Origin of the sequence: Xanthomonas sp. D-109 (assembly GCF_017746095.1) — a bacterium.
Classification (GTDB): Bacteria; Pseudomonadota; Gammaproteobacteria; order Xanthomonadales; family Xanthomonadaceae; genus Xanthomonas_A; species Xanthomonas_A sacchari.
Genome location: NZ_JAGHWV010000011.1, coordinates 140743 through 196292, shown reverse-complemented (window position 1 = coordinate 196292; position 55550 = coordinate 140743). Strand labels below are relative to the sequence as shown.

At 70.5% G+C, this 55550-nt stretch carries 55 protein-coding genes (1 of these 55 running past the window's edge); 26 read left to right on the top strand and 29 right to left on the bottom strand.

Going from position 1 to position 55550, the window contains the following annotated elements:
• From J7357_RS12365 to ptsP, 12 genes are all read right to left on the bottom strand, one after another.
• On the bottom strand, nt 1-100 hold the 5' end (the start) of the coding sequence (locus tag J7357_RS12365) for an EamA family transporter (protein ID WP_209246800.1). It extends 263 nt beyond the left edge of the window; the window shows 100 of its 363 coding nt (coding positions 1-100); its start codon is at nt 98-100; the stop codon falls past the left edge of the window.
• The gene (locus J7357_RS12360) at nt 100-927 is read right to left on the bottom strand and encodes an alpha/beta fold hydrolase (RefSeq protein WP_209246798.1); all 828 of its coding nucleotides are present in this window, start codon (nt 925-927) and stop codon (nt 100-102) included. The genes J7357_RS12365 and J7357_RS12360 overlap by 1 nt, the downstream gene beginning before the upstream one ends.
• A 92-nt stretch (nt 928-1019) precedes the next feature.
• Nucleotides 1020-1922: an HlyD family efflux transporter periplasmic adaptor subunit gene (locus J7357_RS12355; protein WP_209246796.1), complete on the bottom strand. Its 903-nt coding sequence runs from the start codon at nt 1920-1922 to the stop codon at nt 1020-1022.
• A complete protein-coding gene (locus tag J7357_RS12350) occupies nt 1919-2683 on the bottom strand; it encodes an ABC transporter ATP-binding protein (RefSeq protein ID WP_209246794.1) in 765 nt (254 codons plus the stop codon). The genes J7357_RS12355 and J7357_RS12350 overlap by 4 nt, the downstream gene beginning before the upstream one ends.
• Nucleotides 2680-3813: an ABC transporter permease gene (locus tag J7357_RS12345; RefSeq protein WP_209246792.1), complete on the bottom strand. Its 1134-nt coding sequence runs from the start codon at nt 3811-3813 to the stop codon at nt 2680-2682. Before J7357_RS12345 ends, J7357_RS12350 begins: the two co-directional genes overlap by 4 nt.
• Nucleotides 3813-5243, bottom strand: a complete 1431-nt coding sequence (locus tag J7357_RS12340) for an efflux transporter outer membrane subunit (protein WP_209246790.1) — start codon at nt 5241-5243, stop codon at nt 3813-3815. Before J7357_RS12340 ends, J7357_RS12345 begins: the two co-directional genes overlap by 1 nt.
• The gene (locus J7357_RS12335; protein ID WP_209246788.1) at nt 5240-6661 is read right to left on the bottom strand and encodes a sensor histidine kinase; all 1422 of its coding nucleotides are present in this window, start codon (nt 6659-6661) and stop codon (nt 5240-5242) included. The genes J7357_RS12340 and J7357_RS12335 overlap by 4 nt, the downstream gene beginning before the upstream one ends.
• Nucleotides 6658-7365, bottom strand: a complete 708-nt coding sequence (locus tag J7357_RS12330; RefSeq protein ID WP_019802458.1) for a response regulator transcription factor — start codon at nt 7363-7365, stop codon at nt 6658-6660. The genes J7357_RS12335 and J7357_RS12330 overlap by 4 nt, the downstream gene beginning before the upstream one ends.
• A gap of 611 nt (nt 7366-7976) precedes the next feature.
• Nucleotides 7977-9245, bottom strand: coding sequence for a carbohydrate porin (locus J7357_RS12325; protein ID WP_209246786.1), 1269 nt, complete (start codon nt 9243-9245; stop codon nt 7977-7979).
• Between the two features lie 92 nt (nt 9246-9337).
• Nucleotides 9338-11068 carry a fructose-specific PTS transporter subunit EIIC gene (locus tag J7357_RS12320; protein ID WP_209246784.1) on the bottom strand — a complete coding sequence of 577 codons (1731 nt, stop codon included), beginning with the start codon at nt 11066-11068 and terminating at the stop codon, nt 9338-9340.
• A 55-nt stretch (nt 11069-11123) separates the two neighbouring features.
• The gene (gene pfkB / locus J7357_RS12315; RefSeq protein WP_209246782.1) at nt 11124-12077 is read right to left on the bottom strand and encodes a 1-phosphofructokinase; all 954 of its coding nucleotides are present in this window, start codon (nt 12075-12077) and stop codon (nt 11124-11126) included.
• A complete protein-coding gene (ptsP, locus tag J7357_RS12310; protein ID WP_209246780.1) occupies nt 12074-14587 on the bottom strand; it encodes a phosphoenolpyruvate--protein phosphotransferase in 2514 nt (837 codons plus the stop codon). Before ptsP ends, pfkB begins: the two co-directional genes overlap by 4 nt.
• A gap of 162 nt (nt 14588-14749) precedes the next feature.
• On the opposite strand from ptsP, the gene J7357_RS12305 reads away from it, so the two are divergent.
• Nucleotides 14750-15730 carry a LacI family DNA-binding transcriptional regulator gene (locus J7357_RS12305; protein ID WP_209246778.1) on the top strand — a complete coding sequence of 327 codons (981 nt, stop codon included), beginning with the start codon at nt 14750-14752 and terminating at the stop codon, nt 15728-15730.
• Nucleotides 15731-15808: 78 nt separating this feature from the next.
• Here the strand turns inward: J7357_RS12305 and J7357_RS12300 are convergent, their stop codons facing one another.
• Entirely contained in the window at nt 15809-15985 is a 177-nt protein-coding gene (locus J7357_RS12300; RefSeq protein ID WP_209246776.1) for a hypothetical protein, read from the bottom strand.
• A 15-nt stretch (nt 15986-16000) separates the two neighbouring features.
• Nucleotides 16001-16324 carry a hypothetical protein gene (locus tag J7357_RS12295; RefSeq protein ID WP_017911090.1) on the bottom strand — a complete coding sequence of 108 codons (324 nt, stop codon included), beginning with the start codon at nt 16322-16324 and terminating at the stop codon, nt 16001-16003.
• A gap of 365 nt (nt 16325-16689) precedes the next feature.
• Between J7357_RS12295 and J7357_RS12290 the strand changes: the two genes are divergently transcribed.
• The 4 genes from J7357_RS12290 to J7357_RS12275 all read left to right on the top strand — a co-directional run bounded on the left by J7357_RS12290 (nt 16690) and on the right by J7357_RS12275 (nt 22548).
• Nucleotides 16690-17979, top strand: a complete 1290-nt coding sequence (locus tag J7357_RS12290) for a nucleotide sugar dehydrogenase (RefSeq protein ID WP_209246774.1) — start codon at nt 16690-16692, stop codon at nt 17977-17979.
• Between the two features lie 149 nt (nt 17980-18128).
• On the top strand, nt 18129-19751 hold the full coding sequence (locus tag J7357_RS12285) for an FMN-binding glutamate synthase family protein (RefSeq protein ID WP_209246772.1): 1623 nt from the start codon (nt 18129-18131) through the stop codon (nt 19749-19751).
• Nucleotides 19748-20242 (top strand): GNAT family N-acetyltransferase, encoded by a 495-nt coding sequence (locus J7357_RS12280; RefSeq protein WP_209246770.1) that lies wholly within the window; start codon nt 19748-19750, stop codon nt 20240-20242. The genes J7357_RS12285 and J7357_RS12280 overlap by 4 nt, the downstream gene beginning before the upstream one ends.
• A 119-nt stretch (nt 20243-20361) precedes the next feature.
• Nucleotides 20362-22548, top strand: a complete 2187-nt coding sequence (locus J7357_RS12275; protein WP_209246768.1) for a diguanylate cyclase — start codon at nt 20362-20364, stop codon at nt 22546-22548.
• Between the two features lie 54 nt (nt 22549-22602).
• Here J7357_RS12275 and J7357_RS21510 read toward each other — a convergent pair whose 3' ends face one another.
• From J7357_RS21510 to J7357_RS12260, 4 genes are all read right to left on the bottom strand, one after another.
• Complete coding sequence (locus J7357_RS21510) at nt 22603-22731, bottom strand: hypothetical protein (RefSeq protein WP_280515381.1); 129 nt, start codon at nt 22729-22731, stop codon at nt 22603-22605.
• 107 nt (nt 22732-22838) lie between these two features.
• On the bottom strand, nt 22839-23294 hold the full coding sequence (locus J7357_RS12270; protein ID WP_209246766.1) for a hypothetical protein: 456 nt from the start codon (nt 23292-23294) through the stop codon (nt 22839-22841).
• A 139-nt stretch (nt 23295-23433) separates the two neighbouring features.
• The gene (locus tag J7357_RS12265; RefSeq protein WP_209247011.1) at nt 23434-24693 is read right to left on the bottom strand and encodes a TIGR03862 family flavoprotein; all 1260 of its coding nucleotides are present in this window, start codon (nt 24691-24693) and stop codon (nt 23434-23436) included.
• Between the two features lie 13 nt (nt 24694-24706).
• On the bottom strand, nt 24707-25150 hold the full coding sequence (locus J7357_RS12260) for an FKBP-type peptidyl-prolyl cis-trans isomerase (protein WP_209246764.1): 444 nt from the start codon (nt 25148-25150) through the stop codon (nt 24707-24709).
• Nucleotides 25151-25217: 67 nt separating this feature from the next.
• On the opposite strand from J7357_RS12260, the gene J7357_RS12255 reads away from it, so the two are divergent.
• Together J7357_RS12255 and J7357_RS12250 are read left to right on the top strand one after the other, a co-directional pair.
• Nucleotides 25218-25583, top strand: coding sequence for a DUF6164 family protein (locus J7357_RS12255; RefSeq protein ID WP_209246762.1), 366 nt, complete (start codon nt 25218-25220; stop codon nt 25581-25583).
• A gap of 95 nt (nt 25584-25678) precedes the next feature.
• A complete protein-coding gene (locus J7357_RS12250; RefSeq protein ID WP_209246760.1) occupies nt 25679-26416 on the top strand; it encodes a sulfurtransferase in 738 nt (245 codons plus the stop codon).
• A 133-nt stretch (nt 26417-26549) separates the two neighbouring features.
• Here the strand turns inward: J7357_RS12250 and J7357_RS12245 are convergent, their stop codons facing one another.
• Entirely contained in the window at nt 26550-27356 is an 807-nt protein-coding gene (locus tag J7357_RS12245; RefSeq protein ID WP_209246758.1) for an SDR family oxidoreductase, read from the bottom strand.
• Between the two features lie 623 nt (nt 27357-27979).
• Between J7357_RS12245 and J7357_RS12240 the strand changes: the two genes are divergently transcribed.
• Entirely contained in the window at nt 27980-28978 is a 999-nt protein-coding gene (locus J7357_RS12240) for an LLM class flavin-dependent oxidoreductase (protein ID WP_209246756.1), read from the top strand.
• Between the two features lie 198 nt (nt 28979-29176).
• Nucleotides 29177-29365 (top strand): hypothetical protein, encoded by a 189-nt coding sequence (locus J7357_RS12235; protein WP_209246754.1) that lies wholly within the window; start codon nt 29177-29179, stop codon nt 29363-29365.
• A 33-nt stretch (nt 29366-29398) separates the two neighbouring features.
• Here J7357_RS12235 and J7357_RS12230 read toward each other — a convergent pair whose 3' ends face one another.
• Nucleotides 29399-30061 carry an exopolysaccharide biosynthesis protein gene (locus tag J7357_RS12230; RefSeq protein ID WP_209246751.1) on the bottom strand — a complete coding sequence of 221 codons (663 nt, stop codon included), beginning with the start codon at nt 30059-30061 and terminating at the stop codon, nt 29399-29401.
• Complete coding sequence (locus J7357_RS12225) at nt 30045-31388, bottom strand: hemolysin family protein (RefSeq protein ID WP_209246749.1); 1344 nt, start codon at nt 31386-31388, stop codon at nt 30045-30047. Before J7357_RS12225 ends, J7357_RS12230 begins: the two co-directional genes overlap by 17 nt.
• A gap of 258 nt (nt 31389-31646) precedes the next feature.
• Between J7357_RS12225 and J7357_RS12220 the strand changes: the two genes are divergently transcribed.
• Both J7357_RS12220 and J7357_RS12215 read left to right on the top strand, forming a co-directional pair.
• Nucleotides 31647-32273, top strand: a complete 627-nt coding sequence (locus tag J7357_RS12220; protein WP_160958893.1) for a DUF47 family protein — start codon at nt 31647-31649, stop codon at nt 32271-32273.
• An 85-nt stretch (nt 32274-32358) separates the two neighbouring features.
• Nucleotides 32359-33480, top strand: coding sequence for an inorganic phosphate transporter (locus tag J7357_RS12215; protein ID WP_209246747.1), 1122 nt, complete (start codon nt 32359-32361; stop codon nt 33478-33480).
• 250 nt (nt 33481-33730) lie between these two features.
• Here the strand turns inward: J7357_RS12215 and J7357_RS12210 are convergent, their stop codons facing one another.
• Complete coding sequence (locus tag J7357_RS12210) at nt 33731-35233, bottom strand: S10 family peptidase (protein WP_029562153.1); 1503 nt, start codon at nt 35231-35233, stop codon at nt 33731-33733.
• Nucleotides 35234-35389: 156 nt separating this feature from the next.
• On the opposite strand from J7357_RS12210, the gene J7357_RS12205 reads away from it, so the two are divergent.
• Nucleotides 35390-36202 carry a CDP-diacylglycerol diphosphatase gene (locus J7357_RS12205; protein ID WP_244667465.1) on the top strand — a complete coding sequence of 271 codons (813 nt, stop codon included), beginning with the start codon at nt 35390-35392 and terminating at the stop codon, nt 36200-36202.
• Nucleotides 36203-36382: 180 nt separating this feature from the next.
• On the opposite strand, the gene parE is transcribed toward J7357_RS12205, so the two are convergent.
• Entirely contained in the window at nt 36383-38272 is a 1890-nt protein-coding gene (parE, locus tag J7357_RS12200) for a DNA topoisomerase IV subunit B (protein ID WP_209246745.1), read from the bottom strand.
• A 165-nt stretch (nt 38273-38437) separates the two neighbouring features.
• Here parE and J7357_RS12195 point away from each other — a divergent pair, with 165 nt between their 5' ends.
• The 10 genes from J7357_RS12195 to truD all read left to right on the top strand — a co-directional run bounded on the left by J7357_RS12195 (nt 38438) and on the right by truD (nt 46317).
• Nucleotides 38438-38692, top strand: a complete 255-nt coding sequence (locus J7357_RS12195) for a hypothetical protein (protein WP_010343426.1) — start codon at nt 38438-38440, stop codon at nt 38690-38692.
• A gap of 137 nt (nt 38693-38829) precedes the next feature.
• Complete coding sequence (locus J7357_RS12190) at nt 38830-40497, top strand: CTP synthase (protein ID WP_209246743.1); 1668 nt, start codon at nt 38830-38832, stop codon at nt 40495-40497.
• On the top strand, nt 40494-40982 hold the full coding sequence (locus J7357_RS12185; protein ID WP_010343428.1) for an acetyltransferase: 489 nt from the start codon (nt 40494-40496) through the stop codon (nt 40980-40982). Before J7357_RS12190 ends, J7357_RS12185 begins: the two co-directional genes overlap by 4 nt.
• 7 nt (nt 40983-40989) lie before the next feature.
• Nucleotides 40990-41820 carry a 3-deoxy-8-phosphooctulonate synthase gene (gene kdsA / locus J7357_RS12180; protein ID WP_209246741.1) on the top strand — a complete coding sequence of 277 codons (831 nt, stop codon included), beginning with the start codon at nt 40990-40992 and terminating at the stop codon, nt 41818-41820.
• A gap of 85 nt (nt 41821-41905) precedes the next feature.
• The gene (locus tag J7357_RS12175) at nt 41906-42253 is read left to right on the top strand and encodes a hypothetical protein (RefSeq protein ID WP_244667464.1); all 348 of its coding nucleotides are present in this window, start codon (nt 41906-41908) and stop codon (nt 42251-42253) included.
• Nucleotides 42254-42341: 88 nt separating this feature from the next.
• Entirely contained in the window at nt 42342-43634 is a 1293-nt protein-coding gene (eno, locus tag J7357_RS12170; RefSeq protein WP_043095786.1) for a phosphopyruvate hydratase, read from the top strand.
• A gap of 3 nt (nt 43635-43637) precedes the next feature.
• Nucleotides 43638-43997, top strand: a complete 360-nt coding sequence (ftsB, locus tag J7357_RS12165) for a cell division protein FtsB (RefSeq protein WP_209246739.1) — start codon at nt 43638-43640, stop codon at nt 43995-43997.
• On the top strand, nt 43994-44698 hold the full coding sequence (ispD, locus tag J7357_RS12160) for a 2-C-methyl-D-erythritol 4-phosphate cytidylyltransferase (protein ID WP_209247005.1): 705 nt from the start codon (nt 43994-43996) through the stop codon (nt 44696-44698). The genes ftsB and ispD overlap by 4 nt, the downstream gene beginning before the upstream one ends.
• Before the next feature lie 81 nt (nt 44699-44779).
• Nucleotides 44780-45271 (top strand): 2-C-methyl-D-erythritol 2,4-cyclodiphosphate synthase, encoded by a 492-nt coding sequence (gene ispF / locus J7357_RS12155; RefSeq protein WP_209246737.1) that lies wholly within the window; start codon nt 44780-44782, stop codon nt 45269-45271.
• Nucleotides 45268-46317, top strand: coding sequence for a tRNA pseudouridine(13) synthase TruD (gene truD / locus J7357_RS12150; protein WP_209246735.1), 1050 nt, complete (start codon nt 45268-45270; stop codon nt 46315-46317). Before ispF ends, truD begins: the two co-directional genes overlap by 4 nt.
• 34 nt (nt 46318-46351) lie before the next feature.
• On the opposite strand, the gene J7357_RS12145 is transcribed toward truD, so the two are convergent.
• From J7357_RS12145 to J7357_RS12120, 6 genes are all read right to left on the bottom strand, one after another.
• On the bottom strand, nt 46352-48634 hold the full coding sequence (locus J7357_RS12145; RefSeq protein ID WP_343237411.1) for a TonB-dependent receptor: 2283 nt from the start codon (nt 48632-48634) through the stop codon (nt 46352-46354).
• 233 nt (nt 48635-48867) lie between these two features.
• Nucleotides 48868-49836, bottom strand: a complete 969-nt coding sequence (locus J7357_RS12140; RefSeq protein ID WP_209246731.1) for a FecR domain-containing protein — start codon at nt 49834-49836, stop codon at nt 48868-48870.
• Nucleotides 49836-50384 carry an RNA polymerase sigma factor gene (locus J7357_RS12135; RefSeq protein ID WP_209246729.1) on the bottom strand — a complete coding sequence of 183 codons (549 nt, stop codon included), beginning with the start codon at nt 50382-50384 and terminating at the stop codon, nt 49836-49838. Before J7357_RS12135 ends, J7357_RS12140 begins: the two co-directional genes overlap by 1 nt.
• Before the next feature lie 48 nt (nt 50385-50432).
• Nucleotides 50433-51500: a DUF535 family protein gene (locus J7357_RS12130; protein ID WP_209246727.1), complete on the bottom strand. Its 1068-nt coding sequence runs from the start codon at nt 51498-51500 to the stop codon at nt 50433-50435.
• A 351-nt stretch (nt 51501-51851) separates the two neighbouring features.
• A complete protein-coding gene (locus J7357_RS12125; protein WP_209246725.1) occupies nt 51852-52385 on the bottom strand; it encodes a Smr/MutS family protein in 534 nt (177 codons plus the stop codon).
• A gap of 9 nt (nt 52386-52394) precedes the next feature.
• Nucleotides 52395-52592, bottom strand: a complete 198-nt coding sequence (locus J7357_RS12120) for a hypothetical protein (RefSeq protein ID WP_209246724.1) — start codon at nt 52590-52592, stop codon at nt 52395-52397.
• Here J7357_RS12120 and surE point away from each other — a divergent pair.
• From surE to J7357_RS12100, 4 genes are read left to right on the top strand one after another with little or no spacing between them, the layout of a single operon-like run.
• Nucleotides 52591-53370 carry a 5'/3'-nucleotidase SurE gene (gene surE / locus J7357_RS12115; RefSeq protein ID WP_209246722.1) on the top strand — a complete coding sequence of 260 codons (780 nt, stop codon included), beginning with the start codon at nt 52591-52593 and terminating at the stop codon, nt 53368-53370. The genes J7357_RS12120 and surE overlap by 2 nt on opposite strands.
• Entirely contained in the window at nt 53367-54044 is a 678-nt protein-coding gene (locus J7357_RS12110; protein ID WP_209246720.1) for a protein-L-isoaspartate(D-aspartate) O-methyltransferase, read from the top strand. Before surE ends, J7357_RS12110 begins: the two co-directional genes overlap by 4 nt.
• A 19-nt stretch (nt 54045-54063) precedes the next feature.
• Nucleotides 54064-54678 carry a YqaA family protein gene (locus tag J7357_RS12105; protein ID WP_010341527.1) on the top strand — a complete coding sequence of 205 codons (615 nt, stop codon included), beginning with the start codon at nt 54064-54066 and terminating at the stop codon, nt 54676-54678.
• Nucleotides 54675-55475 (top strand): peptidoglycan DD-metalloendopeptidase family protein, encoded by an 801-nt coding sequence (locus J7357_RS12100; RefSeq protein ID WP_209246718.1) that lies wholly within the window; start codon nt 54675-54677, stop codon nt 55473-55475. The genes J7357_RS12105 and J7357_RS12100 overlap by 4 nt, the downstream gene beginning before the upstream one ends.
• Nucleotides 55476-55550: the final 75 nt, after the last annotated feature.

The window sequence follows — 55550 nt, the reverse complement described above, 5'->3', positions numbered from 1 at the left end:
CCTGCGGGTGGCTGGCCACGTACTTGAAGGCCAACTGGCCGGCGGTGTCCAACGCCACCGTCGCCAGCCAGATCGCCACCACCGAGCCGGTCATCGCCATCAGGCGGCGGCCCGCTGCGGCGCGGACAGGGCGGCGAAGAACTGCGCCAGGCGGGCGCCGAGCACGCGGCGTTCGCGGTCCAGGGTGATCATGTGGTAGCTGTCGTGCAGCAGCAGCAGTTCCGTCGGCCCGGACACGTTGGCGATCACCAGCCGCGCGTTGCGCAGGTCGGCGATGTCGTCCTCGGCCGCGTGCGCGACCAGGCACGGCGCGACCACCTTGGGCAGGTTGCGGCGCACGTCGCGCGCGAGCAGGTACATCTCGGCCAGGGCGTGCCAGGGATTGCCGGGCAGGCCGGCGGCGCTGCTGTCGCCGCCGAGCATGGCGCTGCTGACCTGGGCGCGGATGCGCTCGTCGCGCAGGCCATACGGCGGCTCTTCCAGGAACATGCGGCGCTTGCCGATGCCCAGCCGCTTGAACCAGGGCAGCAGGAACGCCAGGCGCGCGCGCTTGGGGATGTTCCAGCCGTCGTAGCGGAAAGTGGCGCCGAGCACGCCGACCCCGTCCACCCACTCCGGACGCTGCTGCGCCAGGCGCAGCGCCAGCACCGCGCCCATCGACAGCCCGGCCACGAACAGGCGGTCGACCTGCGGGCGCACGCGCGCGGCAGCGGCCTCGACGCTGGCGTACCAGTCGCGCCAGCTGGTGGCCAGAAGGTCGTCCTCGTCGCCGCAATGGCCGGCCAGTTGCACGCCGTAGACGCTGAAGCCTTCGCGGTTCAGGCTCTTGCCGAGCAGGCGCATCTCGCTGGGCGTGCCGGTCAGGCCGTGGATCAGCAGCACGGCGTTGCGGCCGCCTTCGAAGTGGAACTCGGCAGATTGGATCATGTGAATGGGCGCGGCTGCGCAGTCTCGGCAATCCGTGCAGGGTCGCCGCTGCGCGTTTCAGCAGCCTTTCGCCGCGGCGGCGGTGTGCAGGGTCAGCGCTTGGCCGTGGCCGGGTTGCGGAAGCGGACCAGCACGCGCTGGCCCAGGCGCAAGCTCGAGGGCTGGGTGAAGGCCAGCACGCAGGCCACGCTGCGGTCGTTGCCGGCGGGCGTGGCGTCGTCGTGCAGCTGGGTGGGGCCGTAGGCCGGCGCCAGCCAGCGCACCACCGCCTCGCCGAGCACGGTCTGGCGGCCGTCGTCGCTGATCACTTCGGCGGCCATGCCCGGGGTGACGCTGCCGGCGTAGCTTTCGTTCAATTCGGCGCGGACCAGGCGCGGCGCGTCCGGCAGCAGGGTCAACAGCGGCGCGTTGGCCTCGGTGCGCGCGCCGGCCGCCGCCGACAGCTGCAGCACACGCCCGGCCACCGGCGCCTGCAGCCGGTACTGCGCACGCTGCAACTCGGCCGCCCGTACCTGTGCGTCTGCCAGGGCCGCATCGCTGCGCGCGGTGTCCAGCGCGTCCATCAGGCTCTGCACCGCGTCGCTGGCGTCGTCGGCGCTCTGCCCGTCGCCGGCGCCCAGGCGCGCGGCCTCGGCCAGCCGTCGTTGCTTCTGCTCGGCGCTTTGCAGGCGCTGTTGCAGCTGTTTCAGGTGGGTGGCCGCGGCCTGCGCGCGGGTGCGGGCGATGTCCAGGTCGACTGCGGCGGCTCGGTCGTCGCCAGCGACCAGCACCGCGCCTTTCTGCACCGCGTCGCCCTCGTGCACCGGCACCTCGCGCAGGGTCGCGGCGACCGGCAGGCCGAGCTTGAGCACGCCGCCCTCCACGTCGATGCGGCCGCGCGCCACCGCCAGGTAGGCCGGGGGGGCGGCGGCCGCCGCCGGTGTCGGCGTGCGGTCCGATGGCGCGCATGCGGCCAGCAGCAGGCTCAGCAGGGGCGCGGCGGCGAACGCTTTCATGGTGCGGGATTCCGTGAGGGCAGGGGCGAAGGCGGCGCGTTCACGCGGCGGTCGTCGAGGATGCGGCCGTCCTCCATCGACAGCACGCGGTCGGCGTGGCGGATCAGGCGCGGGTCGTGGCTCACGCACAGCACCATGGTGTTGTGGCGGCGCGCGATGCGGTGCAGCAGGTCGATCACGATCTGGCCGTTGCCGGCGTCCAGCGCGCTGGTCGGTTCGTCGGCGAACAGCAGCGCAGGGTGCTTGGCCAGGGCGCGGGCGATCGCCACGCGCTGCTTCTCGCCGCCGGACAGTTCGGCCGGGCGCAGATGCTGGCGGTGGGCGATGCCGACCTCGGCCAGCGCCTCCTCGGCACGGCTGCGCACCTCGGCGGGGGCCAGGCCCATGTACTGCAGCGGCAGCCGCACCTGGTCCAGCGCGCACAGCGCCGGGAACAGGTTGAAGCCCTGGAAGATGAAGCCGGTGTGGCGCAGCCGGAACTGCTCCAGCGCGGTGGCGCCGAGCGCGCCCAGTTCCTCGCCCAGCGCCAGCACCTGGCCGGCGTCGGCGCGCTGCAGGCCGCTGAGGATCGACAGCAGGGTGCTCTTGCCGCAGCCGGACGGGCCGGAGATCAGGGTCAGTTCGCCCGGCCACACCTGCAGTTCCACGTCGCGCAGCACCGGCGTGCGCAGGCTGCCGGAGACGAAGCTCTTGCACAGCCCGCTGCCGCGCAGGGTGGCGGCGGCCGGGTGCAGCGCGGCGGCGGCGGCGATCCGGCTCATCGCAGCAGCAACGCCGGATCGGCGCGGCGCAGCCCGCGCAGCGCGGCCAGGGCCGAGACCACGGTCAGCAGCATCACCGCGCACACGCACAGGCCCCAGCCGCTGGCGTTGAACGCCACCGGCACGTCGTGCGCGCGGGCCAGCGCGACCAGCGCCGCGCCCAGCGCGCTGGCCCCGATCAGGCCCAGCGCACCGACCCAGGCGGCCTGTTCCAGCACCACCCAGCGCAGGTTGCGCATGCTCACGCCCAGCGCGTTGAGTGTGGCGTACTCGCGCGCGGCGCCGAGCACGGTGCCGAGCAGGGTCTGGCTGGTGATGGCCACGCCGACCAGCAGCACGATGCCGCCCAGGAACAGCACGCCGGAGCCGGCACCGGTATCGAACATCCAGAACAGGATGCTGCGCCGGGCGAAATCGTCGGCGCTCCAGGCTTCCACGCGCGGCCGCGTGACCGCGCTGTCGATCGCCTGCGCCACCGCCTGCGGATCGGCGCCGGGGCGCAGCCTGGCGACCATGTAGGTCGGCCAGTCCGGATGCGCGGTGTCGGTGTTGAGCGCGCGCGCGGTGTCCAGCGAGGCCAGCACGTTGACCCCGCCCAGCGCGCGCAGGCCGCGGCCGACCCCGATCACCCGCACGCGGTGGCCGTTGATGCGCGCGCTGCTGCCGATGTCGACGCCGAGCTTGTCCAGTTCCGCCCGGTCCACCACCACGGTGTCCGGTTCGCGCAGCGCCGCACGCAGCGCCGGGCTGAGCAGGCGCGAGAACATCAGCCCGCCGTCGCGGGTGTCGATGCCGGAGATGTAGACCGACACCGCGCCGGTGTCGCCGGGGCCGCGCCAGTCGCCGTCGAACCAGATGAACGGCTCGACCTGCGTCACCTGCGGGTCCAGGTACAGCGGCGCGGCCGCGTCCGGATCGATGGCGCGGCCCTGGTCCACGCTCTGCGTGCCGGGATAGCCCAGCCACAGGTCGGCGTCGGAGCCGGAGACGTACACGCTGGCGCTGCCGAAGATGCCCAGCACCAGCGCGGTCTGCAGCAGCAGCAACAGGCTGGCGAAGCCCACCGACACCACCACCGGCAGGAAGCGGCGCCACTCGTAGCGCAGGGTCTGGCGGGCCAGCGCGACCATCAGGGCTGCGCGCCTTCGCGCTCGTTGCCGGTGCCGGCGCCGGGAATCGGCGCGGTGGCGCTGCCCAACGCGGTGTGCAGGGCGACGTAGGCCAGGTCGCGCTGGCGTTGCGCTTCCAGCAGTTCCAGCGTCGCCTGGTCGCGTGCGGCCTGCTGGGTGGCCACGTCCAGGTCGCTGCCCAGGCCCAGCCGCCGGCGCTGCTGCGCCGCCTCGGCGACCTGCTGCTGCGCCTGCAGCACCTGCTGCTCGGTCTCGACGTTGCGCCGCTGCTGTTCCAGCGCGGTCAGCGCGTCCTCGACCTCGTTGACCGCCGACAGCACGGTCTGCCGGTAGGCGAGGGTGGCCGCTTCCAGCAGGTCGCCGCGCGCCTTGGCCCTGGCCTGGCGGATGCCCCAGTCGAACAGCGGAATGTCGATCACCGGGCCGAACGAGGCGATGCCGTGGGTGGCGGTGCGGCGGTGGCTCAGCAGGCTGGTCGACCAGCGGATCGCGCCGCCCAGGCCGATGCTGCCGTAGCGGTCGGCGCGGGCGATGCCCAGGGCGCCGGCGGCGCTGATCACCTCGGCCTCGCGCGCGGCGATGTCCGGGCGTCGCCGCAGCAGGTCGGCCGGCACGCTGTCGACTGCGGCGATCTGCAGTTGTCCCGGCGCGCTGCTGGCCGCGGCCGTGCTCCACGCCGGATCGGGCGCGTCGCGGCCCAGCAGCACCGCCAGGCGCCGCGCCGCCGCCGCCGCGGCGTCGCGCGGTTCGTTCACCGCGGTCTGCGCCTGCAGCACCGCCGCCTGCGCCTGCGCCGCAGTGGCCGGCGCGGCCAGATGCAGGTCGACCAGGGTCTGCTGCAGGCTGGCCTGGCGCTGGCGCGCGTCGGCGATGTCCTGCAGCAGGCGTTCGGCCTGCTGCGCGTGGCGCAGGTCGATCCAGTTGTGGGTCACGTCGGAGATCGTCGCCGCGCGCACCTGCGCCAGGTTGGCCTGAGCGCTCTGCAGGTCGCCGCGGGCCACGCGGTTGGTGGCTTCGCCGCGACCGAACAGCGGCAGCTCCCACTCCGAATCGACGCCCACGACCAGGAACGAGGCGCTGGCGTCCGGATCGATCGGATCCTCGGTGCGCGCACGCAGTTGCGGCCGCAGCGTCGCGTCGGCGACCGCATCCAGCCGCCGCGCCGCGCGCAGCCGTGCCAGCGCCTGACCGACCTCGAGATCGTCCTGCAGCGCCTGCGCGACCAGCGCATCGAGTTGCGGATCGTGGAAATCCTGCCACCAGGCGCTGCCCGGCGGGCGCGGCGCGGCTGCCTGCGGCGTCGCGCTGCTCCAGTGCGCGGGCAGCGACGGCTGGCGCAGATCGGGGATGGGCTTGCTGGCGCAGCCGCCCAGCGCCAGCGCGGTGGCCAGCGCCAGTGCGCCGGCGCAGCGAAGACGGTGGCGGCTCATGCCCGCGGCTCCGCGCCGGCCGGCAGGTCCAGTTCCGCGCGCAGGCCGCCCAGCGCCGAGCGCCGGTAGCGCAGCGTGGCGTGGTGGCGGGCGGCGATGTTGGCGACGATGGCCAGGCCCAGGCCGGTGCCGCCTTCGGGCGCGTCCGGCGCGCGGAAGAAACGCTCGCCCAGGCGCGGCAGCAGGGCCTCGTCGATGCCGCTGCCGGCATCGTCCACGGCCAGGCGCACGTACAGCGGATCGCGGCGCAGGCTGACCGTGACCATGCGGCCGGCGGCATGCCGGAAGGCATTGTCCAGCAGGTTGTCGAGCAGTTCGCGCAGCGCATAGGCGTCGGCGGCCACCCAGGCGGGCGCGTCGTCGTCGCCGGCGTCGTAGCCCAGGTCCACGCCGGCGTGCAGCGCGTCGGGGATGCGGTCGGACAGGGCCTGCGGCAGCCATTGCGCCAGGTCCAGCGGCAGCAGCTCGCGGATGCTCTCGCGCGGCGCCTGGGTGCGGGTCAGCGCCAGCAGCTGGGTGGAGGTGCGGGTGGCGCGGTCGGTCAGCTGGCGGATGTGCTGCAGCGCCTGCGCGGTGTCTTCCGGGCGCTGGCCGGCCTGGGCGCGCTGCACGTGCATGCTCAGCCCGGCCAGCGGCGTGCGCAATTGGTGCGCGGCGTCGGCCAGGAAGCGTTCCTGCAACGCCATCATGTGCTTGAGCCGGCCGAGCAGGCCGTCGATGGCCTGGGTCAGCGGCAGGATCTCCACCGGGATGTCCGGGCCGGACACCGGGCTGAGGTCGCGCTGGCTGTCGTCGAGCCGGCGCACCGCCGGCTCCAGCATGCGCAGGCCGACGCGCACGCCGTGCCAGACCAGCACCAGCAGCGAGCAGGTGAGCAGCAGTTCGGTCGGCAGCATCAGCACCAGGATCTCGCGGGCGCGGCGGTGGCGGTCGTCCAGGGTCTCGGCCACCGACACGGTGAGCCAGTCGCCCGGCTCCAGCGCCGAGGGCAGCAGCAGGCTGGCCACGCGCACCGGCACGCCGTTGTCCATGCGGTCGTCGTACAGCATCACCCGGCCGATCTCGGCCGGATCCGGATGCTTGGGGATCGGCTGGGTGCTGCCGCTGATCACCCCGTGGCGGCGGCTGTCCAGCTTGAAGAACACCCGGCCGTCGCTGCTGTACTCCAGCAACTGCCGCGCCTGCAGGGTCAGCGGCATGCGTTCGCCGGGGTCGTTGACCGCGTTCGCCAGGCCCTGCGTGTCCTCCTTCAGGTCCATGTCGTGGACGTGATTGGTGTACTTGAGCATCAGCAGGTAGAACAGCGACGACACCACCAGCATCAGCAGCACGGTCGGGATCAGCAGGAACGCCAGCAATCGCTGGCGCAGGCTGGGATGGCGGTAGGCCGGCGCGTGCGCGGCGGTGGTCGCGCTCACTGCGAGGTCTGTGCGTGGTCGGCGGCCGGTGAGGCGGCGTGCGACTCCTCCAGCAGGTAGCCCAGGCCGCGGATGGTCCGGATGCCGACGCCTGCGCCATGCAGCTTGCGCCGCAGGCGGTGCATGGAGATGTCCAGGCCGTTGTCGGTGATTTCGTGCTGCCAATCGCACAGCGCCTCGGTCAGCTGGCTGCGGCTGACCACGCGCCCGCTGCGCAGCAGCAGGGTTTCCAGCAGCGCGAACTCGCGCGCGGTCAGGTCAAGCGGCTGGTCCTGCAGCCACACCCGGCGTCCGGCCAGGTTGATGCGCAATTGCCCCAGCACCAGCTCCGGCACGCCGCCGCTGCTGCTGCGGCGCAGGAGCGCGCGGGTCCGGGCAAGGAACTCGGACAGTTCGAAGGGCTTGATCAGGTAGTCGTCGGCACCTTCGTCGAGGGCGCGGATACGGTCTTCCACCGCGTCGCGGGCGGTCACCACCAGCACCGGGATCTCGTCGCGGCGGGCGCGCAGGCGCTGCAGCACCTGCAGCCCATCGCGGCGCGGCAGGCCCAGGTCCAGTACCAGCAATTGATAGCTTTCGCTACCGAGTGCGCGTTCGGCGGCGGCACCGTCGCCGACATGGTCTACCACGTGGCCGCACTCGGCGAGCGAGTCGCGTAATGCAACGGCAATGGACGTATCGTCTTCGGCGACCAGGATGCGCATGACGCGAAATGCTTGCAACGGGGATGTGGGAAAACCGTCGTAATCGGCGGCGGCGAAGTCACTACGTTCACATACGTCGATGTAATTTCGATGGAGTCTGTATCCAGATTCTGCGATGCGGTGATGACGATTGTCATCCATGACATCCTTCGCGTGCTCGCCGGTCCGGACGCCGCCGGGTAGGAAAAATCCTATAGCCAGCCGCGGCATCCGCCGATCCTCACGCCCCCGTGGCGGCGGCATCATGCATGGGTCGGCAACGTCACCGCTCCCGCGCCAGGGAGACGGTTCCCACGGAATCGAACGGATCTCGATTCGCCGGCCACGTTTCGCTCCCGCAGGCGCCGATGGATCGGCGCAGCGCCACTGCGATCGGAAGCAAAGGGAAGAAAACGCACGAGGCCCCGGCATGCCGGGGCCTCGTGCGTTCAACGTGCCGCTATCGAGCGGGAATCATGTCGGCATCATGCAAGGACGGGTCGGTCTGCACGGATACTGTCAGCGCCGCACCGCACACCACTGTCTGCGCGCAAACACTCAGGCCGCGATCCGCCCGCCTTTGCGAATCCCCAATCCCGACTCCCGAATCCCGGCTCCCAAATCCCAGCCCCTCAGAGCGCCCAGTCCAGCCGCAGGCCAGCCACCAAGGCATTGGGCAGGTCGCGGGTACGGGTCGGCTCGTTGAACTGGTCCGGGTGCACGATGTAGTGCAGGTTCGGGGCGATGCGCAGTTGCGGGGTCACCTGGATGCCGTAGCTCAGTTCCATCATGGTCTGCGAGCGGTGCGGGGTGCCGCTGCCGCCGGCCGCGGCGCGGGCCAGGCGCAGGTCTTCCAGGGCGTCGTCGCTGTAGTGCTGCTGGGTGACGACGAAGGCGATGTTGTCCTGCGGGCGGCTGGCGAAGGTGCCGCGCTGGACCAGGCCCAGCTCCAGGAAATGGTCTTCGATCAACTGCCCGGAGGTGCCCTTGAGCACCGAGCCGAACAGCACCAGGCCGCGGTTGCTGTCCGGGTCGGGGCGGGTGACCTGCTGTTCGAAGCGGAAGAACGCGCCGGAGCGGCCGCTGCGGGTGGCGTAGTCCAGCCCGCTCAGCCGCGCCGGGTTGCCGTTGCGGTCGTTGAGCGGATCGCGGTAGTCGGAATTGTCCTGCCAGCCGCCGAGCTCGTACATCGCCGGCAGGCGCGCGCCGCTGGCCTGGGTGCTGTAGCCGATCGCGTAGGGCACGATCACCCCGGTGCTGTCGTTGGTGCTCCAGTTCAGGCCGTGCTGGCCGCGTTCGGCCTGGATCGGGTTGACCTCGTAGGCGCCGACGTGGACGTAGACGTTCGGGGTCACCCAGGCCTTGGCGTGCGCGGCCCAGCTGGACACCGGCCAGTAGGTGAAGTTGCTGGTGCGGAACACGAAGGTCGGGTTGCCGCAGGCCGAGTTGCCCTGGAAGTACCCGCACAGCTCCGAGCCCAGGAAGTGGATGTTGGCCACGCTGCGGCCGGCCTCCAGTTCCAGGCGGTCGTTGAACAGCTTCTGGTCGATGGTGAAGTTGGCCAGGCGCGTGCCCTGGCCGCCGTAGATTTCCTGCACCGAGGTGCTGTTGCCGATATTGCCGTTGGCCAGGTTGGTGCCATGGCGATTGATGCCGTAGACCTTCAGCGTGGCGCCGTTCCAGCCCATCAGCCGTTGCAGGTCCACGTCGGTGCCGAACATCAGCTGCCCGGCGTAGGCGCTGCCCTCATGCTTGCCGCCGTCCAGCGACACGGCGCCTTCGCCGGTGTAGGCGAGCTTGAGCTTGAAGGCGTCGCTGGCGTCCTGGGCGTGGGCCAGCGGTGCGGCGAGCGCCAGCGCCAGGGTGGCCAGGGGCAGGGACGAGACGAGGGGACGGGACATGGCGGAACTCCTCAGCAGGGAAAGGCCGGCGCGCCGCCAGCGGCGACGGGGGGAGGGGCATCGCGTGGCGACGCGCCGACGCATGGACGGGATCAGGCGAGAACCGGCTTCTTCAGCACCCGCAGTGCCACCGCGGTGACCACGGTGCCGGCGAGCAGCGCCACCAGGTACATGCCCAGGTGGCTGACCGCATTGGGGATCGGCAGCACGAACACACCGCCGTGCGGCACCTTCAGTTCGGCGCCGGCGGCCATCGAGATCGCACCGGCCAGCGCCGAGCCGAGCATCAGCGCGGGGATGGTGCGCAGCGGGTCGCGCGCGGCGTACGGGATCGCGCCTTCGGTGACGAAGGCCAGGCCGAGCACGCCGGTGGCGGCGCTGCTGCCGCGCTCGTCCTGGGTGAAGCGGCTGCGGAACACCCAGGTGGCCAGGGCGATGCCCAGCGGCGGGGTCATGCCGGCGACCATCGCCGCGGCCATCGGCGTGTACACCTGGCTGGCGATCAGGCCGGTGGAGAAGGCATAGGCGGCCTTGTTGACCGGCCCGCCCATGTCGAAGGCCATCATCGCGCCCAGCAGCAGGCCCAGCAGCACCGCGCTGCTGCCCTGCATGCCGCGCAGCCATTCGGTGAGCCAGGCCAGCAGCTCGGCCACCGGCTGGCCGACCACGTAGAGCATGGCCAGGCCGACCAGCAGGGTGCCCAGCACCGGCAGGATCAGCACCGGTTTCAGGCCCTCGAGCGTGCGCGGCAGCTTGATCGCCCGGTTCAGCGCGGCCACGCCGTAGCCGGCGATGAACCCGGCGAGGATGCCGCCGATGAAGCCGGCGCCGAGGTTGGCCGCGACCATGCCGCCGATCATGCCGGGGGCGATGCCGGGGCGGTCGGCGATGGAGTAGGCGATGTAGCCGGCCAGGGCCGGCACCATCAGGGTGAAGCCGGCCTTGGCGCCGATCTGGAACAGCGACCAGGCCAGGGTGCCCTTGTGCGCGTCGTCGAAGGCGTAGATGCCGCCGAGCGCGAACGCCAGTGCGATCAGCAGGCCGCCGGCGGTGACGAAGGGCAGCATGAACGACACGCCGGTCATCAGGTGCTTGTACGGGCCGGCGGAGCGGCCGCCCTGGGCCTTGGCCGGGGCGCTGCCGCCATTGCCGGCGGCGTGCACGCTGGCCTCGGCCAGGGCCTTGCGGATCAGTCCCGGCCCGTCGTTGATCGCCGGCTTGGTGCCGCTCTTGAACAGGCGCTTGCCGCCGAAGCGGCCCAGGTCGACCTCGCGGTCGGCGGCGATCAGCACCAGGTCCGCGGCGGCGATCTCCTCGGCGCTGAGCGCGTCCTGCGCGCCGACCGAGCCCTGGGTCTCCACCCGGATCTGGTGGCCCAGCGCCTTGGCCGCCTGCTGCAGGCCCTCGGCGGCCATGAAGGTGTGGGCGATGCCGGTGGGGCAGGAGGTGATGGCGACGATGTGCTTGCCGGCGCCCTCGGTGCTGTCGGCCGTGGCCGGCACGGCGGCGGCGTCGGACGTCGTGGCGGCAAGCAGTGGCGCCAGCACCGCGCCGGCGTCGGCCAGCACCGCGTCCAGCGCGCTGCGCTGCACGCGGCGGTTGGCGAAGCGGGCGGCATCGACGTCGCCGTCGCCGACCAGCAGCAGCGGCGCGGCGGCGGATGCGGCGGTCAGGTCCAGCGGCGCGATCACGCCCTGCGGCGTGCGCACCTCGGCCTGCAGGACGGCGCCCCGCAGCGTGGCGGCATGCCGCAGCGCCTCGGCGGCGAGGACGGCTTCGGTACTGCGATCGCCGGCGGCGATCACCACGAGGATCGGATTCATGCGGGCTCCCGATGAGCGCAAGAGGGCGCGGCGCACAGCAGCGACGCGACGGAAGTCATGCCAGGGTCTCCACGCGGACCGCGGCGGCCAGCTCGGCCAGGCGCTCGCGCGGCAGGCGGCGGGCGACGCCGCTGCCCAGCGTGGCCACGGCGAAGGCGGTGGCCTGGCGCGCGCAGGTCGCCAGGTCGGCGTCGGCGCGCAAGGCCGCGACCAGGCCGGCGACCATCGCATCGCCGGCGCCGACGCTGCTGCCACCGGTCACCTGTGGCGGCTGCGCCAGCAGCGCCTGCTCGCCGCGCACGAACAGCGCGCCGTCGCTGCCCAGCGACACCGCCACCAGGCCGATGCCGCGCGCCAGCAAGGCGCGTGCGGCGCCGAGCAGGTCGGCGGTGCTGGCCAGCGGCGCGCCGGCCCACTCTTCCAGTTCGTGGCGGTTGGGCTTGATCGCGAACGGCAGTTGCGCGCGCGGCGCGTCCAGGGCGGCGTGCAGCGGCGCGCCGCTGGTGTCCAGCAGCACCCGCGCACCGGCCGCGGCGGCCTGCGCCTGCAGGTGTCGCCAGGTGTCCTCGGCCAGGCCGGCCGGCAGGCTGCCGCAGAGCACCACCGGCAGGCCGGGGCGCAGCAGCTCGGCCAGGCGCGCGCCGACGCTGTCGAGTTGCGCCTGGTCCAGGGCCAGGCCGGGCAGGTTGATGTCGGTGGTGGCGCCGCTGTCGGCGGCGACCAGCTTGAGGTTGGTGCGGGTGTCGCCGGGCACGCGCAGGCAGCGGTCGTCGATGCCGCGTTCGGCGAACAGCGCCTCGAACGTCTGCGCGTTGTCCGCGCCGAGCGCGCCGAGCGCGGCGCAGCGCAGCCCTGCGTCGGCCAGGCAGGCGGCGACGTTGATGCCCTTGCCGCCGGCGATGGCATGGGCGCTGCGCGCACGGTGCACCTGGCCGGGCTGCAGCCGGTCGATCGCCACGGTCAGGTCGATCGCCGGATTCAGGGTGACGGTGACGGCATCGACGCTCATGCGTCGGCTCCGCCGTCGAGCGCGCGCACGTCCGCCGCGCTCTCGCACTCCAGCGCGCGCTGCGCCAGCGCCTGCAGCGCGTCCAGGCGGCTGCCGCGCAGGCGCGCCTTCACCGTGGGGATGTCGTTGGGGGTCATCGACAGCTCGTGCACGCCCAGCCCGGCCAGCAGCGCCGCGCCGAACGCATCGCCGGCCAGGCCGCCGCACACGCCGACCCAGCGGCCGTGGCGCGCCGCGCCCTCCACGGTGGTGCGGATCAGCCGCAGCACCGCCGGATGCAGGCTGTCGGCCTCGGCGGCCAGGTCCGGGTTCTGGCGGTCGATGGCCAGGGTGTACTGGGTCAGGTCGTTGGTGCCGATCGAGAAGAAGTCCGCGTGTTTCGCCAGCGCATCGGCCTGGATCGCCGCGGCCGGCACTTCGATCATGATGCCCAGCGGCACCTCCGGTGCCTGCAGCTCCGCGCGCAGGCGCTCGCATTCGGCGCGCAGCGTCAGCAGTTCCGCCGCCGAGGTGATCATCGGGAACATGATCGCCAGGCGTGCGCCGTCCTTGGCCGCGCGGTACAGCGCGCGCAGCTGCGGTTGCAGCAGGTCGGCGCGGCGCAGCAGCAGGCGCGCACCGCGCACGCCCAGAAACGGGTTGTCCTCGCGCGGCAGGTTCAGGTGCACCACCTGCTTGTCGCCGCCGATGTCCAGCGCGCGCACGATCAGCGCGCGGCCGTCCAGCGCCTGCGCCATCGCGGTGTAGGTGGCGTACTGCTCGTCCTCGCTGGGGGTGCTGCCGCGCTCGAGAAACAGGAATTCGGTGCGCATCAGGCCCACGCTCTCGGCGCCCTGCGCCAGTGCGGCGGCGACCTGCTCGGGCAGGTTGACGTTGGCGCCGATCTCCAGGCGATGGCCGTCCTCGGTCTGCGCCGGCTGGTTGCGCTGCTCGGCTTCGCGTGCACGCAGTTGCTGCTGTTCGTCGATGTAGGCGCGGGCCGAGGCAAGATCGGCCTCCGACGGCGCCAGATACAGGCGGCCGCTGCTGCCGTCGACGATGACGGTGGCGCCGTCCTCCAGGTCCAGCAGGTCGGCGCCGCCGGCGACCAGCGCCGGCAGGCCGAGGGTGCGCGAGAGGATCGCGGTGTGCGAGGTCGGGCCGCCCACGGCGGTGGCCAGGCCGAGCACGCGCGCGGTGTCGAGGTTGGCGGTGTCCGACGGCGACAGGTCGTGGGCGAGCAGGATGCATGGCGCGGCCGGCAACTGCGCCAGGCTGCCGCCGGCCAGGCTCGGATCCAGGTGCGCCAGCACCCGGCGGCCGACGTCGCGCAGGTCGCTGGCGCGTCCGGCCAGCACCGCATTGCCCAGCGCCGAGAGCTTGTTGGCCAGGCGCTCGACCGACTGCTGCCAGGACCAGGCGACGCCGTGGCCCTCGACCATCAACTGGCAGGCCAGGGTGATCAGGTCGGTGTCGTTGAGCAGTTCGGCCTGGGCGCGGAAGATCGCCGCGTCGCCGGCGCCGAGGCGGCGGCGGGTGTCGTCCTCGATGGCCTGCAGTTGCGCGCGGGTGCGCTGCAGGGCGTCGTGCAGCAGGGCGCCGCCGTCGCTCAGCGGCACCGGCGTGTCCGCCACCGCGACATCATGCCCGGCCAGCTTGTGCACCACGCCGATCGCCAGGCCGGGGCTGGCGCCGATACCGACGATGGCCGGCTGCGCCTGTGGCGGGGTCCAGCCGGCGACCGGCGCGGCGCGGCGTTGCGCGGCGGCTTCGGCATCGGCCTGCTCCTGCGCGGTCAGCGCGTCGATCACGCTGCGCAGCCGCGCCAGCGCCGCCGCGGCGTCCTGGCCCTCGGCCGAAATGGTCACGGTGTCGCCGGCGTGCAGGCCCAGTTGCAGCAGCGACACCAGGTTCTTGGCGTCGCCGACCTGGTCGCCGGCACGCACCTGGATGCGGGCGGCGAAGCCGCGCGCGGTTTCCACCCAGCGCGTGGCCGGGCGGGCGTGCAGGCCGGTGGGGTAGCGCACGGTCCAGTCGAAGCGCTCGGCCAGGTCGCTGGCCGGGGCGGTGGGCGCGGTGGGGGCCGCGTCCTTGCTCAGCGCGGCCACGATCGTCTGCGGGTCGGCGCTGGCGAACAGCGCCTCCAGCCGCGGCGGGTCCTGGATCAAGCGGGTCAGCCGCCGCAGCACGGCGATGTGGGTGTCGGACTGGGCGGCGATGGCGACCACCAGGCGCGTGGTCTGGCCCGGGTTCCACTCCACGCCGTCGCGCAGTTGCAGGACGGCGATGCCGTCGCGGCGCACCAGGTGGCGGTCCTCGCCGGTGCAGTGCGGGATCGCCACGCCATGGCCCAGGAAGGTGTTGGCCAGTGCTTCGCGGCGCAGCATGCTGGCCTCGTAGGCCGGCGGCACGCAGCCGGCGGCGACCAGCAACTGCGCCGCCTGGGCGATCGCGTCGGCCTTGTCGTGGGCCTGGGCATCGACCCGGACCAGGTCGCTGGAAACCAGGGAGGAGGAGGGCGTCTGGGACACGCGGAGTCCTTGAGGGTGGGCGACGAGTGGGCGCAGTGTGGGAACGTTCCCAGTCGATCGTCAATGTGCAGTGCACAATTCTTTCGGAAAAGCCGGGTGCTACTATCCGGAAGCGCCACAAAGACAGGGGGTCGATATGGAAAACAAGCGGGAACGTTGCCAGTGAGCGTCAGCATCCACGACGTGGCGCGGGTCGCCGGCGTCTCGACCTCGACGGTTTCGCGCGCACTGGGCCACGGCCCGGTCAGCGAGGAGGTGCGCGCGCGGGTGGAAGCAGCGGTGCGCGAAACCGGCTACCGCCCCAACCTGATGGCGCGGCGGCTGCGCTCGCAGCACTCAGGGGTGGTGGGCCTGATCGTCGCCGACATCCGCAATCCGTTCTTCACCGCCGCGATCCGCGCGGTCGAGGACGTGGCCTACCGCGCCGGCATGCGCGTGATCCTGTGCAATACCGACGAGGATCCGCAGCGCGAGGCGCTGTACCTGCAACTGATGCAGGAAGAGCGGGTCAGCGGGCTGATCTTCGCCCCCACCCGCACCACTCAGAGCCAACTGGGCAAGTTGAGCTTCGACCATCCGGTGGTGCTGCTGGACCGCGCCGGCAAAAGTGGCACGCACGACAGCGTGGTGCTGGACAATGCGGCGGCGATGGCGGCCCTGGTCGATCACCTGGTCGGCCAGGGCGTGCGCCGGATCGGCGGCCTGTTCGGCAGGACCAGCAGCACCGCCGCCGAGCGTCGCGACGGCTATCTGGAGGCGATGCGCGGGCACGGCCTGGTGCCGGACTACCGCGAGGTGGCGCCGAGCGCGGAGGCGGCGATCGCCGAGGTTCAGGACTGGCTGGCGCAGGCGTCGCGGCCGGACGCGCTGGTGGCCAGCAACAGCCTGCTGCTGATGGGCGCGCTGAAGGCCGCGCGCGGCGCCGGCCTACGCATTCCACAGGATCTGGCGCTGGCCGGCTTCGACAACGAAAGCTGGACCGACCTGGTCGAGCCCGGCATCACCGTGATCGAACAGCCGGTGGAAGAGATGGGACGCACCGCGATGTCGTTGCTGCTGGAGCGGATGAACGCGCCGGCGCAGCCGACCCGCAAGGTGGTGCTCAGCGGCCGCTGCATCGTGCGCGGATCGAGCCTGCGCTGATGGTCGCGGGGGCGTGAGGATGCGAGAGGGGTGCCGCTGCGGCGACGGGACGCTGCCGCAGCGGGGGTGGTGGCCTGCCTACTCGCTGCCGTCCGGTCGCGGGTAGTCGTGCTCGGGATCGGCGTGGTCGCGCTTGGGGTCGCTGTCGGGTTGGTCGCGATCCTTCCACTGCGCGTCGTCGTTGTGGCTCTTGTCCGGCGTGTGGCTGCGTTGCTGGGAATCGTGGGCGTTGTCGCGGTTGGCGGGCGGGGACATGACGGATCTCCTGGATCAGGCGGGGGTGGGCGCCGGATCCGGATGGCGGTCGTGCTGCTCGGAACCGTCCAGGCGCGCCCAGCAGGCGACGACCAGGGTTTCGGCATCGCTCCAGGCGATGCGCGGCCAGGGATGCTCGGCGTCGTAGCGCTGACGCAGGCGCTGCAATCGCACGTCGTTGGATTCGCGCGGCAACTGCAGGAACACATCGCAGGCCATCTTGATCAGGCGCGCATGTTCGCTGAACGACTGCGACCCCAATTTGCCCGCCGCGTGCAGCGCCTTCCAGTGCGCCAATTCGGCTTCGACATCCACGAGCAGGCTCGGAGCGTGACTCACGCGAGTTCTCCTTGAGTGAGAGGAAAGAGGGAGGCGGAGGGTGCCCCCCTGGCAGCCACCGCTCCATCACCCTAGGCCGCGGCGCGTAAAGGTGAGGTGGTGCTCATGTGGTGTGGATGACAAGACACGCGCCCACGCGGCCACAAAGCGTGATGTTGGACGCCGACTTTCACACACCGCGTTGTGAAGGCGGCCGACGCGTCGTGTGAAGACGAGGCGCGCATCTGCGACCCCGGCGTTCCGCCGATCGACTTGGTCCGCGCCGCTGCAGCGGCTTACCATGCACGAGGTCCGCGTCCGCGGGCACCCCGATTTTCCCACCACGCGCCGACGGTCGCCGTTGCCGGCGCCCGTAAAGGATTGGCATGTCCGTGACCCCCGTGTTCGATTCCGCGCCGCCGCGCATCGCCGTGATCGGCCTCGGCTATGTCGGCCTGCCGCTGGCGGTGGCGTTCGGCGCCCGCCACGACACGCTCGGCTACGACATCGATGCGCAGCGGGTGGCGCAACTGCGCGCCGGGCACGACCAGACCCTGGAACTGGAGGCCGAGGAACTGCGCGCCGGCGTGCACCTGCGCTACAGCGACGATGCCGCCGAGTTGCGCGACCGCAACGTCTACATCGTCACCGTGCCGACCCCGATCGACGCGCACGAGCAGCCCGACCTGCAGCCGCTGCGCCAGGCCAGCGAGTTGCTGGCCGGCGTGCTCAAGCGCGGCGACCTGGTGATCTACGAGTCCACCGTCTACCCGGGCACCACCGAGGAAGTCTGCGTGCCGTTGCTCGAGCAGGGCTCGGGATTGCGCTGCGACGTCGACTTCCATTGCGGCTACAGCCCGGAACGGGTCAACCCCGGCGACCGCCAGCGGCGCCTGGCCGACATCCGCAAGATCACCTCCGGCTCCAATCCCGCCGCCGCCGACGCGGTCGACGCGCTGTACGCCGGCATCATCGCCGCCGGTACCTGGCGCGCGCCGTCGATCCGCGTGGCCGAGGCGGCCAAGGTGGTGGAGAACATCCAGCGCGACGTCAACATCGCCCTGGTCAACGAGCTGGCGCTGATCTTCGACCGGCTCGGCATCGACACCCAGGACGTGCTGGACGCCGCCGGCACCAAATGGAACTTCCTGCCGTTCCGGCCGGGCCTGGTCGGCGGCCATTGCATCGGCGTCGATCCTTACTACCTGCTGCACAAGTCCGAGAGCGTGGGCTACCACCCGGACCTGATCCACACCGCGCGCCAGGTCAACAACCGGGTCGGCGCGCATGTCGCCGCGCGGGTGCAGGCGCTGCTGGCCGGCAAGGGCGTGGCGATGGCCGATGCGTCCGTGCTGGTGCTCGGCGTCACCTTCAAGGAGAACTGCCCGGACCTGCGCAACAGCCGCGCGCTGGAACTGGTGCAGGCGCTGGCCGCAGCCGGCGCCCGCGTCGACGCCTGCGACCCCTGGGCCGACCCGCAGGCGGCGCAGGCGCACGGCGTCGAGCTGCTGCCCGAACCGGTGCCCGGCCGCTACGACGCGGTGGTGCTGGCGGTGGCGCACGCGGCCTACCGCGACCTGGACGCGGCGCAGATCCGCGCGCTCGGCACGCCCGACCTGGTGGTCTACGACGTCAAGTCGGTGTGGCCGCGCGCGGCGGTGGACGACCGCCTGTAAGACGGGGCGCGGGCGCGCGCCAGCCCACGGCGCTGGCGTGCCTGGCACCGGCACGCTGTACCTGCGCGGAGCGGACCCGGCGGCGGTGGCAACGCCATGACCGCAACACCCTCTACACTCGCCGGCTTCCGACGCCTGCGAGGACCGCGATGCACCGCTACCTAGCCTATCTCGCCAGCTGCCTGCTGCTGGCGCTGTCCATCGCCCTGTGCGCGATCTGGCCGCTGTGGGGCTGGGGCGTGGCCGCCTTCGCCGTGCTGGCGGGGCTGGGCACCGTGGACCTGCTGCAGACCCGCAGCACCCTGCGCCGCAACTATCCGATTCTGGCGCATTTCCGCTACGGCCTGGAATCGGTCGGCCCGGAGATGCGCCAGTACTTCCTGCAGAGCGACATCGAGGAGGCGCCGTTCTCGCGGCAGCAGCGCGCCCTGGTCTACCAGCGCGCCAAGAACGTGATGGACGTGGTGCCGTTCGGCACCCAGCGCAGCACCTACGCGCCGGACTACGAGTGGATCAACCATTCGCTGGCCACCAGCGAGATCGCCGACCACGACTTCCGCGTCACCATCGGCGCCGACTGCGCGCAGCCCTACGCGGCCAGCGTGTTCAACATCTCGGCGATGAGCTTCGGCGCGCTGTCGGCCAACGCCATCCGCGCGCTCAATGCCGGCGCGCGCCAGGGCGGCTTCTACCACGACACCGGCGAGGGCTCGATCTCGCCGTACCACCGCGAGTGCGGCGGCGACCTGGTGTGGGAGATCGGCTCGGGCTACTTCGGCTGCCGCGACGAGGAGGGGCGCTTCGACCCGCAGCGCTTCGTCGCCAACGCGACGCTGGAGCAGGTCAAGATGATCGAGATCAAGCTCTCGCAGGGCGCCAAGCCGGGCCATGGCGGGGTGCTGCCGGCGGCCAAGGTCAGCGCCGAGATCGCCGCCACCCGCGGCGTCGCCATGGGCCGCGACTGCGTGTCGCCGTCGCGGCATTCGGCGTTCTCCACGCCGCTGGAGCTGCTGCAGTTCGTGGCGCGTCTGCGCGAACTGTCCGGCGGCAAACCCACCGGCTTCAAGCTGGCCATCGGCCACCCGTGGGAGTGGTTCGCCATCGCCAAGGCGATGCAGGAAAGCGGCCTGTACCCGGATTTCATCGTCGTCGACGGCGCCGAGGGCGGCACCGGCGCGGCGCCGGCCGAGTTCATCGACCACGTCGGCGTGCCGATGCACGAAGCCCTGCTGCTGGTCCACAACACCCTGGTCGGGCTGGACATCCGCGAGCGCATCAAGCTCGGCGCCGCCGGCAAGATCACCAGCGCCTTCGACATCGCGCGCACGCTGGCGCTGGGCGCGGACTGGTGCAACGCCGGGCGCGGCTTCATGTTCGCGCTGGGCTGCATCCAGTCGCTGAGCTGCCACAGCGATCGCTGCCCCACCGGCATCGCCACCCAGGACCGGCGCCGCTGGCAGCACCTGGACCCCACCGACAAGGCCACCCGGGTCGCGCACTACCACGCCAACACGCTCAAGGCCCTGCGCGAACTGCTCAGCGCCGCCGGGCTGACGCATCCCTCGCAACTGGGGCCGGAGCACATCCTGCGCCGCGTCTCGCAGGTGGAGATCCGCTCGCTGGCCTCGCTGTACCGCTACCTGGAGCCGGGCGAACTGCTGCGCACGGTGCCCGACCATGCGGTCTTCCACGATTACTGGGGCGACGCGCGCAGCGATTCGTTCCAGCCGCCGGAGCGGATCCGGCGCCTGCGCGACAGCAAGTCGCAATGAGCGAGGCGGCGCCAGCGCGGTTGCGGCCGGCGCTGCCGCAGGACATCGCAGTGCTGTGGGCGCTGCGCACCCGCTGCGTCCGCGAGGTCTGCAGCAGCCATTACCCGCCGGAGGTGATCGCGCGCTGGTCGGCGGCCCCGGCACCGGCGTCGTATCGCGGGCTGGTCGCCGCGGGTGGGGCGATCGTCGCCGAGGATCGCGACGGACGCGTGCTCGGCTTCGGCACCGTCGACCTGGCCGGTGCCGAGATCGACGGCCTGTTCGTCGATCCCACCCTGCGCGGCGGCGGCCTCGGCAGGCGTCTGCTGCAGGCACTGGAACAGCGCCTTGCAGCCTGTCCGCGCATCCATGTCGCCGCTGCACTGAACGCGGTGGCGTTCTACCGTTCGCAAGGGTATGTGGTGGTGCGCGAGGGAGGCTATCCCCATCCCAGCGGGATCGTGCTGGAGTGCGTGTTCATGGAGAAGCACGGCGCAGCCGCGCTACGCTGAGGTCGGTATCCCACTACATCGCGTGGACGCGGCCGTTTTGCACGGCCGCATGTACGGCGGATGCTCGCCATCGCCGCCGCCGCCCGCTATCGTGCCGGTTCCTCCTCGGCGTCCTGCGCATGAACCAACCCTCGGTCCCCGACGTCGTTCCCGCGCCGCTGCCCGTCGACGAAGCGGAACGTCTGCGCGCGCTGGCCGAGTTGGGGATGCTGGACACCCCGTCGGAGCCGGCCTTCGACGACCTGATCTGGCTGACCAGCCAGCTGTGCGAGGCGCCGATCGCCCTGATCTCGCTGATCGACGAACGCCGGCAATGGCTCAAGGCGAGCTGCGGCCTGCCCGCCGGCACCACCGGCTATCCGCGCGAGCTGGCGTTCTGCACGTATGCCTTGCTGTCGCCGCAGTTGCTGGAGGTGCCGGACACCACGCTGGACCCGCGTTTCGCCGGCAACCCGTTGGTCTGCGGTGCGCCGCACCTGCGCTTCTATGCCGGCATGCCACTGGTCGGCGACCAGGGCTACAGCTACGGCACCCTGTGCGTGGTCGACATCCGTCCGCGGCAGCTGGACACGCGCCAGCGCGAAGGTCTGCAGCGCCTGGCCCGGCAGGTCACTGCGCACCTGGAGGCGCGCCGCGACGCACGCATCGCCCACGACCAGGCCAAGACGCTGAGCCTGCTGCTGGAAACCATGCCCGACGGCGTGGTGTCGTGCCGGGCCGACGGCACGCTGGGCGAGTTCAACCGGGTGGCACGGCAGTGGCACGGGGCCGATCCTCGCGCCTTGCCGCCCGAGCAGTGGGCGCAGTACTTCGACCTGTTCGACGCCAGCGGCCAGCGCCTGCTGGCCAGCGATGACGTGCCGCTGGTCCGTGCCTGGCGCGGCGAATCGGTGCGCGATGCGGAAATCGTGATTGCCGCCAAGGGGCAGGCGCCGCGCAGCGTGCTGTGCAATGCGGAACGGTTGTATGGCGGCGACGCGCGGGTGCTCGGCGCGGTCTGCGTGATGCGCGACGTCAGCGCCGAACGCGCGGCGTCGCAGGCGGCGCTGCTGGCGGGGCAGCGCTTCTCCGGCGCGTTCTCGGTGGCCGCGCACGGCATGGCGCTGGTGTCGCTGGAAGGGCGCTGGCTGGACGTCAACGACGCCTTGTGCGCGATGCTCGGCTACAGCCGCGCGGAGCTGCTGGAGCTGCGCTTCCAGGATCTGACACATCCTGAGGACCTCGCCGAAGACATGGAACAGGTGGCCGCGTTGATCGCCGGCCGCCGCAACGACTACCACAGCGAAAAGCGCTATCACCACCGCGACGGCCATACCGTGCGTGCGCGCCTGGCGGTGTCGCTGGTGCGCGACGAACAGCAGCGTCCGCTGCACTTCGTCACCCATATCCAGGACATCACCGAGCAGCACCAGGCCGAGCACCGCCTGCGCGACAGCGAGGCGCAACTGCGCACCATCGCCGACAACGCGCCGGCGCTGATCGCCTACCTCGACCACGACCTGCGCTACCAGTTCGTCAACCGGCCGTATGCGGCGTGGTTCGGGCTGGCGCCGGAGCGCATCGTCGGCCGCGGACTGCACGAGGTGCTGGATCCACAGCAGCAGGCCTTGCTGCAAGTGCATCTGCCGGCAGCGCTGCAGGGTGTCCCGGCGCAGTTCGACGCCGAACTGTGCGATGCCACCGACGCCCTGCGCATCATGCATTTCAGCCTGATCCCGGATGTGGCGCTGGCGCCGCAACGGGTCGGCCTGCACCTGATGATCAGCGACATCACCGGGCAGACCCGGTTGGCGCGGCTGCTGGAGGAGCGCGCGCTGCGCGACGAGCTGACCGGGCTGCCGAACCGGATGGCCTGGAACCAGACGCTGCGGCGACGCATGAGCGAGCGCCGCAGCCAGGGCCAGGTGGCGGTGATGTTCCTGGATCTGAACGACTTCAAGAGCGTCAACGATCGTTTCGGCCATCACGTCGGCGATGCGCTGCTGGTGCACTTCGCGCGGCTGCTGCAGCGTTGCCTGCGCGGGCAGGACAGCATCGCGCGGTTGGGCGGCGACGAGTTCGTGGTGCTGCTGGAAGGGCTGGCCGACGCCAGGCGCGAAGTGCTGGCCGCCGCGGAGCGGATCATGGCGGCGTGCGCGGACGGCTGCGAGGTCAGTGGCCGGCACCTGCCGTTGCAGCCGAGCATCGGCATCGCGGTGCAGGCCGGCCCCGGCTTCGATCCGGTGCTGCTCACCCAGCGCGCCGACGAGGCCATGTACGTGGCCAAGCGCGATCCGCAGGCGCGGGTGCAGATCGCCATGCTCTGAGCGCGGCACGCCGTGCGCGTGGCGCGTCGGTCCCTGGCGGACAGCGCCGAGCGCTCAGCGGCAGTGCTGCGATGACGGCGTGGCGTCGGCGACGACGCGGCGCAACGCGCAGGGCGTGCCGCCACCATCGAGCCTGCGCTGATCCGGCGTGGACGCGTCGAAGCGGATGACGATGTCCGGCACCTCACAGTGGACCTTGTCCGCGATCGGGGTGAGCGCTCCGTAGGATCGCGCTCAAGGCCGCTTTCCACGCGACGCCAGGCAATCCTTGTGCGGACGCGGTGACGCGATCAAGGCGTCGGCGGCGTCTCTACCGGTGGCAAGCTCATCCCCAGCCGTTGCCGCACCTTTGCCAGGGCCGCCGTGTCGGCTTCGATGAGCGCGCGTCGCCCCCGTGCGAATGCCGCCGGATCGGGATTGTCCGCATCGGGCCCTCTGAAACGTTCCCTGCTCAGGTTGCAGGGATCGCACCCGGTCGCCTGGTTGCCCGCCAGGATCAGCGTGGTGCCGGGCGCGCCTGGCCCCGCCGGTGCGCGCTTCAACTGGAACACGAGCGCGGTCATCCAGGCGCCGTTGGGTAGCGAGCGCCGGTCGCGGCTGGCGAGGCGGAATCCGGACTGCTCATAGGATTCGATGTAGGCGCGTTCCAGTGCCTGCTGCGACATGCCGGCATGGGGAGTCTCGGTGATGGCGCGGCTCTGCGCGGCGGCTGCGCCGTGGACCAGCAAAGCCAGGGTCAGGTGCAAGCCAAGGATCGATCGGCCGGTGGCCATGCAGTGCTCTCGAGCCGGTTCGAATGGCTAGATTACGGGAAGCGAGCCTGTAGCCGGACGTCGCCGTGCACCTTCACGTCCGTGCTTCGGCCCGATCCCGTACCGGTCGCGCTCAGGCCCCGCTCCGTTGCAGCCAGGCCACCGCGCCGCGGCCGGCGCGCAGGCCGCTGGCGAAGCACGCCGTGAGCAGGTAGCCGCCGGTCGGCGCTTCCCAGTCGAGCATCTCGCCGGCGCAGAAGGTGCCGGGCAGCGCCCGCAGCATCAGGTGCGCATCCAGCGCCTCCAGGCGCACGCCGCCGGCGCTGCTGATCGCCTCGGCCAGCGGGCGCGGGCGCTGCAGGGTCAGCGGCAGGCGCTTGAGCGTGGCCGCGGCCAGCGTCGGATCGTGGCCGGCCTGCTTGCCGAGGATCTCGAACAGCAGCGCCGCCTTGACCCCGTCGATGCCGGCCTGGCGGCGCAGATGCTCGCCGAAGCTGCGGCCGCCGCGCGGCTTGCCCAGTTCGGCCTGCAGCCGTGGCAGGTCGCGCCCCGGCGCCAGGTCCAGCCACAGCGTGGTCGGGCCGTGCGCGGCGATGGTCTCGCGCAGGTCCGCGGCCAGCGCATAGATCAGGCTGCCTTCGATGCCGTGCTCGCCGACCACGCATTCGCCCTGCAGCGACTGCGCCTGGCCCTGCGCATCGTGCCAGTGCGCGACCACCGGCTTCAGCGGCGCGCCGGCATGGCGTTCGCGGAAATGCGCGCTCCACTCCACGTCGAAGCCGCAGTTGGCCGGCTGCAGCGGCGCCACCTCCACGCCGCGCGCGCGCAGCGTGTCCTGCCAGGCGCCGTCGGAGCCGAGCTGCGGCCAGCTGCCGCCGCCCAGCGCCAGCACGCAGGCATCGGCCTGCACGCGCTGCTCGCCGTCGGCGCCGGCGAAGCGCAGCGCGCCGTCCGCGGCCCAGCCCAGCCAGCGCTGCTGCACGTGGAAGCGCACGCCGGCCTCCTTCAGCCGCCGCACCCAACCGCGCAGCAGCGGCGCGGCCTTGCGGTCCAGCGGGAACACCCGCCCGGAGCTGCCGACGTAGGTCTCCACACCCTGCGCCTGCGCCCAGGCGCGCAGTGCGTCGGCATCGAAGTCGGCCAGCCAGTCGCCGACCGCGGTCGCGCGTTCGCGATAGCGGGCGACGAAGCGTTCGAACGGATCGGAGTGGGTCAGGTTGAGGCCGCCCTTGCCGGCGATCAGGAACTTGCGTCCCACCGAGCCCTTGGCCTCGTACAGGTCGACCTCGGCGCCGGCGGCGCGCGCGGTCTCGGCGGCGATCAGCCCGGCCGGGCCGCCGCCGACGATGACGAGACGGCCGCGCACCGGCGCGGCGTGCTTGCTGGCGGGCATCGGCGCAGTCGGCTCAACGCGGCTGGACATCGAGCAGTTCGACCTCGAACACCAGCGAGGCGCCCGGCGGGATCACCCCGCCGGCGCCGCTGTCGCCGTAGCCGTAGTCCGACGGCAGCATCAGCAGGCGCTTGCCGCCCACGCGCATGCCGGCCACGCCCTCGTCCCAGCCGCGGATCACCTGGCCACCGCCCAGCACGAAGCTGAAGGGCTGGCCGTGGTCGGCGGAGGCGTCGAACTTCTCGCCGCGCTTGTCCTTGGCGTGCTCGTCGTACAGCCAGCCGGTGTAGTGCACGGTGACCCGGCTGCCGGGGCGCGCCTCGGCGCCGTCGCCGACACGCTCGTCGGTGGCCTGGAACGTGGCGATGCTGCCGCCGGGCGGCGGCCCCGGCGGCGTGCAGCCGCCCAGCAGCCACGCCGGCAACGACAGGCTCAACAGCAGCAGGATTCGGCGCATGCGGGACGTCCACGGCGGGCAGGGCGTGCAAGGGTAGCGCATCGCCGCAGCGGCTATCATGCGGCGCATGGCCAAACTGCTGCTCAACCTGCGCCACGTGCCCGACGACGAACGCGCCGAGGTCTGCGCGCTGCTCGATGCCGCCGGCATCGGCTACTACGAAACCCGCGCCGGCACCTTCGGCATCTCCGCCGGCGGCATCTGGCTGCGCGAGGACGCCGAGCAGGCGCGCGCCAAGTCGTTGCTGGCCGAGTACCAGGCCGAACGTGGCCAACGCGCCCGCGCCGAGCGCGCCGCGGCGTTGCGCGACGGCAGCGCCGAAACCTTCGCCCGCCTGTTGCGGCGGCGCCCGCTGTTCGTGCTGGCGACGTTGCTGGGCATGCTGCTGGTCGCTTCGCTGGTGCTGCTGCCGTTCCTGCTGCTGCGCGGCTAGCGGGGCGCGCTGCAACACGCGTCGCCGAGGTGCCGTGTGCGCTGGGGCGGCCGTTTCCTGCAGCGGGCATGCGCCGCAGGCTCTAAAATGCGCCGATGATCGCCAACACCGCCGCCTATCACTTCGTCGCCATCGCCGACCCCGACGCGCTCGCCGCGCAGTTGCATGCCTGGGCGCAGGACGGAGACCTGCGCGGCACGATCCTGGTGGCGGGCGAGGGCATCAACCTGTTCCTGGCCGGCGCGCCGGCAGCGATCGACGGCTTCTACGCGCAGTTGCGTGCCGATCCGCGCTTCGCCGACCTGCGCGTGAAGTCCAGCACCAGCGCACAGCAGCCGTTCGCGCGGCTGAAGGTCAAGGTCAAGCCGGAGATCATCAGCTTCCGCCGCGATGCCGCCGCGCCGCTGGAGGCGGCGCGTGCGCCGGCGGTGGCGCCGGCCACCCTGCAGCGCTGGCTGCGCCAGGGGCACGACGACACCGGCCGGCGCGTGGTACTGCTGGACACGCGCAATGCGCAGGAAGTGGTCCACGGCACCTTCGCCGGCGCGTTGACCCTGCCGATCGTCAAGTTCACCGACCTGCCGGAGGCGCTGGCCCCGCACCGCGCGGCCCTGGCCGACGCCACCGTGGTCAGCTTCTGCACTGGTGGCATCCGCTGCGAAAAGGCGGCGCTGTGGATGCGCGCCGACGGCATGGACAACGTGCTGCAACTGGACGGCGGCATCCTCGGCTACTTCGAGGAAGTGGGCGGCGAGGGCTACGACGGCCGCTGCTTCGTCTTCGACGAACGCGTGGCGCTGGATCCGCAGTTGGAGCCGCTGGTGGGCGGCTGATTGTCGCGGGATTGGGGAGTCGGGATTGGGGATTGGCAAAGGCGTGTTGCTGCCAGCTATGCATGTGGCCCGTCAGGTAAGGCAACACCCGCTTTAACGAATCCCCAATCCCGACTCCCCAATCCCCACGCCCTCAGGCGTACTGCATCTTGCGCGTCATCCCGCCATCGACCACGAACTCCTGGCCGGTGATGAAGCCGGCCTGCGCCGACAGCAGATAGACCGCCAGGGCGCCGATGTCCGGTGGCGTACCGACACGACCGGCCGGATGCTGCGCATGGTCCTGTCGCGACAGCTTGGGAGCGCGCCGCGCGGTCGGCTTGCGCCAGGCGTCGGTGGCGATCCAGCCGGGGCTGATGCAGTTGACCCGTACCTGCGGACCGGCGCTGATCGCCAGCGCGTGGGTGAACGCCACCAGCCCGCCCTTGGACGCGGCGTAGGCCTCGGTGTCCGGTTCGGACTGCTGCGCGCGGGTGGAGGCGATGTTGACGATGGCGCCGCCGCCGCGGCTGCCGCGCAACGCCGGCAGGGCGTGCTTGCTGCACAGGAACGCGCCGCCCAAGCTGGCCCCGAGCCGTCGGTTCCACTCGCGCAGCGACAGCCGTTCCAGCGGTCCGGTGTGTGGATCGGCGATGCCGGCGTTGTTGACTAGCCCGTCGATGCGGCCGAACCGGGCCAGCGCGGCATCGATGAAGCGGCGCACGCTGGCCTCGGCGGCCACATCGACGCGGCGGAACAGCAGGCGCTCGCCGGCATCCAGTTCGGTCACGCAGGCCCGCCCGGCGTCGGCGTCGAGATCGCCGAACACGACCTTGCCGCCAGCGCCCAGCACCGCCTGCACCACGCCGCGGCCGATGCCTTGCGCGCCTCCGGTGACCAGCACCACACGGTCGCGCAAGGGCATGGCGGGGACGGGTGCGGGTGGCGGGATCAGCGACATGGGGGCGACCGGGCGAGAGCAGGGGTATCAGCCTAGCCAGCGCGCTGTGCAACCAATGTGGTAGTGGCGCTTGCGTTGATCTGATGATGCGAGGCTTCGCCCGTACCCTCATCTGCCCCTTCGGGGCACCTTCTCCCGGCGGGAGAAGGGAGAGCCAAAGCCCCTCTCCCTCCGGGAGAGGGGTTGGGGTGAGGGTCCGGAGCGCGCAGCGCCTGCACCGATCTGGCAGTGCGAGGCTTCTCCCGTACCCTCATCCGCCCCTGCGGGGCACCTTCTCCCGGTGGGAGAAGGAAGAGGCCAAAGCCCCTCTCCCACCGGGAGAGGGGTTGGGGTGAGGGTCCGGAGCGCGCAGCGCCTGCACCGATCTGGCAGTGCGTGGCTTCGCCCGTACCCTCATCCGCCCCTGCGGGGCACCTTTTCCCGGTGGGAGAAGGAAGAAGCCAAAGCCCCTCTCCCACCGGGAGAGGGGTTGGGGTGAGGGTACGACCGCCAGCCAAGCGTCCTGCCCGACGCACACACCAACACCCAACACCCAGCGCAAATCAGCGTTCCGGCCACGGCCGCTGCAATCGGCGACCGGCGTCCCCACCTCGTCCGCATCGCCTGCAGGAACCCGCCTCACCATGATGCCGATCTCCATCCTCGACCTCGCCCCGGTCTGCGAAGGCAGCGACGCCGCCGGCGCCTTCGCCAACATGCTGGACCTGGCCCAGCACGCCGAACGCTGGGGCTACCATTGCTACTGGCTGGCCGAGCACCACAACATGCCCGGCATCGCCAGCGCCGCCACCGCGGTGCTGATCGGGCATGTGGCCGGCGGCACCAAGCGCATCCGCGTCGGCGCCGGCGGCATCATGCTGCCCAACCACGCGCCGCTGCAGGTGGCCGAGCAGTTCGGCACCCTGGCCTCGCTGTATCCCGGGCGCATCGACCTGGGCCTCGGCCGCGCGCCCGGCACCGACCAGGCCACGGCGCGCGCCTTGCGCCGCTACTTCGACAGCGCCGACCAATTCCCGCACGACGTCGCCGAATTGCTGCGCTATTTCGAGCCGGCGGTGGACGGGCAACTGGTGCGCGCCGTGCCCGGCGCCGGCATCGAGGTGCCGGTGTGGCTGCTCGGCTCCAGCCTGTTCAGCGCGCGCCTGGCCGCGGCGATGGGCCTGCCGTTCGCCTTCGCCTCGCATTTCGCCCCGGACGCGATGGACGAGGCGCTGGCGGTGTATCGCCGCGAGTTCCGCGCATCGGCGCGCCTGCAGGCGCCGTATGCGGTACTGGCCTTGAACGTGGTGGCCGCCGCGTCCACCGAAGAGGCGCGGCGTCTGTTCACCACCCAGCAGCAGAGCTTCGTCAACCTGCGCCGCGGCCGCCCCGGGTTGATTCCGCCTCCGATCGACGACATCGAAGCGTTCTGGGCACCGCACGAGAAGCTGGGTGTTGAGCGGGCGCTGGCCTGCACCGTACTCGGCGATCCCGACACGGTCGCGCAGGGCCTGTCGGACTTCGTCGCGCGGCACCGCCCGGACGAGCTGCTGTTGACCGCGAACATCCACGATCACGCGGCGCGCTTGCGCTCGTTCCAATTGGCGGCGGAGGCATGGACGCAGGTCGCTGCGGCCGCCTGATGCGTGCATCCGCGCGGGTGTCTACGAGCGCAGACGCACTTCGCCGAGAAACACCGCACTCCTGTTGATGCACATCACAGCGCGCACTGCTTTCACGATGTCTTGATTTTGCCCGGTATGTGATCGTGGCGCGTCACGCATCAGCGTGGCGTTCGGCCCAGGACATGGCCGTACAACGATGCGAACAGGGGATCGGCAATGAACGCACAACATCCGAGGGCGCCGGTGCACGAATGTGGACTGGAGGCGGCACTGCAACAACTGAGCAAATGCCTGGAGCGCGTACGCGGCCAGGCGACCGAGCGGTCGACCCAGAATGCCTCGCCGCGCCAGGCGCACATGCGCAACGTGTTCGCCAACGAGACGGGGCTGTACCTGGTGAAGTGAGCGGGTGGCGCTGCGCGCTGCCGCCGCGACGCGTCAGCGCAGCTTCTGCATCCATTCCCGGCCCAGGTCGACCACCTGGTCCGAAGCCAATCCCAGGCTCAGTGCCACGGCGATGCTGCCCAGCCACGACAGCAGCATCAGCCCACCGTCCCGTTCCAGCAACGCCAGCGCGAACAGCAGCAGCATCGCGCCGAAGGCGTAGTTGGTGAACGGGATCGGCAGCGACAGCAGGATCCCCAGCACGACCAACAGCAGGCCGCTGAACGCACGCGCCGGCAGGGTGTCGACCAGCGCCGGCAGGCGCGGCTTGAGCAGCCGGTCCAGGCGTCGCAGCCACGGCGCGATGCGGCCGACGAAGCGCTGCATGGTGCGGCGGCGCGGCCCGCGCTCGCCGATGAAACGCGGCAACCACGGCTTGCGCAGACCGATCAGCATCTGCAGGCCGATCAGCGTCACCAGCGGCCCGCTGATGCCGCCGGCCAGGCCCGGCACCGGCAGGAACGCGGGCAGGATCGCCACGAACAGGAACACGCCGAACGCGCTCTGCTGCAGATCGGCGAGGATCAGCCGCAGCCGCAGGTGTTCGTCCGGGTCGCCCAGGACGAAGGTGTCGAGCAGGGTGCGGATGCCCTCGGCGCTGTAGCCGTGGTCGCCGTCGCGCGGCGCACCGCCGGGTGCGTCACCCGGTGATGTCATCGCTGTTCTCGTCCTGCAGCCTGCGCAGCAGCAGCTTGTCCACGCGCGCGCCGTCCAGGTCGACGATCTCGATGCGCCAGCCGGCCCAGTCGAAGAACTCGCCGGCGTGCGGGATGCGCCCGAAGTAGTAGATGCACAGGCCGGCCAGGGTGTTGTAGTCGCCTTCCTCGGCGCTGGGCAGCTCGGCGCCGCCGAGCAGTTCGCGCAGCTCCTCGATCGCCAGCGAGCCGTCGATCAGCAGCGAGCCGTCGGCGCGGGTCACCACCAGCGCGTCCTCGTCGGCGGTGTCGGCCGATTGCAGGCGCCCGACCACCGCGCCCATCAGGTCGCTGATCGTCACCAGGCCCTGGATCTCGCCGTACTCGTCCACCACCAGCGCCATCGACTGCTGTTCCTCGCGGAAGATCTCCAGCAGCTTCATCGCGTGGGTGGACTCGGACACGAACAGGGTGTCGCGCAGGCTCTGGAACAGTTGGGTGGCGTCGCCGTCCATGCGCGTGACCAGCGATTTCACCTCCAGCACGCCGGCGATGTCCTGGTCGCTGCCGCGGTACACCGGGTAGCGCGAGAACTCGTGTTCGCGCATCACCTGCAGGTTGCGCTGCGGCTCGGCGTTGGCGTCGAGCCAGGCGATGCGGTTGCGCGGGGTCATCAGGCTGTCGGCGGTACGGTCGCCCAGGCGCATGACCCGGTTCATCATGTCGCGCTCGTGCGCGTCGATCACACCGGCCTCGTGGCTCTCGGCCACCAGCATGCGGATCTCCTCTTCGGTCACCGAAGCCGATTCCTCCTTGCCCAGGCCGAGCAGGCGCAGCACCAGCCGGGTCGAGCGCGACAGCACCCAGACGAACGGCGCGGCGGCCCGGGCCAGCCAGCCCATGGGAATGGCGACGAAGCCGGCGATGACCTCCGATCGGGTCAGCGCAAGGCGCTTTGGCACCAGTTCACCGAAGATCAGCGTCAGGAAGGTGATCAGCACGATCGCCAGGGTCTTGCCGATCAGCGCCGACCACGGCTGCGGATCGCCGAACAGGGTGAAGTTGGCCGCCAGCGCCGGGAACAGCGCCTGCAGCTTGGCCGCGATCGCCACGCCCATGGCCTGGCCGCCGAAGACACCGGTCAGGATGCCGATGGCGGTGATGCCGATCTGCACGGTGGACAGGAAGTGCTCGGGGTTCTCGGCGAGCGCCAGGGCCTTGGCCGCGCGCGTGCTGGACTGGGCCATCTGCTTCAGCCGGCTCTTGCGCGAGGTCATCAGCGACATCTCGGACATCGCGAAGAAACCGTTGAGCAGGATGAGGGCTGCAACGATCAACAGTTCAAGCATGCGCGCGCTCCTTGGCGCCAAGGAAAGCGGGGACATGGGCGCCGTTGCGGCGCGGGGGAGGGGGGCTGGGGTGGTCGTCCATAGGGTGCGCCCGTGAAGGGCGCGGCGAGGATGGTAACAAACCCAGGGAGGCGCCGCGTCCACGCGGTGCCCACGCCGGCAGGCAATCTCCCGGGCCGCGACTACCCGCAGGTGTCAGCAAACAGTCATAATTCCGCCCCAGTGCCGTCCTTCCCGCGACGGCGGGAAGCGCGTTGCATGTTTTCGTTGCAGACCATCTTCGGTTCCGGCAAGCAGTTCTACACCCTGCTCGACGAGGCGGCACAGGCCGCCTACGACAGCACCAAGGCCCTGCACGCGATGATGCGCGAGTCCGACCGGCAGCCGGCGCTGGACGGCTTCAAGCTGGCGCGCCTGCGCGAGCGCGCGGCCTCCGACAAGATCGGCCAGGCGCTGGTGGACAGCTTCATGACGCCCATCGAGCGCGAGGACATCGAGGCGCTGGGCTCGGCGCTGTACAAGATTCCCAAGCAGGTGGAGAAGTTCGCCGACCGCTACTCGCTGGCGATCCAGCACCTGGAGCACATCGACTTCGCCCCGCGCGCGGCGATGCTGGAGCAGGCCGCGGCAGTGGTGGTGGAGATGGTCCACGACCTGCGCAACATGCACCTGGACCGGATGAGCGCGCTCAACGACAAGCTGCGCTCGCTGGAGAACGAGGCCGACCGGCTGATGCTGGAGCTGTACCGCGACATCTACTCCGGGCGCCTGGACAACCTGCAGATGTTCCTGCTCAAGGAGTTCTTCGAAATCCTGGAGAAGGCCATCGACCGTTGCCGCGAGGCCGGCGTGGTGGTCTACCAGATCGTGCTGAAGAACTCCTGATGGACGCGCTGCGGAGTTGCTGCCTGCGCGGCCGTGGCGCCCTGCGCGCGCCGGCCGCCGCCGCCGCGTGCATGGAGGCGCGCCGATGCTGAGCCTGGTTTTGATCGTGATCCTGGCGGCACTGGTGTTCGAATTCATCAACGGCTTCCACGACACCGCCAACTCGATCGCCACGGTGGTCGCCACCAAGGTGCTCAGCCCCGGCTGGGCGGTGATGCTGGCCGCGGCGATGAACCTGGTCGGCGCGCTGACCGGCACCGCGGTGGCGATGACCATCGCCTCCGGCCTGCTCAACACCGACGTGGTCGCGGTGACTCCGCAGGTAGTGTTGTGCGCGCTGCTCGGCGGCATCGTCTGGAACCTGATCACCTGGTGGAAGGGCCTGCCGTCCTCGTCTTCGCACGCGCTGATCGGCGGCCTGTGCGGCGCCGGCCTGGCCGCGGCGCACAACGACTGGGATGCGCTGATCTGGTCGCAGACCGTGGGCGACTGGGCCAAGAACAAGGGCCTGCTGTGGAAGGTGTTCGTGCCGATGGTCACCTCGCCGATCGCCGGCTTCCTGCTCGGCATCGCGGTGATGCTGCTGCTGTGGGCGGCGATCGCCGGCCTGGCCAAGCTCGGCGGCCCGCTCGGGCGGCTGGCGCGGCCGCGCTGGGTCAACGCCTTCTTCGGCAAGGCGCAGATCGCCTCGGCCGCGTACATGGGCTATGCGCACGGCCACAACGACGCGCAGAAGACCATGGGCATCATCGCCATGACCCTGATCGGCGCGCAGAGCACCGGCGCCCTGGACGCGCTGCCGTCGTGGCTGGCCTTCCTGCATCCCGACGCCCATCAGGGGCAGGGCATCGCCACCTGGATCGTGCTGACCTGTGCGGTGGTGATGGCCGCCGGCACCGCCTCCGGCGGCTGGAAGATCATCAAGACCCTGGGCCACAAGATGGTCAAGCTGCATCCGATCCACGGCTTCGCCGCGGAGACCAGCTCGGCCACGATCCTGACCCTGGCCGCGCACTTCGGCATGCCGGTGTCCACCACCCACAGCATCTCCACCGCGATCATGGGCGTGGGCTTCGCCAAGAACCCGCGCTCGCTGCGCTTCGGCGTCATCGAACGCATCGTCTGGGCGTGGATCCTGACGATTCCGGCGGCCGCCGGCGTGGCGTATCTGATTTTCCGTGGATTCGCGCTGGCTGGGTGGGTGTGAGGGAGCCGGGAATCGGGAGTGGGGAAACGGGAATCGTAAAAGCATAGATTTCCCGCGAACGGTGACGATGTCGCCCTCCGAAAGGAGTGTGGATACTTCTTACGTCCTCTTGTCGCAGCGAGTGTTGCCTGCGTCGCGACGTCGCGTAGCCAAGTGGCTCTATCGCGATAGCACTCCCGAACCACGCAGGTCGGGGTATCGTCTCGATGACTGGGGAACCGCTTTTGCGATTCCCAATTCCCCATTCCCATCAATTAGCCCGATACATCGCCAGAACGTCCTGCCGCAACGCGCGCTGGCTGTCGGCGCGGTTGTAGAACATGTGGCCGCCGGGGTAGTTCTTGACCTGCACGCGGGTGGGGTCGTTGCCCATCACCGGCATCTGGTCCACCGTCAGCACCGAACCCATGAACGGGCACGACAGGTCGTTCCAGCCGTGCACGATCAGCACGCGCAGCTTCGGGTCGATCGCCACCGCCTGGCGCAGTTGCGTGACCGAGCCCTTGCGCAGTTCGTCGTCCCAGTCCCACAGCCGGTTCACGTCGTAGTTCAGCGCCTCGTAGCGGGCGTCGACCTTCCAGCCGACCACGCGGGTCACGAAATCGACCATCGCGGTGGTGGTGGGGGCGATGATGCTGTCCAGCAGCGGGTCGTTGGCGCGCTGCTCGGGGGCGTTGGGGAACGGGTCGAAGGCGGTGACGTTGGAGTCGTAGCGGCTGCCGAGTTCGCCCTTGTCGCGGAACACCTCGCGCAGGTATGCCTGGGTCTCCAGGCGGCCGCCGGCGCGGCGCACGAAGGCCGGGTCCAGGCCGGTCATCGCGGTCACCTGCTGGATCATGCGGGTGGTGCCGGCCGGGTCCGAGCGGCCGCGCAGCAGCGCGGTGACATAGTCGCCGCGGGTGTAGTCGATCACCTGGCGCATCGCCTCCGGGGTCAGCTTGCCTTCGCGCTCCAGGCGCGCGGCGGCGATCGACGGCAGGGTCAGCATCCACGGCAGCGGCGAGACGTCGCCGTTGTCGTCCAGGGTCGGATTCAGGTACGGCGAGACCAGGACCACGCCGTTCATCGCCACGCCGAGCTTGGTCTGCAGGTAGTGGGTGATGCGCGGGCCGCGGAAGCCGCCGTAGCTTTCGCCGACCAGATATTTGCGCGACTGCAGGCGCTGGTTCTTCAGCAGCCAGTCGTAGATGGTGCGCGAGAGGTACTCGATGTCGGCCTGCGGGTTGTAGAACTGCTTCTTGGCCTGCTCGTCGGGGATGCGCGAGCGGCTGAAGCCGGTGCCGACCGGGTCGATGAACACCAGGTCGGTGAAGTCCAGCCAAGTGCCGGGGTTGTCGCGCAGTTGCGCCGGCGCCGAGGCGCTGTCGCCCTCGCTGCCGAACGCCACCACCTTCGGTCCGATCGCGCCCAGGTTGAGATACACCGAGGCCGCGCCGGGGCCGCCGTTGAGCGCGAAGGTGACCGGGCGGTCCTTGCCGTCCATGGTGTAGGCGGTATAGACCACGTCGGCGACGACCTTGCCTTGTTTGTCCTTCACCGGCAGCGTGCCGACCTTGACCGTGTAGCGCAGGGTGCGGCCGTCGAGCTGGGTGGATTGGCTGGTCTGCGCGTCGGCCGGCAGCGGCGCCGGTTCGACGGCGGCGGGCTTGTCGGCCTTGTCGGCGTTCGCCGCATCGGCATCGGCGGCCAGTGCCGCGGTCATCGGCGTCGCCGCCAGCAGGACGGCCAGCAGGACGGAGGGGAAGGTCGGCACGGGCAGTCGCTCGCAGGGAGGGAGCCGGCATGCTAGGCCGCGGCGCCGGCGCGGCGGATGTGCACAAAGCCATGGTCGGCGCCCGCGCGCCGCGTCATGCCGGTCATCGGCGCTGGCTACAATCGTCGGCTCGTCCCGTACTCCGATCCGTCACGCATGCTTCCAGTTCGTCTCCAGTTGCCGTTGTGCCTGTCCCTGGCGGTGCTGCTGGCCGGTTGCGCCGGTGCGCCGCCGCCGGCGGCCGACTCGCCGGCGGCGCACGATGCGCATGCGCACGATCGGCACCGCCTGTGGCGATTGGTAAGCACGCGGTGCCTGCCGCAGGCGCGGCTCGGCGCCGAGCCGGCGCCCTGCAGCGACGTGCATCCCGGGCCAGGCGAACGCTATGCCTTGATGAAGGACCTGCGCGGCGACTACCAGTACCTGCTGATCCCGACGGTGCCGGTGAGCGGGATCGAGGATCCGCGCGCGCGCGGTGCCGGCGCACCGAACTGGCTGGGCCTGGCCTGGCAGGCGCGCACCCGGGTCGAGCGGTTGTTGCACCGGCTGCTTCCGCGCGAACTGACCAGCCTGACGATCAATCCGCCCTCGGCGCGTTCGCAGGACCAGTTGCATATCCATATCGATTGCCTGGCGCCGCAGGTGCGCGACCAGTTGCAGGCGATGCAGGCGTCGATCGGCCCCACCTGGGCACCGTTGCCGCAGCCGCTCCACGGGCACGCCTATCGGGCCATGCGCCTGGAGGGCGAGGCGCTGGATGCGAATCCGCTGACCCTGCTGGCGCGCGCCCTGCCGCCGCACCAGCACATGGCCCACCAGACCCTGGCGGTGGTCGGCGCGGAGTTCGATGGCCGTCCGGGCTTCGTGCTGCTGGCCGCCACCGCGCTTCCCGGTGATGGGGTCGGTGCGGAAGAACTGCAGGATCACGACTGCACCGGCGTGGTGCCGGCGGCGCCTGCGCGCGGCTAAGCCCCAGAATGGCGGTTGATCGCTGGTTGCCCGACTAACAGGCGTGCTGGTGCGAAAGCCCAGGCTCCGCCGCCGCCTGTCGTAGGAGCGGCTTCAGCCGCGACAGGGCTTTCCCGACAACGCCAGGTCGCGGCTGAAGCCGCTCCTGCGACGGCAGCAAGCAGCCGCGCTTGTGTCGCCTCAGACCTCCAGCGACGCCAGGTCGCCCTTGGTCTCCAGCCACTGCTTGCGGTCGCCGGCGCGCTTCTTGGCCAGCAGCATGTCCATCAGCGAGCGGGTCTGGTCGCCGTCGTCCACGGTCAGCTGTACCAGGCGCCGGGTGTCGGGGTGGATGGTGGATTCGCGCAACTGCTGCGGGTTCATCTCGCCCAGGCCCTTGAAGCGGGTGACGCTGACCTGGCCCTTGATCTTCTCGCGTTCGATCTTGTCCAGCAGCGAGCGCTTCTCTTCCTCGTCCAGCGCGTAGAACACCTGCTTGCCCACGTCCACGCGGAACAGCGGCGGCATCGCCACGAACACGTGGCCGGCGCGCACCAGGGCGGGGAAGTGGCGCAGGAACAGCGCGGTCAACAGGGTCGCGATGTGCAGGCCGTCGGAGTCGGCGTCGGCCAGGATCACCACCTTGCCGTAGCGCAGGCCGTCGATCTCGTCCTTGCCCGGGTCGCAGCCGATCGCGATCGCCAGGTTGTGCACTTCCTCCGAGGCCAGCACGCTGCCGGAGGCCACTTCCCAGGTGTTGAGGATCTTGCCGCGCAGCGGCAGGATCGCCTGGAAATCCTTGTCGCGGGCCTGCTTGGCGCTGCCGCCCGCCGAGTCGCCCTCGACCAGGAACAGTTCGGTGCGCGACAGGTCCTGGCTGATGCAGTCGGCCAGCTTGCCCGGCAGCGCCGGGCCCTGGGTGACCTTCTTGCGCACGATCTGCTTCTCGGTCTTCAACCGCGCGCTGGCGCGGTCGATGGCGATCTGCGCGATGCGCGTGCCGGTCTCCACGTTCTGGTTCAGCCACAGGCTGAAGGCGTCGTGCGCGGCGCCCTCGATGAAGCCGGCGGCCTGGCGCGAGGACAGGCGTTCCTTGGTCTGGCCGCTGAACTGCGGGTCGGTCATCTTCAGCGACAACACGAACGCCACGCGGTCCCACACGTCTTCCGGCGCCAGCTTGACGCCGCGCGGCAGCAGGTTGCGGAAATCGCAGAACTCGCGCAGCGCGTCGGTGAGGCCGCTGCGCAGGCCGTTGACGTGGGTGCCGTGCTGCGCGGTGGGGATCAGGTTGACGTAGCTCTCCTGCACCAGTTCGCCTTCCACCACCCAGGCCACCGCCCAGTCGACGATCTCGCGGTCCTTCTTCAGGCTGCCGACGAACAGCTCGGCCGGCAGCAGTTCGCGCTCGGCCAGTTCGCCGCGCAGGTAGTCGCGCAGGCCGTCCTCGAAATACCAGGTGTCCTGCTCGCCGGTGGCCTCGTCGTGCAGCTTGACGGTCAGGCCGGGGCACAGCACGGCCTTGGCGCGCAGCAGGTGGCGCAGCGCGCGCACCGCGAACTTCGGCGTGTCGAAATACTTCGGGTCCGGCCAGAAACGCAGGCGCGTGCCGGTGTTCTTCTTGCCGACGCTGCCGACGATCTCCAGCTTGGAGGCGGCAAAGCCATCGGCGAAGGCCATGCGGTACTCGTTGCCGTCGCGCTTGATGAACAGTTCCACCCGGTTGGACAGCGCATTGACCACGCTGACGCCCACGCCGTGCAGGCCGCCGCTGAAGGTGTAGTTGCGGTCGCTGAACTTGCCGCCGGCGTGCAGCCGGGTGAGGATCAGTTCGACGCCGGAAATCTTCTCTTCCGGATGGATGTCCACCGGCATGCCGCGGCCGTCGTCGGACACCTCGCAACTGCCGTCCTTGTACAGCGTCACCTCGATGTGCCGGGCATGGCCGGCCAGCGCCTCGTCCACGGCGTTGTCGATGACTTCCTGCGCCAGATGGTTTGGCCGTGCGGTGTCGGTGTACATGCCGGGCCGGCGCTTGACCGGGTCCAGGCCAGAGAGAACTTCGATGTCGGCGGCGTTGTAGCGGGTATTCATGCGTCTCAGCAGGTGGCGCGAAGCAGATCCGGAAGTGTGCGGTCTGCGGCGGTTTTTTGCACGTCGCCGGTGTTCAGGGCGGGTGCGGGGGCTCCACGCTACGCTGGCCCTGGAAAAACCGCGACGTCGCCCACATCTTCGTCGCACGTCCCAAAGGAGTCCGCCATGAACGTTCGCAAGCTGTTGACCCTGGCCGCCCTGGTCGCCGCCGCGGTGGCCGTGCCGGTCGCGATGGCCCAGGCGCAGAGCGCCGATCCGGCCGCCTCCGGTGCCGCCGCCTACGAGGCGCAGGTCGCCAAGGAAAAGGCCGAGGCCGACGCCAAGGCCAAGCGCCGCGCCGCCGCGGCCGCCGAGCACAAGGCCGGCAAGGATGCCGCCGCGCCGAAGAAGGAAGAGGAAGAGGAAGCGCGCAAGCCTTGAGTTTGCGCACGGTTTCCTGCACACGACGCCCCGGTCGCCCGGGGCGTCGCTTTTTTGTGGGGCGGCTGTTGCGCAAAAGCGCTTGGGCAAATCCGCTTCACCCGTTAAACTATGGCTTTCCGGGAGGCCTTTGAGCCATGACCCCCCTGATCTTCGTTACCGGCGGCGTAGTGTCCTCGCTTGGCAAGGGCATCGCGGCCGCTTCGCTTGCGTCCATTCTCGAGGCACGTGGCCTGTCGGTCACGATGATGAAGCTGGACCCCTACATCAACGTCGACCCGGGCACGATGAGCCCGTTCCAGCACGGCGAGGTGTACGTCACCGACGACGGCGCCGAGACCGACCTGGACCTGGGGCACTACGAGCGCTTCGTGCGCACGCGCCTGTCGCGCAAGAACTCGGTCACCACCGGGCGCATCTACGAGAACGTGATCCGCAAGGAGCGCCGCGGCGACTACCTGGGCGCCACCGTGCAGGTGATTCCGCACATCACCGACGAGATCCGCCGCTGCGTGGATGAAGCCACCGCCGGCTACGACGTGGCCCTGGTCGAGATCGGCGGTACCGTCGGCGACATCGAATCGCTGCCGTTCCTGGAAGCGATCCGCCAGGTGCGCACCGAGCGCGGCGCCGAGAAGGCCATGTTCATGCACCTGACCCTGGTGCCGTACATCGCGGCGGCCGGCGAGCTGAAGACCAAGCCGACCCAGCATTCGGTCAAGGAACTGCGCTCGATCGGCATCCAGCCGGACGTGCTGCTGTGCCGCTCGGAGCAGGCGATTCCGGATTCGGAGCGGCGCAAGATCGCGCTGTTCACCAACGTCTCCGAGCGCGCGGTGATCAGTGCCGCTGACATCGACGTGCTCTACGGCATGCCGCTGGAATTGCACCGGCAGGGCCTGGACGAGATCGTCATCGAGCAGTTCAAGCTGCGCGACAAGGTCGGCGCGGCCAACCTGTCGGAGTGGGAGGCGGTGGTCGATGCGATCAAGCATCCGCTCGACGAGGTCACCATCGCCGTGGTCGGCAAGTACGTGGACCACCAGGACGCGTACAAGTCGGTCGGCGAGGCGCTCAAGCACGGCGGTCTGCGCCAGCGCACCAAGGTCAACCTGAAGTGGCTGGAAGCGCAGGACCTGGAAGGCAGCGACATGGCGGCGCTGGCCGACGTGGACGGCATCCTGGTCCCGGGCGGCTTCGGCGACCGTGGCTTCGAAGGCAAGGTGCTGACCTCGCGCTATGCGCGCCAGCACGGCGTGCCGTACTTCGGCATCTGCTACGGCATGCAGGCCGCGGTGGTCGACTACGCGCGGCACGTCGCCGGGCTGGATGCGGCCAACAGCACCGAGAACGACCGGCAGTCGCCGTACCCGGTGATCGGCCTGATCACCGAGTGGCGCACCGCCAGTGGCGATGTCGAGAAGCGCGACGAGAAGTCCGACCTTGGCGGCACCATGCGCCTGGGCCTGCAGGAGCAGCGGCTCAAGCCGGGCACGCTGGCGCGCGAGCTGTACGGCAAGGATGTGGTGGCCGAGCGCCATCGCCACCGCTACGAATTCAACAACCGCTACCGCACCCAGCTCGAGGACGCCGGCCTGGTGATTGCCGCCAAGTCGATGGACGACACCCTGGTGGAGATGGTGGAACTGCCGCGCGAAACGCATCCGTGGTTCCTGGCCTGCCAGGCGCATCCGGAATTCCTGTCCACGCCGCGCGATGGCCACCCGCTGTTCATCGGCTTCGTGCGCGCTGCGCGCGAGCGCAAGGCCGGAGGCAAGTTGCTGAAGGAAGCGGTTGCCCAATGATTGAGGATGACTACAAGATCCTGCTGCGCAGGATCCTGAAAGACCCTGAAACCGAAGCGTTCGTTAAAGATATCGTCCTTAACAGACCGCTGGTTTTCGAATCTTCCGACGGTTCCAATACGCTCGATATCGCAGCCAGTGCGGTCGTTAACAATGCAACGTTCAACCTGTCGTCGGGAAGCATCAAGATCGAGGACTGGGCGTTCTTTGGCCACGAAGTGAAATTGCTGACTGGCAGTCATGATGCAACTCGGTTTGATCGAGAGCGGCAAACGAGCATTCCGCAAAAAGGTCGCGATATCGTTGTAAAGCGGGGTGCATGGATCTGTACGGGGGCGATCCTTGTAGGTCCCTGCATCATCGGCGAGCACGCGGTTGTCGCTGCCGGAGCGGTAGTGACTCACGACGTTCCCGCCTTTGCGGTAGTTGGCGGCGCGCCAGCCAAGCTCATCAAAATGCTGGATGGAGCAGTGCATGAAAATTGATGGCAGTATGAAACTGTGTGGCTTCGACGTCGGCTTGGACCAGCCGCTGTTCCTGATCGCCGGCCCGTGCGTGATCGAGTCGATGCAGTTGCAGCTCGATGTCGCCGGCAGGCTCAAGGAGATCACCGGCCGACTGGGCATCAACTTCATCTTCAAGTCCAGCTTCGACAAGGCCAACCGCACCTCCGGCACCAGCTTCCGCGGCCCCGGCCTGGAAGAAGGGCTGAAGGTGCTGGAAGCGGTGAAGACGCAGATCGGCGTGCCGGTGCTGACCGACGTGCACGAGTACACGCCGATGCATGAGGTGGCGGCGGTGGTGGACGTATTGCAGACCCCGGCGTTCCTGGTGCGGCAGACCGATTTCATCAAGAACGTGTGCGCCGCCGGCAAGCCGGTCAACATCAAGAAGGGCCAGTTCCTGTCGCCGTGGGACATGAAGCCGGTGGTGGACAAGGCCAAGTCCACCGGCAACCAGCAGATCATGGTCTGCGAGCGCGGCGCCAGCTTCGGCTACAACAACCTGGTCAGCGACATGCGCTCGCTGAGCGTGATGCGCGAGACCGGCTGCCCGGTGGTGTTCGACGCCACCCACTCGGTGCAGTTGCCGGGCGGGCAGGGCGGCAGTTCCGGCGGCCAGCGCGAGTTCGTGCCGGTGCTGGCGCGCGCGGCGGTGGCGGTGGGCGTGGCCGGCGTGTTCGCCGAGACCCACCCGGATCCGTCCAAGGCGCTGTCCGACGGCCCCAACGCGTGGCCGTTGGACCAAATGGAAGCGCTGCTGGAAACGCTGATGGAACTGGACGCGGTCACCAAGAAGCACGGGTTCTCGCGCTTCGCGTGAGGCCCCGGAGGCAGCCGCGATCTCCGTCCGACGCCTGGCGGGACGCGTCCTGCCGGATGCCTGCCTGCGCAGCGGGGCGCCAACGATGAACGCAGACGCCCAGGTGCGTTTCTGGTCGTGGGGCCTGTGCGCCCTGCTGCTGTCGCTGCTGGCCTGGACGGCGTTGGGCGTGGTGCTGTTCGCGTTCACCCGTGCGATCGGCGCGCCAGGCGACGGCAACCACGGCATCCTAGCCATGCAGCCCTGGATCGTCGGCGGCCTGCTGGTCCTGGCGATCGCCGCACTGGGCACGCTGATCGCCGCCGCGCTGGGCTGGGCGCTGCGGCGCGGTCGTGTCCTGGCCGGCATCGGCGCCGGCCTGCTGCTGGCGATGCTGGTCCTGGTCCTGCTGTTCCTCGGCGGGATTCCGCTGGGCGCGACGGGCCTCGGCTGAGGTCGCATTTGGCAAGCAACCGGCGGCCGGGGATAATCAGCCGGCATTCGTTTTCCGCCCCCTCTTCCTACAGGTAACCGGCCCGCCCATGAGTACGATCCGCAGCATCCACGCCCGTGAAATCCTCGACAGCCGCGGCAATCCCACGCTGGAAGCCGATGTCATTCTGGAGGACGGTTCGTTCGGTCGTGCCGCGGTGCCCTCGGGCGCGTCCACCGGCACCAAGGAAGCGGTCGAGCTGCGCGACGGCGACAAGACCCGCTACCTGGGCAAGGGCGTGCGCAAGGCGGTGGAGAACGTCAACACCACCATCGCCAGTGCGCTGAAGGGCTTCGACGCCGCCGACCAGCAGGGCCTGGACCGCCGCCTGATCGACCTGGACGGCACCGAGAACAAGGGCCGCCTCGGCGCCAACGCGCTGCTCGGCGTCTCGCTCGCCAACGCGCATGCCATTGCCGCCTCGCGCAAGCAGCCGCTGTGGCAGTCGCTGGCCGCGGGCAACACCGCGAACCTGGCGCTGCCGGTGCCGATGATGAACATCATCAACGGTGGCGCGCATGCCGACAACAACGTCGATTTCCAGGAATTCATGGTGCTGCCGGTCGGCGCCGCCTCGTTCTCCGAGGCGCTGCGCGCCGGCACCGAGATCTTTCACGCGCTGAAGTCGGTGCTGAAGGGCCATGGCCTGTCCACCGCGGTCGGCGACGAGGGCGGCTTCGCCCCGGACTTCCGCAGCAACGTGGAAGCGCTGGACACCATCCTCGAAGCGATCGGCAAGGCCGGCTATACCGCCGGCGAAGACGTGCTGCTGGGCCTGGACGTGGCCTCCAGCGAGTTCTACGACAACGGCAAGTACCACCTGGTGGGCGAGGGCAAGCGCCTGACCAGCGAGCAGTTCGTCGACTTCCTCGCCGACTGGGCCGCGCAGTACCCGATCGTCAGCATCGAGGACGGCCTGGCCGAGGACGACTGGGCCGGCTGGAAGCTGCTCACCGACCGCATCGGCAGCAAGGTGCAACTGGTCGGCGACGACCTGTTCGTGACCAACCCGAAGATCTTCAAGCAGGGCATCGAGTCCGGCACCGCCAATGCGATCCTGATCAAGGTCAACCAGATCGGCACCCTGACCGAGACCCTGGAAGCCATCGCCATGGCCGACAAGGCCGGCTATGCGGCCATCGTCTCGCACCGTTCCGGCGAGACCGAGGACACCACCATCGCCGACATCGCCGTGGCCACCACCGCCACCCAGATCAAGACCGGCTCGCTGTGCCGCAGCGATCGCGTGGCCAAGTACAACCAGCTGCTGCGCATCGAGGAAGCGCTGGGCAGCGCCGCGCGCTATGCCGGGCGCGACGCTTTCGTCTCGCTCAAGCGATAAGCCGTGCGCAACTGGCGCTGGCTGCTGCTGGTGCTGGCGGGACTGCTGGCGTGGCTGCAGTACCGTTTCTGGCTCGGTCCGGGCAATTCCGGCGAAGTGCTGGTGCTCGAAAGTCAGGTCGAGCACCAGAGGCGCGACAACGAAGGACTGCAGCAACGCAACGCCGCGCTCGCCGCCGAGGTGAAGGACCTCAAGGACGGCGAGGCGGCGATCGAGGAGCGCGCGCGTAGCGAACTGGGCATGATCAAGCCGGGCGAGAAGTTCTACCGCGTGGTCGAGAACGCGCCGGTGGCGACGCCGGCCGGCACGGCCGCGGGCGCGCAGCCTGCGCCGGTCACGCCGGCGCCGGGCGAGCAACCCTGATGGCCACGGTCTGGGCCGTGGTCCCGGCGGCTGGCCGCGGCACCCGTTTCGGCGGCGCCACGCCCAAGCAGTATCTGCAGGCGGGTGGGCGTCCGTTGCTGGCGCATGCATTGGAAGCATTGCTGGCGCATCCGGCGGTGGCCGGGGCGATGGTCGCGCTGGGCGCGGACGATGCGCAGTGGCCGGGCTGGACCGAGCTGGCCGGCAAACCGGTGCTGACCTGCCTGGGCGCCGGCAGCCGTGCCGGCTCGGTGCTGGCCGCGCTGCATGCCTTGCCGGAGTCGGTGAAGGCGGACGATTTCGTGCTCGTGCACGATGCGGCGCGACCGAACCTGGCGCTGGCCGACCTGGACCGGCTGCTGGAGGCGGGACGCGGCGATCCGGTCGGCGCGATCCTGGCCGCGCCGGTGCGCGACACGCTCAAGCGTGCCGGCGACGACGGCGGCATCGACGGCACCGAACCGCGCGAGCGCCTGTGGCGCGCGCTGACCCCGCAGCTGTTCCGGCGCATGCAACTGAGTCGCGCGTTGGAGCAGGCCGCCGCGGCCGGCGTGGAGGTCACCGACGACGCCATGGCGATGGAGTTGCTGGGGCTGCGGCCGCTGCTGGTGGAAGGCGCCGAAGACAATTTCAAGGTCACCACACCCGCCGACCTGGCGCGGTTCGAGTTCGAACTGTTCCAGCGCGCGCGGCAGTCGTGATGCGCCTGTCGTCGGATGCGGCCGCCGTGGCGCGGCACCTGCTCCGTCCTTTTTCATTTTTCGTGGGATGTCTCCATGCCTATGTCTGAACTTCCCCGCATCCGCATCGGCCAGGGCTACGACGTCCATGCCTTCGGCGACGGCGACCACCTCATGCTCGGCGGCGTGCGCGTGGCGCACGAGCGCGGCGTGCTCGCCCACAGCGACGGCGACGTGGTGATCCACGCCCTGTGCGATGCCTTGCTCGGCGCGCTGGCGCTGGGCGACATCGGCCAGCATTTCCCGCCGTCCGATCCGCGCTGGAAGGGCGCCGACAGCGCGCAGTTCCTCTATCACTGCGTGGGCCTGCTGCATGCGCGCGGCTGGCGCGTGGGCAATGCCGACGTCACCGTGATCTGCGAACGGCCCAAGGTCGGCCCGCATGCGCAGGCGATGCGCGAACGCCTGGCGGCGCTGCTGCAGGTCGAACTGGACTGCGTCAGCGTCAAGGCCACCACCAGCGAGAAGCTGGGCTTCACCGGTCGCGGCGAGGGCATCGCGGCGCAGGCGGTGGCCTTGCTGGTGGCGCTGTGAGCGAGTTGCCGCGCGCGTTCGGGCCCGCGCCGCTGCAGGCGCGCATGCGCTGCAGCGCCGAGGATTTCCAGGTCGATGAAGTGCCGGCGTTCGCGCCCAGCGGCGAAGGCGAACACCTGCTGCTGACGGTGCGCAAGCGCGGCATGAACACCGCCTTCGCCGCGCGCCGCCTGGCGCAGTGGGCCGGGGTGGCGGAACTGGCGATCGGCTATGCCGGCATGAAAGACCGGCATGCGGTCACCACCCAGCGCTTTTCGGTGCATCTGCCCAAGCGCGTGGCGCCGTCCCTGGACAGCCTGCAGGACGCGGACCTGCAGGTGCTGGAGGCGCACTGGCACAACCGCAAGCTGCCGCGCGGCGCGCTGGCCGGCAACGGCTTCGTGCTGGTGCTGCGCGAGGTGCGCGGCGAGCGCCCGGCGATCGAGGCGCGGCTGGCGCAGATCGCCGCGCGCGGGATTCCCAACTGGTTCGGCGAACAGCGCTTCGGTCGCGACGGCGGCAACGTCGGCGCCGCGCTGGCGATGTTCGGCGGTCGCCGGGTGCGGCGCGAGCAGCGCTCGCTGCTGCTGTCTGCGGCCCGTTCGGAACTGTTCAACCGGGTGCTGGCCGCACGCGTGGCCGCCGGCAACTGGGACAGCGCGCTGGACGGCGAGGTGTGGATGCTCGACGGCAGCCGCAGCGTATTCGGTCCGGAGCCCTGGTCTGACGCGCTGGCCGAGCGCCTGCAGCGATTCGACATCCATCCGTCGGCGCCGCTGTGGGGCGCCGGCGAGTTGCGCAGCGTCGAGGCGGCGCGTGCGCTGGAACTGGCAGCACTGGACGAGGCGGTCGCACTGCGCCTGCGTGAAGGTCTGGAGCGCGAGGGCCTGAAGCAGGAACGGCGGGCGACCCGCCTGCGCGTGGCCGACCTGCAGTGGCGCTGGCTGGACGGGCAGGGCGACGCGCTGGAGCTGCGTTTCGCCCTGCCGCCGGGCAGCTATGCCACCGCGTTGCTGCACGAACTCGGCGAGGTCGAAGAGGCGCCGCAGGCGTCTACCGAGGCTTGAGCTTGGCCGCATCCGCCACGCCGGCCGCCAGGCCCTAGAACCGGTAGCTGCCGGTCAACAGCAGGCTGCGGCCCTCCGGCAGCGGCACGAAGGTCTCGTCGAACTCGTCGGCGTACAGCCGCCGATCGAAAATGTTGCGCATGCCCACGGTCACGCCCCAGGTCTCGGTGTGATAGGACACGTTCGCGTCCACGCTGGCCTGCCCGGGAATCTTGAAATAGCCGCCGGCCAGGCGGCGGCCGAGGGTGTGATCGCGCGCGAGGATGCCGCCTGCCACCCCCCAGCCGCTCCAGCGGCTGTCCTGGAACTGGTAGCTGCTCCACAGGGTGAAGCGCGTGCGCGGCACGCCGGTGGTCGGCGTACCGTCGCGCCGGCCGATGCGGGCCAGCGCCAGGCTGCTGCTCAGTTCCAGGCCGGGGGCGAGAGTGCCGACGAAATCCAGGTCCAGCCCGCGGTTGCTCTGGCTGTCGATCGGCCTGGCGAAGTACGACGGATGCGCCAGCACCAGATCGAAACTGCGGTCGACGGTGATCTGGTAGTAGGCGGCGCTGAGCCGCGCCCGGTGGTCGAACAGATCGACCTTCGCACCGACCTCCACCTGCCGCGACAACGCGGGCGGCAGCGGCCGGCCGTTCTTGCCAAGCACGGCGCTCGGCGCAAAGCCGTTCATGGTGCTGGCGTACAGCGACGCCTCCGGGGTCAATTTGTAGACCACGCCGACATTGGGCACCCAGCGGCGCCGGCGCAACTGGCGCAGTTTGCCTCTGGCGTCGTAGCTGGAAATCTCGTACGCCGAGCGGCGCAGCGCCAGCAGCACGTCCCAGCGCTCGCCCATGCTGATCTGGTCCTGTAGCAGGATGCCGCTGCGGCTCGACCAGGGGCTGCCTGGGGAATGGCGGATGCCGCGCTGCGAACGCGGCCAGTGCACCGGGCCCAGCCGCTCGTCGCCGAACACGTCGTAGCGGTTGCGGTGCATCCGGATGAAGTAATCGCTGCTGCCAAGGCGAGCGCGCGTGTAGTCCAGGCCGAGGGTCACGGTCTGCTGCAGCGGCCCGTCGCCGAAGCTGCCGACCAGGTCGTTCTGGATGGTGGAGTACGCCGTCGTATTGCGGTAGGCCTCGGCATAGGCGCGCACGATGCCGTTCTGCGACGGCGACAACATGCCCCAGTTGCGCGCGTCGACGGCCTGGGTCACGTACTGGCCGCGGCTGCGCAGTTGCCAGCGGTCGCTGAGGCGCTGATCGAACAGGTAGTAGGCGCGCTGGGTGCGGTAGGCGGTGTGGTCCTGCGGGTTGCCCAGGCGCAAGGTCCTGGGCGTCATCGCCGACACGCGGTTGCCGAGCAGCAGCGCATGGTCGGCGGCCGGCTGGCGATCGGTCACGCGCTGCACGCCGACCACCAGACGGTTGTCCTCGCCCTGCCAGGCGATGGACGGGGCCAGGTAGGCAGCGTTGCGCGGCCCGTAGCCTTGCGCCGTGGAATCGGCATGCTGGCCGGAGACGACGAGCCGGTAGCTCAGCGGCGTGGTGCCGATCGGCCCGGTCGCATCGAGGCCGGCCTGAACGTCGCCGCGTTCGCCGAGGATGTAGCTGAGTTCACGCTTGGGCGTGCGCAGTGGTTGCTTGGTGACGACGTTGACCAGTCCGCTCATGTCGCCGCCGTTGCTGTCGCCGAGGATCGATTCCGGCCCCTTGAGCACCTCGACCCGCTCCACGCCGATCATCGGCGGATAGCCGCCGAGCCCGACGAAGCTGTTCGGCATCCCATCGGTCATGCCGTTGCCGGTGTAGATGCCGCGGATCTTGAACAACGGCGCGCGCAACGGGTTTTCGATCTGCTGCACGCTGGCCACGTTGCGCAGGGCGTCGGCGACGGTGCGCACCTGTTGCGATGCCAGCAGGTGTGGGGCGACCACGTTCACCGACTGCGGCACGGCGATGGAATCGGCGGCATAACGCAGCGCGTCGCTGGCATAGGCCGGCACGTCGCCCATGGCGTGCTCGGTCAGCGCCGCGGCGTCGACCTGTTCCAGCAGCTTGGGCGGCGTGCCGGCGCGGTGCGCATCGGCGGCGTCCGCAGGATCGACTGGCGCCGTGGCGGCGGGGGTGACCGCCACGGTGTTCGCATCGAGCATGCTGTATGCAAGGCCACTGGATTGCAGCAGGCGCTGCAGCGCCGCGTCCGTGGTGAATACGCCTTGCAGCCCGTCGCTGCGCAACCCGGACAGGGTCGGGCTGGCGGTGAGGACCTGCACCTTGGCCTGTTTGCCGAATGCGATCAGCGCCGTGGACAGCGCCTGCGGCGGGATCGAGAACACGATCTGGCGTGCGTCGGACGGGAGGGGCGCGGCTGGAGCTTGGTTCCAGGTTGCGAGCGGCAGCGCCAGGCTGCCGCAGATGATCACTCGCCTCAGCCCACGCACTGCACTTCGCCCCCCAGCGGAAGCGCGAATTATGCCATGCGCGGCTTTCCCGACGCGGCGCCCGGTCCGCCCGGCCGCCGCGCGCTGTCCAGGCGAAACTGGGCGGGAGAGGGCCGGGAAGGCGCTGCCTAACGGCGGCTCAGCACGATCTCGTCCTTGCCCTGGCGTACCCGCAGCGGGAACACCTGCGGCAGGGCGTCGATCCATTGCGCGGTCGCCTGGGTGTCGACCGTACCGGTGAAGCTCAGCCGCGCCAGCTCCGGGTCGGCCAGGCGCAGCGGGCGGTCGCTGTAGCGGTTGACCCTGGCGATGACCGTCTCCAGCGGCGTATCGACGAACTCCAGCCGGTGATCGCGCCAGGCAGTGGCCTGCGCCACGTCGATCTGGCTGACCTGCAGCGTGGGCCTGGCCGGATCGTAGGACACGCGTTGCCCGGCCACCGCTTCCAGCCCCCCGCTGCCGTCGGCCGGCACCTGGCCGGCGCCGTAGATGCGGACCCGGCCTTCGGTGACCGCGACCTCGACGCGTTCGCCGTCGCGGCTGACATCGAAGGCGGTGCCCACGTCCATGATCGACACGCCGCCGGCGTCGACCACGAACGGGCGCCCGGCGTGATGCGCCACTTCGAAGAAGGCCTCGCCGGCGATCAGATCCACGTGCCGCTGCGCGGCGCTGAAGCGGGTGCTCAGCCGCGAGGCGCCGCCGAGCGCGATCTTCGATCCGTCCGCCAGCACGATGTCGTGATGGCGGCTGATCGCGCTGCTGTAGACCTGGGTGACCGGCGGCGGGTGCAGCTGGCGCCAGGCGAGGGCGCTGCCGAGCGCCAGCACGCCGATGCAGGCCGCCACCTGCAGCGGCCGCCAGCGCGAGCGCGGCGGCGCGAAGGTGCGGACCAGTTCGTCTCGCGCTGCGGGATCGAGCGCGCGCAACTCGCCGCCGAGCGCATTGATCCGTTCGAACGCCTGCAGATGCCGCGGGTCGGCCTCCGTCCAGTCCAGCCAGCGCGCGACGGTGTCCTCGTTGCTATCGGGTTCGCGCAGCAGGGTCCACCAGCGCGCGGCGTCGTCGAGGATGTGCTTGTCGATGCCGCTGTCCATCACGGGATCTCCGCTTCGTCGAAGCGTTTGCGGCAATGCGCGAGCGCGTTGGCCACATGGTAGCGGACCATCCGTTCGCTCACGTTCATCGCCTTGGCGATCATGCCGAAGTCCTTGCCTTCGATCACGTGCAGCACGAAGGCGCGGCTGGTCTTGGCCGGAAGTTCCTGCAGCGCCCGGGTCAGCGCGCGCAGTTGCTCGCTGGCCGTGGCGTGCCGCTCCGGAACCGGCGGGAGCGGCAGGTCGTGCTCCGGCAGCTCCACCGCGGCGTTTTCGCGGACCTTGCGCATGCGCAGCCGGTCCACCGCCAGGTTCGAGGCGACATGGAAAAGATAGGCGCGCGGCGATGTCAGCGTGTCCGGACGCTCAAGGGTCACGATGCGCATGTACGCCTCCTGGGCCACGTCCTGCGCGTCCGCCATCGAGCCGAGCTTGCACTGCAGGAAGGCGAGCAGGGCGCGGTGATGTTCCTTGAACAACGCGTCGACGTGATGCGCATGTGCCCGCTCCGGCGACGGCGCGCCCTCGGTATGCTCGGCCCGGCTCACGAATGCTGGTGCTCCTGCAGGGAAGCGGCCGCGGCAGTATAGCCAGGCTCACTGGCCGCCACGCGGCGCGGCGGCGCACGCGGTCGGCAGTGCGGCGGCCAGCAGGCCCTCGGCATGCGCGCGCAATGCCTCGCGGCGGCGAAACGCCGCGCGATGCTGGCTGGGCACATCGGCCGCGGTCTTGCGCGCCGGAGTCAGTGGCAACGCGAACCAGCCATCGGCAATGGGCGTACCGCCTTGCTCGATCCAGAACGCGTCGTAGTCGGACAGGAATACCTGCCGCTTGCGCTGCAGCGGATGCGCGGTATTGCAGACGGCGCGGATCGCATGCGCGCCGATGCGCTCGGCAAAGGTGCAGGCCAGCGCCAGCATCAGTTGCTTGGGCCGCAGCCCGTGCATCTGCTTGGTGAGCGTCCGCACCACGTCGCGGGCATCGCCGCCGCTGGGACCCTGCAGGCAACCGATCAGCACGCTCGGGGAGGCGTCGTCGCCGGTCACCGTCAGCACCAGGCGGTACAACTGGCGGCCCGTCGCGTCGCTGAGCTGCAGCCACAGTTCGCCTTCGCAGCTCATCGGCGCCGGCGGCAGCAGGCACAGCGTCAGCGCACTGCCATCGTGCAGCGGCAGCGTCCCCAGGTCCGCCTGGCCGTGCCGGTAGATGGCGTCGAACAACCCGGCCGGCAGGCGCTCGAGCATCAGGCGATAGTGCTGCCGGAGGTGGCGCAGCCGCGCCTTGCTGCTCCAGCGGGTGTTGACGAAACGGTGCAGGTGGCGCTCGAGCAGGCGCGGATCGCGCTCGGCATAGCCGCGCATCCGCGGATCGCGGCGCAGCTCGTCGAGGAAACGCAGATGCGAGGCAGGCATGCGCAGCGAGCGCAGCAGGTACTTGGTGGCCTTGATCCCGCGCTGCACCGGGTTGCCGTGCCAGTCGGTCCGCCCCTGGAACGACGCCAGGAACAGCGGCCACCAGCGGGACGGGGCAGCCTTGCCGCTCGGCGGGGGCGACAGGACCGGCCGGGCCAGCCGAGCCGATGTCGACGCGAACGCTGCAGCGCTCGCGGAAACGTCCACCAGATCAGTGGGTTGCAGGAGGAATTCGGTGGTTGCGTCGGTCACGTTCGGCTCGCAGAGGGGCGGTACTCTCTGACAAGACGTTTCAGCGGGCGAAAATTGAAATGCGTGCGCACGTCAGCTGATCGTCCGCGCGTATGGCGTCCTGGCCTGACCGGACCTTTGGCGGGCACCCCGCAGGTGCGCGCGACGGCACGTCGATGCACCGATGTAGGAGCGGCTTCAGCCGCGAGGGGTCTTCTCGTTCAAGGCGGTCGCGGCTGAAGCCGCTCCTGCGCCATTGTCACAGATCCGTGTGCGATGCCGGCTTCCGTGTGGACACGGTCCGACCGGCGATCTCGGTGGTGCATTGCTCTTCGATCGATCCGCGCCACCGCGCGGCGGTGGCGGCACCGCTCAACGCCGCGCCAGCAGCACCAGCATCGCACCGGTGCCGCCTTGCGCGGTGGGCGCCGAATGGAAGGCCAGCACGTCGTTGCGCTGGCGCAGCAGGCGGTCCACCAGGTTCTTCAGCAGCGGCACGCCGCCGGATTGCAGGCCCTTGCCGTGGACGATCCGCACGCAGCCGAACTCGTGCGCGTGCGCTTCGGCCAGGAACTGGCGCAGCAGCGCCTCGGCCTGCGCGGCGGTGGCGCCATGCAGGTCCAGCTCGTCCTGGGCCGAGAACTGGCCCTTGCGCAGGCGCTGGAACACCCGCGCCGGCAGATGCTCGCGGCGGTAGCTGGCCACGTCGCCGGCTTCCAGCGGCGCGCTCTGGCGGAGCAATTGCTGGAACTCGCCTTGCGCCTCGGCCTCGTCGCGTTCGGCCATGCGTGCGCGCGGCTTGGGGCGCGGCTTGGGGTTGGCCGGCGGCGTCGCGTTGAGCGGGGCCACCTTGCCGATGGCCGCACGGAACAGGGCAGCGGGGTCTTCGTCGTCGGAATGCGCCATGCGCACAGCTTAGAGCGTGCTGCGTGGTTTGAGGTGAGTGCGGGTATCGCTGGCAGCGCATGCGCCATGGATCGCGGTCACGCGGAGCACCAAGGACAGCGCCGCTGTCGGCTGCCGCGCGAAGGCCGCCACCGCGATCGTCGGCGCGCCGTCAGCGACCTGGCCGGACGCATCCGGTATCATGCCCCGGTTTTCGAGGAGCACCATGCGCGTATTAGTGAGCAACGACGACGGCGTCGACGCCCCCGGCATCCGCATGCTGGCCGAGCAGTTGCGCGGCGCCGGCCACGAAGTGACGGTGGTCGCACCCGACCGCGACCGGTCCGGCGCCAGCAATTCGCTGACCCTGGATCTGCCGATCCGGCTCAAGCGCATCGACCATGACACCTGCAGCGTCGCCGGCACCCCGACCGACTGTGTGCATCTGGCGCTCACCGGCATGCTGGAGTTCGACCCGGACATCGTGGTCTCCGGCATCAACAATTCCGCCAATCTCGGCGACGACGTGATCTATTCCGGCACCGTCTCGGCGGCGATGGAAGGCCGTTTCCTCGGCTTGCCCGCGGTGGCCGTGTCGCTGGTCACCCACAACCACGACCCCAAGCATTTCCAGACCGCCGCACGCGCCGCGGTGGAGATCGTGGCCCAGCTCAAGGCCGATCCGCTGCCGGCCGACACCATCCTCAACGTCAACGTGCCCGACCTGCCGTGGCAGGAGATCAAGGGCTTCGAGGTCACCCGGCTCGGCAACCGCCACCGCTCCGAACCGTGCCTGCCGCAGACCGACCCCCGCGGCGGCACCGTGTACTGGATCGGCCCGGCCGGGCGCGAGCAGGACGCCGGCCCCGGCACCGACTTCCACGCGGTGCGTACCGGCTTCATCTCGATCACCCCGATCCAGGTCGATCTGACCCGCTATCAGGCGTTGGAAAAGGTCGCCAGCTGGGTCGGCGGCCTCACCGCCGCGCTGGACCGCCCGGCATGACCCCGCGGTTGCGCCTGCAGCCGGAAGCCATCGGCATCGGCATGACCTCGCAGCGCGTGCGCGACCGCCTGGTCGAGCGCCTGCGCGAAGCCGGCATCCGCGACGAGAGCGTGCTCAACGCGGTGCGCACCGTGCCGCGGCATCTGTTCATCGACGAGGCGCTGGCCTCGCGCGCCTACGAGGACACCGCGCTGCCGATCGGCCATGGCCAGACCATCTCGCAGCCGTGGGTGGTGGCGCGCATGACCGAGACGGTGTTGGAGGCGGTGCCGAAGAAGGTGCTGGAAGTGGGCACCGGCTCCGGCTACCAGGCGGCGATCCTGGCCGCGCTGGGCCTGGAAGTGCATACCGTCGAACGCATCGGCGACCTGCTGCGGCAGGCGCGCAAGCGCTTCCGCCAGCTCGGCATGAACGTGCGCAGCAAGCACGACGACGGCCGCATCGGCTGGCCCGAGCATGGCCCCTTCGATGCGATCGTGGTCACTGCGGCGGCGCCGGCGCTGGTCGACGCGCTGGTCGACCAGCTGGCCCCGGGCGGCTGCCTGGTGGCCCCGGTCGGCGGCCCGTCCGCGCAATCGCTGATCCGCCTGCGCCGCGCGGCCGACGGCCAGATCGAACAAGACGTCCTGGCGCCGGTGACCTTCGTCCCGTTGCTGTCTGGCATGCTGGATTGACCTTTCGGAGCCTCGCTGGATGAAGATTTTCGGGCCGTTGTACGAACGTGCCATCGGCTGGTCGCGGCATCGCCGCGCGCCGGCGCTGCTGACCGGGCTCAGTTTCGCCGAGGCCATCGTGTTCCCGGTGCCGCCGGAAGTGATGCTGGCGCCGATGTCGCTGGCGCAGCCGCGGCGCGCGCTGTGGTTCGCCACGCTGAGCCTGCTCGGCTCCCTGGCTGGCGCGCTGATCGGCTACCTGCTCGGGCATTTCGCCTTCGCCGCGGTGCAGCCGCTGATCGAATGGTTGGGCTGGACGCAGAAGATCGACGCCCAGGTCAGCCATCTGCGCGAGGTCATCGCCGAGTCGCCGTGGCGCGCGTTCTGGCTTTTGGTGCTGGCCGGTTTCACCCCGATTCCGCTGAAGATATTCACCTGGGCCTCAGGCATCGTCGGGGTGCCGCTGCTACCGTTCCTGGCGAGCATGCTGGTGGGACGCGGCAAGCGCGTGTACCTGGTGGCCGGGGCGATCCGCCTCGGCGGGCCGCGCGCCGAAGCCGCGTTGCGCCGCTGGATCGAGCCGCTCGGCTGGGTCGCCTCGGCGATCCTGGCGCTGCTGGTGGTGTGGGTCATATGGAGAGCCAAGTTCGGATGAGCGTCGATCGGGTGGTGCGGAACGGCCTGCGGTGCGGCCTGGGTGTGCTGGTGGCGGTGGCGCTCGGTGCGTGCAGCAGCGCCACGGTGGTGCGCACGCCGGGCGGCACGCCGGTGCGCGGCACCGCTGCCGCCTCGGCGCCGCGCGTGTCCGTGCCCAAGCCCGGGGTCAGCGCCAACGTGCGCCGCGGCGACACGCTGTACGCGATCGCCCGCGCCAACAACATCACCCCGCAGGACCTGGCGGGCTGGAACGGCCTGCAGCCGCCGTACACGATCTACCCGGGGCAATCGCTGCGGTTGTACCCGCCTGGCGGCACGGTCGCCGCACGGCCCGGCGCTGGCCCTGTGGCGCCGCCGCCGTCGTCCGGTGCCAGCTCTGTCGCGCGGCCTCCGGTCGCGCCGGCGCCGACACCGGTCAGCAGCGGCTTCTCCTGGCGCTGGCCGGCCGATGGCGTGGTGGTCAGCCGCTTCGTCAGTGGCGAGACCACCAAGCAGGGCGTGGACATCGCCGGCAGCAACGGCGAGGCGGTGCGTGCCGCCGCCGATGGCGTGGTGGTGTATTCCGGCGCCGGCCTGGTCGGCTATGGCGAACTGATCATCGTCAAGCACAACGAACAGTGGCTGTCGGCCTACGGCCACAACCGCAAGCGCCTGGTCAACGAAGGCCAGAACGTCAAGGCCGGCCAGCAGATCGCCGAGATGGGCCACAGCGGCGCGGCGCGCGACATGCTGCACTTCGAGATCCGCTACAACGGCAAGCCGGTCGACCCGCTGCTGTATCTGCCGCCGAAGTAACCGGTCGCGTCCTTAAGTGGGCGGATCCCCGGCCCGGCGCAGCGCGCCGGGCGTTCGCCAACGGCGCGGCCCAGT

Bases quoted from the DNA above. Each gene is read 5' to 3' on its own strand.
- J7357_RS12360 (WP_209246798.1), bottom strand. From the start codon at position 927: ATGATCCAATCTGCCGAGTTCCACTTCGAAGGCGGCCGCAACGCCGTG.
- J7357_RS12355 (WP_209246796.1), bottom strand. From the start codon at position 1,922: ATGAAAGCGTTCGCCGCCGCGCCCCTGCTGAGCCTGCTGCTGGCCGCA.
- J7357_RS12350 (WP_209246794.1), bottom strand. From the start codon at position 2,683: ATGAGCCGGATCGCCGCCGCCGCCGCGCTGCACCCGGCCGCCGCCACC.
- J7357_RS12345 (WP_209246792.1), bottom strand. From the start codon at position 3,813: ATGGTCGCGCTGGCCCGCCAGACCCTGCGCTACGAGTGGCGCCGCTTC.
- J7357_RS12340 (WP_209246790.1), bottom strand. From the start codon at position 5,243: ATGAGCCGCCACCGTCTTCGCTGCGCCGGCGCACTGGCGCTGGCCACC.
- J7357_RS12330 (WP_019802458.1), bottom strand. From the start codon at position 7,365: ATGCGCATCCTGGTCGCCGAAGACGATACGTCCATTGCCGTTGCATTA.
- J7357_RS12325 (WP_209246786.1), bottom strand. From the start codon at position 9,245: ATGTCCCGTCCCCTCGTCTCGTCCCTGCCCCTGGCCACCCTGGCGCTG.
- J7357_RS12320 (WP_209246784.1), bottom strand. From the start codon at position 11,068: ATGAATCCGATCCTCGTGGTGATCGCCGCCGGCGATCGCAGTACCGAA.
- pfkB (WP_209246782.1), bottom strand. From the start codon at position 12,077: ATGAGCGTCGATGCCGTCACCGTCACCCTGAATCCGGCGATCGACCTG.
- J7357_RS12300 (WP_209246776.1), bottom strand. From the start codon at position 15,985: ATGTCCCCGCCCGCCAACCGCGACAACGCCCACGATTCCCAGCAACGC.
- J7357_RS12290 (WP_209246774.1), top strand. From the start codon at position 16,690: ATGTCCGTGACCCCCGTGTTCGATTCCGCGCCGCCGCGCATCGCCGTG.
- J7357_RS12285 (WP_209246772.1), top strand. From the start codon at position 18,129: ATGCACCGCTACCTAGCCTATCTCGCCAGCTGCCTGCTGCTGGCGCTG.
- J7357_RS12280 (WP_209246770.1), top strand. From the start codon at position 19,748: ATGAGCGAGGCGGCGCCAGCGCGGTTGCGGCCGGCGCTGCCGCAGGAC.
- J7357_RS12275 (WP_209246768.1), top strand. From the start codon at position 20,362: ATGAACCAACCCTCGGTCCCCGACGTCGTTCCCGCGCCGCTGCCCGTC.
- J7357_RS12265 (WP_209247011.1), bottom strand. From the start codon at position 24,693: ATGCCCGCCAGCAAGCACGCCGCGCCGGTGCGCGGCCGTCTCGTCATC.
- J7357_RS12260 (WP_209246764.1), bottom strand. From the start codon at position 25,150: ATGCGCCGAATCCTGCTGCTGTTGAGCCTGTCGTTGCCGGCGTGGCTG.
- J7357_RS12255 (WP_209246762.1), top strand. From the start codon at position 25,218: ATGGCCAAACTGCTGCTCAACCTGCGCCACGTGCCCGACGACGAACGC.
- J7357_RS12250 (WP_209246760.1), top strand. From the start codon at position 25,679: ATGATCGCCAACACCGCCGCCTATCACTTCGTCGCCATCGCCGACCCC.
- J7357_RS12245 (WP_209246758.1), bottom strand. From the start codon at position 27,356: ATGTCGCTGATCCCGCCACCCGCACCCGTCCCCGCCATGCCCTTGCGC.
- J7357_RS12240 (WP_209246756.1), top strand. From the start codon at position 27,980: ATGATGCCGATCTCCATCCTCGACCTCGCCCCGGTCTGCGAAGGCAGC.
- J7357_RS12235 (WP_209246754.1), top strand. From the start codon at position 29,177: ATGAACGCACAACATCCGAGGGCGCCGGTGCACGAATGTGGACTGGAG.
- J7357_RS12230 (WP_209246751.1), bottom strand. From the start codon at position 30,061: ATGACATCACCGGGTGACGCACCCGGCGGTGCGCCGCGCGACGGCGAC.
- J7357_RS12225 (WP_209246749.1), bottom strand. From the start codon at position 31,388: ATGCTTGAACTGTTGATCGTTGCAGCCCTCATCCTGCTCAACGGTTTC.
- J7357_RS12220 (WP_160958893.1), top strand. From the start codon at position 31,647: ATGTTTTCGTTGCAGACCATCTTCGGTTCCGGCAAGCAGTTCTACACC.
- J7357_RS12215 (WP_209246747.1), top strand. From the start codon at position 32,359: ATGCTGAGCCTGGTTTTGATCGTGATCCTGGCGGCACTGGTGTTCGAA.
- J7357_RS12205 (WP_244667465.1), top strand. From the start codon at position 35,390: ATGCTTCCAGTTCGTCTCCAGTTGCCGTTGTGCCTGTCCCTGGCGGTG.
- parE (WP_209246745.1), bottom strand. From the start codon at position 38,272: ATGAATACCCGCTACAACGCCGCCGACATCGAAGTTCTCTCTGGCCTG.
- J7357_RS12195 (WP_010343426.1), top strand. From the start codon at position 38,438: ATGAACGTTCGCAAGCTGTTGACCCTGGCCGCCCTGGTCGCCGCCGCG.
- J7357_RS12190 (WP_209246743.1), top strand. From the start codon at position 38,830: ATGACCCCCCTGATCTTCGTTACCGGCGGCGTAGTGTCCTCGCTTGGC.
- J7357_RS12185 (WP_010343428.1), top strand. From the start codon at position 40,494: ATGATTGAGGATGACTACAAGATCCTGCTGCGCAGGATCCTGAAAGAC.
- kdsA (WP_209246741.1), top strand. From the start codon at position 40,990: ATGAAACTGTGTGGCTTCGACGTCGGCTTGGACCAGCCGCTGTTCCTG.
- J7357_RS12175 (WP_244667464.1), top strand. From the start codon at position 41,906: ATGAACGCAGACGCCCAGGTGCGTTTCTGGTCGTGGGGCCTGTGCGCC.
- eno (WP_043095786.1), top strand. From the start codon at position 42,342: ATGAGTACGATCCGCAGCATCCACGCCCGTGAAATCCTCGACAGCCGC.
- ispF (WP_209246737.1), top strand. From the start codon at position 44,780: ATGTCTGAACTTCCCCGCATCCGCATCGGCCAGGGCTACGACGTCCAT.
- J7357_RS12140 (WP_209246731.1), bottom strand. From the start codon at position 49,836: ATGGACAGCGGCATCGACAAGCACATCCTCGACGACGCCGCGCGCTGG.
- J7357_RS12125 (WP_209246725.1), bottom strand. From the start codon at position 52,385: ATGGCGCATTCCGACGACGAAGACCCCGCTGCCCTGTTCCGTGCGGCC.
- surE (WP_209246722.1), top strand. From the start codon at position 52,591: ATGCGCGTATTAGTGAGCAACGACGACGGCGTCGACGCCCCCGGCATC.
- J7357_RS12120 (WP_209246724.1), bottom strand. From the start codon at position 52,592: ATGGTGCTCCTCGAAAACCGGGGCATGATACCGGATGCGTCCGGCCAG.
- J7357_RS12110 (WP_209246720.1), top strand. From the start codon at position 53,367: ATGACCCCGCGGTTGCGCCTGCAGCCGGAAGCCATCGGCATCGGCATG.
- J7357_RS12105 (WP_010341527.1), top strand. From the start codon at position 54,064: ATGAAGATTTTCGGGCCGTTGTACGAACGTGCCATCGGCTGGTCGCGG.
- J7357_RS12100 (WP_209246718.1), top strand. From the start codon at position 54,675: ATGAGCGTCGATCGGGTGGTGCGGAACGGCCTGCGGTGCGGCCTGGGT.